We start from the raw sequence: 44,065 nt of genomic DNA on the forward strand, positions 1-44,065 counted from the left end.
TTTTGTTGCCAGTTCGTCCGGTGACAGTCCGTTCTGTACATAATCCTGAACGACCATATCTTTGAATTCTTTTGAGTAAGATGAATTTCTTTCTTTAGGCTTGAGAGCTTCTTGCCCGTTAGCTTTATAGAGATTCGACCATTCACGTATTCTGTTGTCACCATTTTTCCCCATATCTAATTCAAAGGCAATATCAACTGCTGATTTCTTTCCTGACTGATAATCCAGTACAGCCTGAAGTTTCTGTTCAAATGTATATTTTGCTTTTCTTCCCATAATAAAACCCCCTAAAAGCAGGGCAGTACATTTTGTGTATTTGTACTGTCTACCTTTAGGGGATCATATCAGTTCCACCTCTTTTAGAAAAAGAAAAAAGTCTTGTTTCCAAGACTCATAATCAACTGGCACCTAATGATACTCCAAAACTAAAAAAAGAAAAGCAATATGCACAAGAAGGCGAAGGGCTCCCGTAGAAGGGAGCCCTTTTTTCGATGGAAGAGAAGACAATTACGGAGTGGCTGGACAGCACGGCAAGCGAAGGAACATATGTTGAATACAGCACTATTGGAAGGGAAGAGCTGATGGCGTTCCTGGAGGAGAGAAAGGTTCACAGCGTATTCAGCAACTATGAGGAGCTGATCGAGAAGCAGGTGGCCTACAAGGATGATCATCTTGCCAACTACAGGAAGAAGAGAGCAACAGGAAAGACGTACAAGAACATCTACGCACACAGGCTGACAGTCATGCTGCCAACGGTGCTGCCCCGCGGGATTGCATATGCGGATCTCATCCGCAGTTTCCTGTACAGATTCGATATCAAGATCAGGGAAAGGAACCTGCTGTGGGTCTTCAGCCTCAGTCACTCGCTGACAAAGTGCACGGCAGACATCATCCTCTTCAGCAGGCCGTTCAGGGAGAGCGCTGATGAGTATGAGAGATACGAGCATGACTACTGGTGGAATCCTGAGACGGAGACAAGGGGACATGCCTACAGCGAAGGCAACATCCGCCTTCGCAAGAGGGGGGAAATCAAGCTAGACAAGGACGGCAACCCCATCAAGAAGAAGCATAGGGATGTCTCGTCTACCGAATGCCGCATCTTCAAGTATGCCGGCGTATCCGGCTTCAAGAAGCTCTTCTCCTATGCCCGCGAAGTCCTCAGGGAGACGCTGAAGAACATGATTGCTGACCAGTATGCAGGCAACTGCCATTACTTCAAGCTCGTACGCTTCAAGAAGGGTCAGAAGAAGTCAACGCTCTACAAGAAGATACTGAGGAATGACATTATCAGGGACATGAACAGACGCCTAGCTGCGCTGTTCGATCGCTTTTCCAAAGGCGGGCTTGATGAGGACGAATACCTGTCAGTCGAGCTCAGGAGAACGATCCAGAAGATACGTTCGAGACTTTACGATAAACAGGCAAGCATTGACGGCGTGACGCTCTGCCTGGGGTACAACATCCAGTGGAACACCTACAAGGCCAACATGGAGTCACTTAGGCAGTGCCTTGACGGCTATCTCAATGAGCTGGACGCCAGATGCAATGCCGTGGTGAGGGAATGGTATGAGCTGTAAGGAGGAAGCCGGATGATTGAGAATGTTGTGCATAGAATTAATGAGCACGTGCTCGTGATAGAGCAGGTTGACGACATGTGGGGTACGCTTGGATTTGATGTCTTCGTGGATGAGATATACCGGGGCTCAGCCCAGTACTTAGACGAAGCACTGCGCCTGAGCAGGAGATGTTCTGGCGAGCGTCTCGCCAAGACAGATGGCAATCAGAAATAGCTCCATGAATTCAATGAAAAATTAAATATATAAGTAACCGAAGGTTACTTGTCTATTTAATAGAGAAAGCTCTCGCTGGCCGGCAGGGCAGCCTCAGTACGGTTCCCGCTGATGCTGTCCTGCGGGCCAGCTGAGCCCGGATCACTGACAAAAGAATAGTCATGCTGACGACATTGCATGCTCAGTGTTGCTTGTCCTGGCTGCGCCATGACGGGACTCCTAGAGGCTGATTACAGTACCTGCTTTATGCAGGATGGGTCCTTTAGCGACAAGACACTAGCCAGGGCTAGATCCACATGACAGTGGATGACATGATGCTGGGCATGGGACAATGATACTTGCACCACGACTTATCCTTATCCTGAGTGACCTTTCCGGGACATCGCTGAGGAAGACGACAGTTGGTGCGAAGTTCCTTACGGAATCATGATGGATGCAGGCAGATTCGCCACAGGTATTGGCGGACCTGTCCCATCATATGGAGCGGCCATGTCAGGCTGCCCGTCAGCAGGAGATACCTCTTCATGAAGCATCATGTAGCCTGTCTAGCTGCAATGAATATCAATAGGCTAGGTGGTGCTTCTCAGATAAAGGAAAGGAATGAGAAACTATGAGAGTAATAAGCGTAATGAGCGAAAAAGGCGGAGTATCCAAGACTACCACGAGCGTCAATCTGGCAAAAGGGCTGAGCGACAAGGGCATGAGGGTCCTCCTGATAGATCTGGATCCTCAGGGAAATGCAACAAGATACTTCATGGACAACTACAGAAGAGTCTCAAGAAAGGAATTCATTGGGGACTTCCATCCCCAGGAAAAGGACCTCTTCAGCGTCAGCAGGGAGCTCAAGGACTTCATCTATTCACACTCGGAGGTGCAGAAGGACATCAACACCGTGCTGTCGGAAGCGGCACTGGACAGCCCTGGAATCGTCAGGGAATGCATCATGCACACGGATGTAGGCGGGACGCTGGATGTCATCCCGTCGCTGAGACATGAGCTGATCAATACTTCAGCAGCCCTGACCGTCACCAACAGGGTGCCATTCAGCCGCCTGAAGCACGCGCTGAGGGAAGTGAGAAGGGAATATGACGTAGCAATCATAGACAATGCACCTACCTACAACATCATAACAATCAATGCCCTGCTTGTAAGCCAGGATGTCATAATTCCTCTGCCCGTTGGCATTTCGGAGCTAGAGGGGTTTGTGACAACCGTTGAAAACATAGAGCAGTTTGAAAGGGATCAGGACCTGTTTGACATAAGGGTTCATGTGCTTATGACGATGATCCACAGAGGAAAACGTCCGGAACAGGATCTCTATATCAGCAAGCTGAAGGAGATCTTCCCTGAATGCCTCTACGAGACGACAATAGGCTACCAGGATTCAATAGCTTCCAGAACGGCTCAGGTGGGAAGCTTCATCCTTGACACGGACTCGAGGATCGGCGGCGATTTCCGCTCGCTGATTGAAGAAATTGGCGAAGGAGGTGAGGGATAATGGATGCAGGACTATCAGCGCTGATGCCAAAGAAGGAAAGAAAGCAGAACGGCAAGGCACGTTACATGATGATAGACCTAGATGATATCATGACCAACAGGCTCAACGAGATGCCTATCGTCCAGATCGAGGAACTTTCGGATGCCATCGACAGGGATGGCCTCTACAGTCCTCTTGAAGTCTATCCCAATGGCGACGGGACCTATACGCTTATAGGCGGTGAGAGACGCTATACGGCGCTCAGGGCGCTCTATGATCACGGAAGGCTTGATAATCCGGAAGTGCAGTGCTCGGTAAGGCCGAAGCCGGCAGATGAGTACGAGGAGCTTCTTCAGATGTGCGATTCCAATATCGTCAGGGAAGATGAGAAGAGCGCAAAGCTTGGACATGTAAGGATGCTGATGAGAGCCATTGAGCTGGCAAGCGCCTCGCAGAAACAGGAGTGGAAGAACGAAACGACCGCATACTTTGCAAATCTTGATCCAAGAAAGATAGGGACAAGGGAAATGATTGCATTCAGGATGCAGTGCTCACCTTCGACGGTCCAGAAGTACATCAATGCGATTCATGGTGACGGTAAAGAAAAACCGGAGCAGAAAGTCGCTGAAGAAAATGGAATGGAGGAGAAGGATGCAGAAAGGGATCGCCTGAAGGAGTTCATGTCCAGAAAGAAGGATCTCTTCGAAAGAAGCGCAGGGAAGATGAGCAAGGTCCTGGGCGTGAAGTGCTCCTACAGAAATGGCAAGTTCATAATCAGCCCCTCTCAGGAGAGCTGTCAGGCATTCGCTGCTGACTACAATGCTCTTGTCCGTCAATTTGAGGCCATGGGTTCTGCTGATGAATAGGAATGGCAAGGAAAAAAACAAATGCATGATGATGGCAATAATAATCTCCGCAAAACGGGTGATTTACAATTCCCCAATTCCGGGTAAGAATAAACCGCCCGAACTGGTCATTTATATATTGCCCTCATTAATACCTGCCTGCCCGTCAGCAGTGACGGGCAGGACTTACACGAAAGGAAAAGGAAAATGGCAGAAAAGAAAACAAAAAGAAAAGCACACTACAAGACAAACAGATACCAGAAGGCAATGACAATCCGCGCAGATCCGACAATGGTTGATCAGTTCAAGGAATTTGCCGATGATGCCGATATATCTCAGGGAGAGCTGTTTGAGCAGGTCTTCAGGGATTTCCTGGATCACATGCTTGTCGAGGAGGGCTACATTGACCGCATAAGGAAGCAGGCCTTTGCGAGAAGAGAAGAGGAAATGAGCGAGGAAGAAGGAAATGAGTGACATCTATGCAGAGCTGGACGGACATAGGTTCACAACGCCTGAGGGGCTTCAGGACTACTATGCCGGACATAGAATGACGAGATATGGCCAGTGGGAATTCACCATCAGCTTCTATGGAAATGAATACAGCCTGAACATTCCGGAAAACCATTATGAAAGGAACTTCTTCGCCCTTGCTGCCAGCTACCTTGAGGAGAGAGGTGATGCCAGCCAGCTGCTTGATCCGGTTGACATGAAGGACCTGGATACGCTTGACAGGTGGGATCAGATGATTCTTGCAATGACCTGCTTCAGCATGAAGGGCATCTGTGACGAGCTTGGCCAGGATCCGTATTCAGCCTACCGGCAGGGATACGTGATAACGCCTGAGGAGCAGCTGGAAATGGCAGAGCGCTGTGCAGACTACGACCTGGAGAACGGGCTTGAGAACAAGCCCAGGGATGAGGTTGTTGGCGAGTACCAGGCAATGCCTGTCAGCGAGCTGGAGCAGGAGCATGAACAGAAGTATGGATATGACTGGGCATACTCGAGAATAACGGCTGCAGCCGCCGAAGCTCTATATCTCCCCCGTGAGCTCCGGGAAAGAAGCTCATACTTCCTGACAAGAAGCACCCAGACAGTCATGAAAGAAAGACAGAAACCGAAGGGAATGACGCTCAGGAAAGGAGGATATGGACAATGAGCGATGCAACACAGAAGCAGAAGAACTATGCAAGGGTTCTTGGCATTGATCATCCTGAGAGCTATTCGAAGGATGAGCTGCGGGAGCTGATCACGCTTTACAAGAACAACCAGATCAATAATGACAACAGAATAGAAATGAAAGCCAGGGCAGACAGCTGCAGTATTGAAATGCTGGCAGAAAGGCTGGGATACCATCTCATCAGCAAGAGAAGCTATCTCGAGATGGAGGAGCACGACAGCTGCCAGATAAGGCCCTATACCAATCGCTTCAAGCGCTGGTCAACGGGAGCATCAGGAAAGGCTGTAAGCTTTCTCATGGAGTTTGGTGAGGAGGCAACCGGAAACCGCCGGTTCAGGTCAGTGGACTATTCCATCTGCTACCTCTGCAGGCTTCTTGACAGGGAGCCGGAGCTGGCAACTGATGCCCATGCTCCTGTCCAGCTAACCGAGAGCAGGACGTCACCTGAGCTGAAGCTTCCGGAAAGAGCGGACACAGACAGGAAGGCTGTAGAATATCTTGAAGGAAGAGGCATATATGATGACGTGATCGGAAGATGGCTGGATAACGGATGGCTCTACCAGGGAGTCATGAAGGGAAGGAGCGAGAAGACAGGAAGGGAATACAGCATAGATCAGCTGGTATTCGTTTCATATGACGATGCAAGGACGGTAAAGCGCAAAATAGAGGACATGAAGCCTGTGTTTGCAAGCGTAAGAAGCATTGGAAGCCGGAAGTTCGTCCGTGATGTCGCTGGAAGTGACTATTCAAAGGGACAGATGTTCATCAATCCACTTGCAGGAACGCTGCATTTCACGAACGCCCAGGCATCCCTCGTCGTATGCGAGGCGCCTATTGACATCATGTCCGTCCAGTCCATCTTCGGCGATCTTGAATACTACAAGAGGGCGCACTACCTGTCCCTCAATGGAGTCGCAAAGCAGGAGGCGCTCTATAGCCAGCTGAGAAGACACAAGGAAATCGGCGATGTCACTGTGATGATGGATAACGATGAGGCTGGCATCAGTGCAGCCAGGGAAATCATACGGAACATACACAGGGATTTTCCCGGCCTTCACGTCAGTGCAAAGCTGCCTCCTAGCGAGGGCATGGACTGGAATGATGAGCTGCGGAACGGCTATAACAGAAAATGGAAACAGGACCTGGAAGAGTTCCTGAGCAGCAGAAACATATCCATGAAGGAATGGATTGATTCAACGGATCTGGAATCACGCAGGCGGATTGTCCATAGGCTCATGTATCCCTTGCAGGAGAGCAGAGGGACTGCAATCAAGAGGTAATATGCCTGAAAATGTAGAAGGGAAAGGATATCATAATGAACATAATCAACTTACTAGGAAGAATCGCAACAGAGGTAGAGCTTAAGACGCTTGACAATGACAGGCCTTATACGAGCTTCATCCTTGCGGTAGACTATTACAAGGTCAACACGAAATTCACAAACTTCATTGACTGCATGGCCTTCGGCAAGAATGCAGAATTCATCACGACATATCTTCATCAGGGCGATGAATTTGCATTCACGGGGCACCTCATTGGAGAGTTCAAGGAAATCGAAGGAGAGGATGGCAAGCTCAAGGGCAAGCTGGACATGCATGTTGTCGTGGACAGAAGCTATTTCACTCATGGACGGAAGAAGAAGCCTGGGCAGGCAGAGGATTCCCAGCCAAAGGAAGATGCAGTTCCTGAGCCTGATGACGCTGCCGCTGAAATGGAGTTCTAGCAACAAGACAGACGCCTGGCTGGTGTCCAGCAGCAGATGATATTCAGGGCATCAGCCAGAACAAAAGACATGATATCATCATGAAATATCACAATTTCCGCTGGCATTATGGTATGATGTAAATACAAAAAGCAACACCCGTCAGCACTGACGGGAGAAGGAGACCATCATGAAGACATTTATTGCATTCATTATCAGGACGCTGTGGGTTGCAGCACATCTTATCGTGACACTTGCAGGCAGGCTGCTGCTCGTCTGCTTCATCATCGCCGGAGGAATCTCCCTGCTGGACATTCTCATTGGCATGACCCCCATGATCGGGGACCTTCTGACCAAGGGAGGAGGCTTCGAGCTCATCATGATATGGGTTGCGGCTGAGGCAGTCCTCTGGCTCCTGCTGGAAGGATACAAACGCTTCTTTGGCGATGTAGATGAGCTGGCAGGGTATATCAGCTTCATGCAGACAGTGAATGTCCTTCAGTCTCCCTGGTCCATCCTTAGGAAGCAGATGGCACAGGATATGACATACTACGATAATGAAAGATTTCGCTAAGAATATGCTTATTATGAAGAAAGGAGACCATATCATATGAAAATGACAATCAGATTTGACGGAGACAAGCTGCTTGAATATGGACTGACGGAGGAGGAAGCCATGGAACCTATCAGGGAGTTCTTTGAAAGAAAGGGAATACCTGAAGTATCAGATGGCGTCTTCTTCTACAATGGTGACGGGAAGATCGGCGCTTTCAGCTGCACAGCTTCCTTTCCAGATAAGTTCCCTTATTTTCTTGACTGCGTAGAGACATGGGACTGGGACCTGGATGACCACATAGAACACTGCAAGGCAGATTTCATTGAAGTGCAAAGAGCGTATTTCTCATGAGCCGGAAGTACCTGAACTTTGACCTTGACACTAAGGCCCTGCAGGAGTGGTATCCTGACGGAGACTGGCACAATGCCTACATGGATATCAGAAGATATTTGGAAGAACATGGATTCGAACACAGACAGGGTTCAGGCTATATATCCAGGAAAAACCTCAATTTACTGCAGGCGACCGTCATCGTTCAGCGAATGGCCAGGGAGTATCTGTGGCTGCAGCCTTGCTTAAAGGAACTGGATGTTACGAATGTAGGAAAGACTGTATCTCTTAACGAGGCAGTCAGCGATGCTCATGATGAAAGAATACAGGAGATCATGACCAGTCAAAAAAGAAGACTGAAGTAAAATGAATATTCATAAAAAAGTCCTTTATCAGGACTTTTTTATTGCGGATGTTGCAGATAGTTATAAAAGGTGGAAATGACTGTGAAATTATGAAAGGATGCCATTAAATAATAGATTCTACCATAACTTTAAAATGATTTTATATTTTCACGAACTGTTTTATCTGTTGCCATCTGCATTCATTATGTTATCATTATTTTGTAACTATTGGGGGACTGCTATATGGAAAAAACATCGAATATAAATTTTAAACTTTATACATGCTTAAAGACTGAGCTAGAGAAAACTTGTTCTGATATGGGAATTATGATAACAGCTGTCTTTATGAGATTTTCAAGGACTTTCTTTAGAAAAAGAAGAATTCCATTCCGGGATCTGCATGATTGCCAGCTGATTAAAAGTATGAGTTGTTTGAGGTAAGCACAAATGAATAGAAAAATGTACTTTGACTTTATTGAAAGCCGGCTGTCTATTCTTGTCTACGAGATAAAACGTAGAGGCAGGCTGAACCTGTTGGATATGAACATCCATTCTGAGTATTTTTTTAGGGACTTTCTCAATCTTCTGTATGGCTATGATTTCAAAAATATGAATACTATCTCACAAAATTATGAGGGAATTGATCTTTTTGATGAAACCAATCATATTCTTGCCCAGGTATCGTCTACTTGTACTAGAACAAAGATCTCATCTTCCCTGAAAAGTAATATCTATTCCAGATATCCCAATTACAGATTTGTTTTTATTTCTGTCTCTTTAGACGCTCGTTCATTAAAAGCTGCTAAGTATGACTCTCCTGAAGGAATAGTCTTCAATCCTGATACCGATATCATTGATCTTAACACAATAATGCGAAAGATCCTTAACTTATCAACTACTGAACTGAAAAATCTATATGAGTTCATTAAAAATGAGCTTGGTAATGATGTGAGCTATCAAAAGATTGAGTCCAACCTTGCAACTGTTCTAAACATCCTATCAAGTGAAGTAATGAAAATTGAAGTAGCATCGCCTGAAATCAACTCTTTTGCAATTCAGGATAAGATTGACTTTAACGAATTGACAGGCGTTCAGGAAATCATCGATGATTATAAGATCTACTATCATAGGATAGATGAAATCTACAATGAATTTGACAGGGAAGGAAAAATCAAAAGATATTCAGTCCTACAGTCTATTAAAACCCAGTACATAAAGGCAAGAAACGAAAAAAACGATGCAACTGATATTTTTCTTCTTACGATAGAAAAAGTAATGAATATTATTTCCGCAAGCAGCAACTTTGTTACCATTCCGATAGATGAGCTTCAGGTTTGTGCTGGCATTCTGGTAGTTGATGCATTCATAAGATGCAAGATATTTTACAATCCGGAGGGCTATAATCATGCTGATGCCTGATAATATTCATCCAGAAATGAGCATATATTATAATGGCTATATTATTCTTTCAAAACTGAATGCCAAAGGTAATTTAGGCATGGTAGAGCTTTATCATGAACTGAAGGAAGAAAATGCAATGTCTTTTTCAATTTATATGCTCAGTCTTGACTGGCTTTTTCTCATTCAGGCAGCAAGCATTGACGAAAACGGGGTGATTTCCAAATGTTTATAGATAGCCTAGTGATTTCAGATAAGACTGCAACTATACGTGAGCTTAATTTTAGGCAGGGGCTGAATCTCATCATTGATGATACTCCTTCATCAGACGACAGGACAATGACAGGCAACAATGTCGGAAAGACAACAATACTCAAACTTATCAACTTCTGTCTTGGCGGGGAAGGTAAAGATATCTACACAGATGAAGAGAACAAGGGGAAAAGATATGAAGAGATAAAAGCCTTTCTTGAAGAAAATGAAGTGCTCATTACTCTTACCTTGGTCAGCTCCTCAAAGGATGCTAACAGCAGAAAAAAAGTGGTGATTGAAAGAAACTTTTTGAATGGAAAAAAGAACATACGGAGAATAGATGGAAAGCAAATCCGTAAGAAGGAATTTGAAAAGATGCTTTGCAGCATACTGTTTCCAAATAATGATAATGACAAGCCTACATTCAGGCAGATCATTTCGCACAATATCAGATATCGTGATGATAGCCTGAACAAGACATTAAAGACGCTGAACCCGTATACATCAGATGTTGAATATGAGTCTCTCTATCTTTACCTGCTAGGATGCGGTGTTGACAGTGGAGCTAGAAAACAGATTCTGACAAATGAAATCAAGCAGGAGCATAGCTACATGGACAGGCTTCAGAAGAAGGAAAAGCGAAATTCATACGAAGTTGCCCTCAACCTCATCAATGATGAAATTCAGGACCTAAACAGGAAAAAGAACTCGCTGAACATCAATGAAGACTTTGAAAGGGACCTTGATGATCTCAATGAAATCAGATACAAAATCAACAGGAAATCCTCAAGCATCACAAGACTTGAACTGAGAAGGGACATGATTAACGAAGCAAAGAATGAGATGGAGAAGGATATTTCTGTCATTGACATGGATCAGTTACAGCTGCTTTATAGCGAGGCAAAGGCTTTCGTTCCATCCCTTCAGAAATCCTTTGAAGACCTTGTGAACTATCATAATAGAATGATAGTGGAAAAGATTAGTTTTATTGCAAGAGACTTGCCTGCAATCGAAGAGGACATCAGCAAAGAAAAGACAATCCTTAGGGGGCTGCTTGATGGTGAAGTGAAGCTGTCTGCGAAGATCAAGAAAAGCGATTCATTTGAAGACCTTGAAAAGATAATATCTCAGCTGAATGAAAAATACAGGATGAAGGGCGAATATGAGGGAATTCTTGAAAAGATTGATGAAGCTGAGGCAAGCCTAAAGAGTCTTGAAGAGGAGCTGAGAGGAATTGATGAATATCTGTATTCGGATGACTTCCAAAAAAGACTTAAGCAACAAATCAATAAATTCAACAAACATTTTGCGTCTGTATCGAATGAGCTCTATGGAGAAAGATATGCACTGACCTACAATATTGAAAAAAACAAAAGAACAGGTAAACCTGTCTATGTGTTCAGTACATTCAACTCAAACATGAGTTCGGGAAAGAAGCAAGGAGAGATACTTTGCTTTGATCTTGCGTATACTTTGTTTGCCGATGATGAGTCACTTCCATGCTTGCACTTTCTTCTTAATGACAAAAAAGAGCTGATGCATGGAAATCAACTTACAAAAATATCTGAATTTATTGAATACAAGAATGTCCAGCTGATCATTTCTATATTAAAGGATAAGCTTCCAAGAGAAGTGATTAACAGAGCAAACATTGTTGTTGAGCTGTCGCAAAATGATAAGCTTTTTAGAATTTGATAGGCATATCGAGGTGGAAATGACTTCCACCATAAAATTAGAAAATACAAAGAAATTTAGGAAAACATTGTGAAGGGTTTCCTAGTATTATGGTATCGTGAAGAAGGGTAAATGGGAAAGGCTATGACTAAAACAGAAGGTGAGGAACAATGAAAAGTATATATGAAACAAGGCCGGCTGAGGATGGAAGATATTATACCATGCTTGATCACTTGCAAATGCCTGAAGAAAATCCATTTCGTATTGTCGACTTTAGAGATAGTAAGTGGATTACGGAAGATGAGTATGAAAAAGTCATGTTCTGGGAGGAAATCACTGATCATAATGAAGAGTATGATAAAAAGTGGATAGAAAATCATATAGACACAATCCGTTCTTCCTTCAATGATCATTCATTGGGGGCTCACGAATTGAAACTAACGGTAGGCATTCTTGAATGCCTAAATGAATATGAATGGTTCTATCTCAATGGCTATGTGAGATTAGTTGACAGATATTTTGTCGTACGAGTAGTATGATCTTTTAGAAGTAATTTGCTCATCTAGATGATTTTTTATCATATAATCTCTAATTTTATCATATTCAATAGCCTTAAGATCGTTTCCTTTTGAAAGCTCATTAAGGATATCCTCAAACGTGAGGTTTAAATTTTTAAGGGTTGTATTAACTGAATGGATTTGTTTTCTAGCCATGAAAATTAGAAAATACAAAGAAAATAAGGAAACATCCGGGAATGATTTCATGCTATTATGATATCGTACTAAGAAAAAGGAAAGGATGGAAGAACATCATGAAAAAACAGTTTAAAGTACTTGCAAGGCTGGTCACTACAGCAGTGATGGCGGCTGCTCTATCTGGTTGCAGCAGTCAGGGAGCCGGTAAGAAGACTCCGGAAAAGAAAATCAGCCTCTCTGAGAAGGCAAAGACACTTACTGAAGGGGAAAGCTTCACGCTAAAGGTAAAGAACGGCGACAGCAAGACTAGCGCTAGATCAAAGGACGAGGATATTGCAAGCGTGGAGAAGATTGCCAAGACAAAGGCTGACTACAAGGTGACAGGCGTCAAGGCTGGCACTACGGAGATTGTCTTCAAGAAGGCCAGCAAGGATATTACCTGCAAGGTGACAGTGAATGCTAAACCTGTGCCTGTTGATAAGACAACTGTTCAATCATCACAAAATAAAGTGTCACAAAGTCAACCATCAAATACAAACAATGGAACTCCTACAGGTTCTTCGACACAGGCGAGTGGTTCTTCTAGTCACAATGCTGCTATATCCAAAAGTCAGTCAAAAAACAGTGTTCAGTCTTCCAATACTCCAAGAAAGACGAATACCCCATCAAACGCATCAAGAAATAGAAGCAATGCATCTTCTAACAGAAGAACACCTTCTACTCAATCATCGCAGAATAACAATGCAAGACAGTCTCAACCAAAATCTGGAAGAAGCTCAGGTTCATCTGGCAATTCAGTTACAACTAAAAAAACTGGTGAAAGAAAACCTTATGGAGATGATGGAAATTATTTTGAAGATTACGAAGGCTTCTCAGGCCATGATGACTGGACTGCAATTGATGACAATGATTAACTGAAGATGCAATTGATTAATGCAATGAAAATTCATTAGTTTTACAGGGAACAGTCGATGACTGTTCCTTTTTATTACATCAAAGGGGGGTGGTTTATGGGATAGAAGGGAAATATAAAACAAACAATAATGATTAGGCATCAACAAGGAGGAAATAATCAAATGGATACAAGACCATTATTGAAAAAGGTAGGCACAGTGATGCTTGCCACACTATTCAGCTTCGGAAGTGTTATTGGATCTTCAGGCAAGTTATCTGAAGTTCATGCAGCTTCAGCTACAGTATCTTATGGTGGAAAGGCAACGTGGAGCGGATCTACTGTAGGGAAGTTCAAAGTTAATGGAAGGGATGCGCTCTGTATGGAGCACGAGAAGGGTACACCTGGCACAGGTACAGCTACAAATTCGAGTGTTTATGACAATCCAACAGTGAGAAAGATTCTCTACTATGGCTTTGCTGGAGCTGATGCCTCTTTCTGGGGAGGAGAAGGAAATCGAACAGACAAGGCGAGAGTTATTACATCGCTTGCACTTGATCAGGTATATGGCTCAAAGAAGACAAGAAAGAAGGCGGCTTCCTTCCTTTCATGGATTAGTGGAAAAAATGATCCAATAGCGAAGCATTTAAAATTCTCAAACACAAATCCAAAGATTACGTATGATTCAGAATCAGGTCTTCAAAAATCTGAGACATTTATGGTGAATGGTGTAGGTAACCCATCTTCTGCTTCATTTGACACTGGTAATGCAAATGTAACTATTCACAATATTACAACAGGTCAAAGCGGAACAACTATTAGTCTCAAGGCTGGAGATCAACTTTATCTTTCTGCTCCTAAAACATTTTCAGGATCAATTAATAAACAAAATATAAATCTGGGAAGTTTTAAGTTCCAGGCTATTGTTTGGAAGACTCCGGCTTCTAGCTTACAGGATTTAGCTTCTTGGGATTATACGGTTGATCCTACCAATTTTACATCTTTACGTGCTGATTTCGTTGGCACTGCAAGCGTACAGATCAGCAAGGTTGATGCAACTGGATCAAAGGAAATTCCAGGCGCAGTTCTTCAGCTGACTGATGCAAACGAAAAGCTCATCGACAAATGGACTTCAGACGGAAGCACACATGTCGTAAGTAATCTTCCTTCCAATGCATCTTATACGCTTACAGAACTCTCAGCACCTGAAGGATACAAGGTTGCCGCTCCTGTCACGTTCACTCTTACTCAGGACATGCAGAAGGTTGACATGAAGGATGAGAGAGAGCCAATCGAAATCAAGACAAAGGCTACAGACAACCAGAGCCAGAGCCACAGGGGAACATTCGGTGAAAAGGTAACGATCACAGATACCGTAAGCTACACTAACCTCATCAGAGGAAAGAGCTACAGGGTTACAGGCGTTCTTCATGTAAAGAATGCTGACGGATCAGACGCTGGAGCACTCAAGGATGCCTCAGGAAAGGAAATCACTGCTGAAAAGACATTTACAGCTGACGTAAGAAACGGAAGCGTTGACCTTGTTTATACGCTTGACTCAAGACTGCTCAAGGGCAAGAGCACTGTCGTGTTTGAAGACATGTACGAAGAAGGAATTCATGTAGCCTCACATGCTGACATCAGCGATGAGGAGCAGGAAGTATTCTACCCAGAGCTTACTACTACTGCTACTTCTCAGGGCACTGACTCGCTTGAATATCAGGAAGGCGAGAAGAAAGACGGTGCTGACGAAGACAGGATGATCGAGATCAGGGATGCGGTTGCCTACAGAAACCTCGTTGCCGGAAAGGAATATACGGTAAAGGGCACTCTCATGGACAAGGCAACAAATGCAGCCATGACTGACAAGGAAGGCAACGCAATCAAGGCAGAGAAGACATTCACTGCTGCTGGCAGAAACGGCACGGTTGATGTCATCTTCAGCGTTCCTGCATCAATCCTCAAGGGAAAGACTACTGTCGTATTTGAGGAAGCATATGAGGGCAATGCTCTTGTTGCATCTCATGCAGACATCAATGACAAGGGACAGACTCTTGAGTTCCCTGGAGCGCAGACTGAAGCGAGCCATGATGACTCAATCGACTACGATGAAGAGGGTACAACTGAAATCACTGATACAGTCAGCTATTCAAATCTCAAGACTGGAAAAACATACAAGGTAAAGGGCACTCTCATGGACAAGGAGACAGGGAAGGAATTCCTTGACGAGGACGGAAATCCTGTCACAGCTGAGGCTGAGTTCGTTCCAGATGAAAAGGACGGAACAGTGAATGTCGTATTCACTGTTGCTAGCAAGCTTCTCAAGGGAAAGACTACTGTCGTATTCGAGAATGTCTACAAGGATGACGTTCTCGTTGTATCTCATGCTGACATCGAGGACGAAGGCCAGACGATTGAGTGGCCAGGAATCGGAACTGAGGCAACTTCTGACGGCAAGAAGGAAGCTGACCTGAGCCACAGCACAGTGCTTACTGACAAGGTTGAATACAAGAATCTCATTCCTGGCAAGGAATACACCCTCAAGGGCACTCTCATGGACAAGGCAACAGGCAAGGAGCTTGCTGACAAGGACGGAAAACCTATTACTGCGGAGACGGTATTCACTCCTGATGAGTCATCAGGCACGGCTGAAGTGAAGTTTACATTTGACGGCATCCACCTTGGGGAAGGCGTCGATACAGTAGTGTTCGAGAGCCTCTACAGGGACGGCGTGCTTGTAGTGACTCATGCTGACATCAATGACGAAGGCCAGACAGTCAAGTTCAGACCTCTTCTTACTGACATCAAGGTCAACAAGGTCGATGCAATCACAAAGAAGGCAATCGTATCCAAGCAGTTTGAGTTCACTCTCTACGCTGACGAGGCATGCACTCAGGCAATCAAGACGGCTGATGCTGACATCCTTGCGGGCGCAGCAGTGTTCAAGGGACTCAAGTTCGGAACATACTATATAAAGGAAACAAAAGCGCCAACAGGCTACAGCCTATCAAAAGAAGTCGTTAAGGTTGTTGTTGACGAGAAACTGAAGAATGTTGGTGAAACATATGAGATTACCTATGCTGATACACCATTGCCAGCTGCCGGAGCAATTATCCCTGCAGCGGCTGCCGTCGTTACTGGTGATGATACTCAGATCATGGCATATGTGCTTATGGCTGGTATCGCAGCATTAGCGCTTGTTATCTACGGCATCTCAAGAAAGAAGAAGGAAAACTAAGAAGATTTGAATGGGTCCTTGAAAAAGGACCCATTTAAAATGATGTTTTGATGCCCGTCAGTAGTGACGGGAAGGAGGAAAGAAATGAATACTTTATTACTTGCTAACAGGCTGACTGCCTACATGCCCTCAGTGCTTGTTACATTTAACGGAGGGCTGGCAAAGCAGACGGTGAAAGGGTTTATCGATCCTATCACGCAGTTCCTTATCTGGGCGGTTCCTCTCGTTTCGCTGGTAGTATGCCTTGTCAGCTTCATCAACTGGTTTGTCAAGGATGAGGACGAGAAGGAAAGACATAAGCCTTTCCGAATGATCAAGAGAATCATTATCGTGACGATCATAGCTGAACTGATCAATGTCATCTATCAGATCTTTGGACTGGTCTAGATTCCAGCAAGCTTGATACCAGGAACCCGTCAGTGATGACGGGAGACAGAAAGGGGGAGAAAGATGTTTGACATAGGAGGAAAGGTAGAAGGATTTATCAGAAACATCATATGGGGAATCATCAAGACTCTTCTATGGGGTGTTGATACAATCTGGGATGTAGTCATAAGAATCGCCAGGATTGATTTCTACAACAAGGGAAGCATATCAAGCTGGTTCGCAGTTGCTGGTGTCTTCCTGATTCTCTTCATAACTTACAGGGTCGTCAAGATCTACTTCTATTTCATGCTGAATGATGGATACAGGCAGAAAGTACAGCCCATCAGGACGGTGATGATGATAGGCGTGACAAGCCTTATTCTGTCACTTGCACCTATCGGAATGCAGTATGTCAATTCAGTATCCATTGATCTCATCAATGGGATTGGCATGTTCCTGCCTACTGACGTGCAGACTGTCAAGGTATCGGACGTTCTGATGGAAACAAACCATCTCATGGGCAACAAGAAGTTCGATGAATACACGAGGTCCACTGATGAAAAGATCAGCCAGCTTGAGAAGGAAGTTAGCAGGCTCGAGGCGTCCAATGAAAAAGGAAGGCTAAGTTCGTTTGAGCAGGTAGACCTTGTCAATAAGAAGCGAAGCCTTAACGAGGCAAGAAAGGAAAAATCAGATGGATATTCCTATGATTCCAGCACATTCGACATCAACCGGCAGGCGGATGACGAGTACCTGTTCTTCCCGAACTGGGCGAGCCTGTTCCTGATGATCATTATATCAGTTCTTGCAGCAGTCAACTTTGTTGGCCTGGCGATAAGCATGACGCAGAGGCTTCTAACAATCATCATGCTCTACCTGATAGCCCCTTATACGATATCATCGCTCATCGAGCCTACAGGAGAAGGACAGGGAGAGTTTCATCAGTGGGTAAGCACGATCATTGGAAGCTATATCATACTGTTTCTGCAGATATGGTTTACATATCTCATCCTTTACCTTGCTACGAACCATTCCATCACAGCAGCTCTTGGTGATGGAACGATCGGAACGCTTGGAAAGCTGTTCCTGGTCATCGGCGGATTTGCAGCGATAAAGTCTGCACCAACGTCTCTTTCAAGATTCTTTGGAGGACAGGGAATGGGTATCTCAGAAGGACTTTCCGAGGTTGCATCCGGAGTAAGAATCGGCAAGGTAGCAGGAGGAGCAGCAGCCGGCGTTGCTACAGGCACTGTAGCCGGTGCAGCTGGATTTGGCATCGGAATGGCCGGCGGAACAAGACTTGGATACCAGAAGGCCGTCGCAAAGGATTCCGGAGCCGTGCGAAAGGCACTTGGTGCCGTAGCGGGCGGAATCGGAGGATCCGTGAGGTCCGGTGCTGCCAGTCTCACGAAGGGTGGCAGGGCCAGTGGCGGAGCCCTTGGCAAGGGAAGGCAGATATGGCGTACAGCAAGCTCACATCCATATGACAGAGCTCAGGAGACCCAGGGCGCAGAAAAAGCCATGGGCTCATCCAAATCTTATGGAGGCATGTATGGTGCTCCCGTTCAGGGAGTCAGCGCAACCAAAGGTTCAGCTGGATATGATCAGAGCGGTGGATCGTCTTCGTCATTCGCTGATTCGCCAACGGAAAAGCAGCTTTCAGCTGCCCAGGCACTCCATATCGAAGGTGCTGAAAAAATGTCAAAAGGTGAGCTATCTCTTGCATTAGAGAATGCCGGGGCTGAAAGGAGCTTCTTTACAAGTGGCCAGAACACGGCAATCTACATGAACGGCAAGCGCGTTGATGACAGAAGGAATGCAAAGATGGGCTACTGATAATGAAGGGACACCCGTCAGCACTGTCGGGTGCATTCAATGATTCACAGTGAAAGGAGGATGGTACAAATGATGGCAATGGCATTTGCTGCAGGAACTGCAGCTGGCTGCATTGCAGGCATGGTTACAGTCGGACTTCTTTCAGCCAACAAGCTGAATGATGCCTATACAGAAGGATACCTTGCCGGCAGGAAATCAGTGCAGCATTCTGAAGGATAAAAGAATAAAAATCAGAGAAAAGGAGAAAAAATGGACGATCTAATCAAGGAACTGGGCATCGATATCAACGAGGATACGATTGCACCTGATGAAGAGCCGGATTCAGAATATGACCTCAGTGAACTGCTGGAGGACGAAGATGATGAAAAGGAATAGCAGGAAATATGTCAACAGGACAAGGGAGATGCTCCAGAAGGAACTGCTTGAATCCCTGGAGAAGGAGCAGCTTCCCTGGGAGGCGGAATGGAGTATCATCAGGACGCCGTTTCAGGGCTACAACTATAGCTCCGGAAGGAAATATAGTGGAATTAACGTCCTGCTTCTTGAAATTGTCTCCCATAAGAGGAAATACATCTCAAACGCCTGGATGACTTACAACCAGATAAAGGAAAGACATGATGAAGAAGCGAATAGCCTTCTTGAACAGCTGAGAAAGAACCATAGCCTTCTCAAGGAGGCAGGGTTAAGGGACGGAAGCTTCATGAAGCCGGAAGAGTATGATGAGGCTGAAACAGAACTGAAGGAATCTCTCATATCTGGATATGGCGTTGCGAATGACAGCCAGGAAGTGCTTGTCGAGAAGTACAACCAGGAGCTTGCAGCCATAATGAAGATCTATCCTGACGTCTTCCAGGACAGCGGAATGAAAGCCCTGCAGCCTCCGCGCTGGCATCTGGAAAACGCAAAGAATCAGGGCGTGCCGATTGAATTCTACCAGCCATATGACAAGAAGAATCATAAGAATCTCACAATCAGGGAATATGATGACATCATGAAGGGTGACGATGTTGACCGAAAGCATGAGGTCACGATCATCATCAAGAACTATACTGTATTTAATGGATCGCTCATCAAGCATATCCGCCTAAAAGAAGAGGACAGAATAAGCAGAATTGGCCAGAAGAATGAGAGAACGTTCGATGCTGAGATGGTAGATGACATTCTCAATACATACATGAGAAATGAAGGCATAGGTCTGAATGAAGACATCTCAAACAGCCAGGCATATTATACGCCTGTGACGGATTCCATAACATTGCCCTCAGTAGACCAGTTCAGCTCATTTGAAGGTTATCTGGCAACAAAGGCCCACGAGGTCATCCATTCCACTGGCATAGAGAAGCGCCTGAACCGTGACCAGGGAGGAATGTTTGGTGATGAGAGGTATGCTATTGAGGAGCTTGTTGCTGAAACCGGCTCGGCAATGCTCTGTGCTGAGCTTGGCATATCTGACGAAAGCAGGGTGAAGAACCATACGGCTTATTTCCAGTCATGGGCAAGCCAGGTCAAGGATGAACCTGAAAAGATCTTCCAGGCAATAAAGAATGCTGACAGGGCAGTTGACTTCGTTGAGAAGCGTGGGGAGATGCAGCAGAAAATAAAGCTTTCCCGAGAAGCTGCACTTGGTCAGTCAGAAAAGGGCATTTTCCTTTAGGGACCGGTCAGAGCACCCGTCAGTCGTGGCGGGTGCCTATTGTAAAGGATGAAATAATGATGTAGGAAAAAGGCAATATAAAATGTAGGTTTTCCGACATTATTATATTGTCCTTTTCGCTTATCACAGAGAGGAGGAAGAAAAAATGATATTCATATGTCCTAAGAACTTCAAATCGGGCAAGTATATATTTGGCAAGTACAGACCGATAGATCTTGCCATACTGATCCTAGGCGGGCTGGGAGGACTGATCGTTGGGCTCGTCCTTCTTAACATAGCCATGGTCCTCAGGTCGCTCATATTTGGCATTTCAGCAGCGCTGATAGGAGGGCTTATCATTCTTGTTTCTGCCGGGCTGGTATTAAAGATCAATTATTATCACAATGTCCTCGAATGGATCCTGACGGCTATACAGTACTATACGAGAAACCGTGAATATCGCTTCAGGGGAATCGCATATGCAGACCTGAATGAAGACAAGGAGGAGGTGGAGTACTTTGCAGAAGATGATTAAGAATTTGCAGAAGATGATTAAGAAGAAGCGCCTGTCGCCCAGGAAGAAGGCAAAGCAGGAAGAGAAGCGCAAGAAAGCAATAAGGAGCAGGATTGACTGGATGGACTTCTATTCAGCCTCATCAGACATGTCCGCTACCTATCGGAATGCGATTGCCTATGCACAGCAGGAAATGAATGCCTGCAGGGCAAGATCCTATAACGTAACGCCGATTCAGGGGCCGGATGGAATCTACACAGGCTACCGGGTAACCTTCTCATATGAAGACAAGGAGGAGGTGGAGTACTTTGCAGAAGATGATTAAGAAGAAGCGCCTGTCGCCCAGGAAGAAGGCAAAGCAGGAAGAGAAGCGCAAGAAAGCAATAAGGACCACGCTTGATTGGATGGATTTCTATTCAATGAGCAATGAAGGCATCGTCCTCAAGAGGGGACATACGGTAAGATACGTCAAGGGAATCAGCCTGACGCCCTACAACATAAACCTCCTGAGCAACAGCGAGAAGGTCATAGCCATTCAGTCACTGGCCAACAGCCTTGACAGAATAAGATTTCCTCTTTACTGGAAGTTCGTCAAGACATCACCTGATGTCGGTGCACAGCAGGGCAGATATTCCAGCCTGATGAGAAAGGAGACGAATGCTTCAGTCCTGAAGCTGCTGGAGATGGAGCTGAGCAAGCTTGACTGGTTCAAGAGAAGCTTTCCGGAACTCAGTTTCTTCGTGCTCGTACAGGAAGACAAGGATCATATAGACAAATGCTATGAACAGATGACAAGGGAAATCGGCAATGTCTTCAGGGTCCGACCAATGAGAAACATGGACTATATCAATCTCGTCAAGCAGGAGTTTGAAAATGATACTGTTGATGAGTACATGATTACTCAGGTTCTGCTGCCATCCGAGAGACCAGGGCTAGCAAAGGAAATCGACAAGGAGGAGGACGAGGATGAATAAAAAGGCGAGAAGAACAACAGTTGCCCCTGTCTGCTTCATAGAGCATACAGGGGAGCTGATCATCGGAGACAAATACATAAAGGTGATGAGCTTCTGGGGCTATCCGACAATGTTCACCGAAGGATTCCTGGCTCCCCTGATCGGAGGACAGCACTACTATGTAGACATGCTTACGGAGCAGACAGATCTTGACTATGCAAGCGTGCTGAAGGGTGAAAGAAATGACATCCAGGAGAAGCTGAGCAAGTCGACGGATCCCAGCGAGATTGAGGAGCTGAGCCAGAGAAGAGAGGCACTGGATGAATTCATCCAGGAAAACGTGAGAATGAAGTCCTCAACAATCAACTGCATCTGCCAGCTCTACATCAAGGCTGACACAAGGGAAGAGCTGAATGAGTATGTAAAGGAAGTCAAGAACACCTTCGGCTCATCGGCAGTCGGCATCAGCCTGAGATGCATAAGCCTGCTGCAGCAGGGGCTTTTCAGGAAGAACACCCCGCTTTTCATTAATCACGGGCTGAGAAAGGAGCCAGACTACCTGAACGGCCAGCCCATGTCCTCGCAGACGGTGGCTGGGCTGTGGCCATGGATATTCGACACGCTTGATGATCCCCAGGGAACGCTGATAGCAAGAGAAATGACATCTGGAGGAAAGATCATCTTTGACCAGTTCTTCTACAGGAACAATCCTGCCCTGGCGAAGGAGATGAACAGGCCTAATGGAAACATGGTCATCATTGGCCGAAGCGGAACAGGGAAGACAACGACGATGAACCTGCTTATTCATGGACATATCATCAATCACAGAAAGATCGTATGGCTTGATCCGGAGAACAAGAATGAGACACTCTGCCGGTATGTTCACGGCAACTACGTTGCACTGGGACTTGACGGGAATATCATCAATATCTTTGACCTCAAGCCGCTTTCGACTGATTCCGATCAGAAGGAGTCCAAGGAAATCAAGTACAGCAACAATGCGGCTATCATGCAGGTTATTGAAGAGATCAAGATAACGTTCAGCCTGCTCTGGCCAAACATCAGCGACGATGCCATGGCCATGATAGGCGAGATAGTCGTCAGGACATATGAGAGCGTCGGCATCAGCACCGAAGGAACGTTTGAGCATCTGTCTGTCGAAAACTATCCGACCTTCACGAACTTTACGGCTACGATCAAGCGAATGATAGAGGAAATGAAGCGCTCCGGCAGCAAGGAGCATGAAAGGGAGCTTCAGGCACTGAAGGAACTAGAAATGAGAATGAGATCGATCACCGGCAGCAACGGGGTCGAAGGCGAATATGGAAAGTACTTTGACGGCACGACAACGATTGCTTCTGACTCTCTTGAGTCTACGGGCATGATCGCCATCGGTACAAAGCATCTCTTCAATGTGACGCCCAATCTCAAGAATGCACTGCTGAGAATGGTTTTCAACTATGCCTGGTCACTCTGTCTGGGGCATGAGGAGATGCCGACTGTGTTCGTCAATGACGAACAGCATATGTTCATCGAGGAGCCAAGCCTGGCTTCAATCCTGGCTGTCTTTCAGAGACGTGCCAGAAAGTACAATACGGTCACCCTCTCAGGCACTCAGGAAGTCGTTGAGTACACCAATCCCCAGATCCTGAAGGATGGCAAGGCGATCTTCAATAATGCCTGCTACCAGGTCTACATGAACCTTACCAAGGATGCCATTACAGACCTGGGAAAGCTTATCAGTCTGTCTGACGGGGAGATGGAGACACTCGAACAGCTGAGACCATGGCAGGGAATCTTTGTATGCGGCAACAAGCGCATACCTGTGGAATTCCTGGCAACAGAAAGAGAACTCAGCCTCATGTAGAAATCACCTGCTGGTGAGGGCAACATGCTTCTCACCAGAACGGGTGGTCAGAAATTACCACATTAGATTACCGTTACCACCCGTCAGCACTGGCGGGAAGAGAGGAGGAACATGCTCAATAAACATTCAAGGATGAAGCTGATGGCAGCTGCAGCCGGATCGCTGATGCTGCTCTTTTTTCTTGTCATCGTCATTATTGTCTCAATTGCCGGAGCTTCTGAATCAACGTCCGAGGTGTCAGGCAGCTATCTTGCTGACCCTTCCAGGATACAGGAAGAGCTGGTAAGGGAAATGGAGTGGTATCACAGCAACGCAGCTGATTCTTCCGGAGCAAAGTACCTTGACTGGATAGGCATTCCCAGGGGCTCAGCCTGGTGTGCATCCTTTGCGTCGTGGTTTCTCTCGACTAAATGCAATATCCAGGTGAGACAGCCAAATGCACTGAACATGCTGAAGACGCTGGTTGCCATGGGTGCAGTAAAGCATGGTCGTGACTACAGCCCTAAAATGGGCGATCTGGTCTTCTATTCGAACAACGGAACAGGCTCCGGAAGCGGACATGTCGGCTTTGCGATGGGAGACGGAGGAGTCGGTACAGGCCATATACTGGGAGGCAATCAGTCGCATACGCTGGGATGCAGGTCAGGAAGGACTGAAGACCTGCCTAGGATCAGCACCAGGAGATTCTATGCCTTCTGTACGCCTAACTACGAGGCTTCGCTCACGGCTCCAGCGGCCGCCGGCAAGGCAACAGGAAGCACTAACGAGGAGAAGGCATTCAACTTCTTCGTATCGGCAGGATATTCCAGGGAGTCGGCTGCAGGAATAGTCGGCAACATGGGCCAGGAATCGGGCGTCAACCCTCAGTATGATGATGGGCTGAACTATGGCGTATGTTCGTGGATAGAAGGAAGAAAGAGAAACTGCATACAGTACTGCCAGCAGAAATACGGAGACAAGTATTCGCTTGCCGGTCAGTGTGAGTTCGTTGCACAGGAAATATCAGGCATACGTGGCCTTGAGAATCTCAGGAGCATGAAGGATGTCCAGGCAGCAACGGAGCTGTTTGAGTCGAAATTCGAGAGAGCAGGAAAGCCGAACATGCCGAGAAGAATCAGGCTGGCCATGGAATGCTATCAGAAATATGCCAAACAAAAAGATGGAAACTGATCCATCTTTTTGAATGCCTAGCTGCCATGATCCGTGTCCCAGGGATATGATGCCTTGCTGGAATCGTATCTCTTGTCTGTCCACATGGAGCTTATGTTGTTTTTCCTGCAGTAGTCAGCAACCCTTTTTCCAAAGAAAAGTTCCGTCTTGTCAAAGTTGCGAGCTTTTCTTTTATCCTTCAGATGATTGTTCCAGCCTACAAAATAGATCTTTTCAGGTTCATCGGCAGACTTGACTTTCTTATTTCTGAATCTGGATAGATGTGAAGGATCGACAATCTGATTGGTACATTGAGTAGGAGATTTTGAAGCAATATAGTTTAAAAAAATGAAAGATGTAAAATGTTCCTTTCCTGGTTTTAGATTTAATATATTGCATAATGAATAAAAATCACTATCGGGCATGCTTGTATAAAAACCATCTATTACTTCAAGAACACATGCCCAATTGTAATTAACGGCACCAATCAATAACTCAAAAGGAGTTTTACTGATATCATAGATGATATCAAATTTTACATTTGAATAAGTTATATAATATTGTTCAATATCTTTTCTGGATTTACGCATATGACTAGTTAATTGACGTAGTTGATATAGACTGATAAGCATTATATTTTATCCTTTCTTTTAGAATGGAGGTAAGCATGATTAAACTGAATTATCTGTATATTGAATTTCCAAAAAAAGTAAGATTGATATCAAGCCGAATGGGAATGAATTATTATTTTGAGCCATCAAGCTGCACATTTTACTTTGATCCATATCAAGAAGCAGTACTGGGTTATTCAAAAGGCATGGGAATGAATGGATTGTTTAGTCTGGCTGATACAGGAGTATTTGATCACATATTTGTCTATCTTGATAAAGACAATTTTGCCTATTATTACGATGACAATCAGACAAAGCATGACATCATAGGATGGATCGATCTGATGCAGTTTGAAAAGGGCGATAACTGCTAAAACAGCAGGTACAATATGAGACCATTATAACACGAATAAGAAAGAAGGAGCATGATGTTTTATTTTAGAAGCAATATTGTTTTACTGATGAATCAAAATGATTTGTCTCTCAGGGGATTGAGCAGAGAGGCAGGCATATCAAGAACATCAATTCGGAATATCTTGAAGCTTGAAGATTTCTCCAATGTCACGCTTGGTAGTGCCATAAAGCTATCAGAATATTTCGATATATCCCTTGATGATCTGCTTTATCGAGATTTAGGGAAAGACTAAATAATTGAGGGGGATGAACCATGGAAGAGAACAGAGGAAAGAAGCTCATGGTCATTATTATTGGAATGATCATCACTGTCGGGCTTGCTGCAGGACTAGGAGTCATTATGATGAAAGGTCAAAAAAAGGTCACACAAAAAGAACAAAGTCAGGAACGCAAGATAGCGAGCGTATCGCCTGGAAGCAGGAAAAATGTAGCCAGCAGGAAGCCTGATGGCATTGACTGGACAGGGTTGAAACTGCCTGTATCAGAGAAGGACAAGGATAAAATAAAGGACAACATAAAGGCCTATAATGAAGCCCAGTACCCAAACTTCACGGATGTCTACAGGATCACCAGGGTCTCGACATTCCGTGATGTAGAGACTGGGGCTGATGGAAAGAGCACAGTGCTCGTCAGGATCGACTATCCTGCAAAGCTGAGATTCTGGGATGTCGTGAGGGTTGATCTCCATGATGGATTCAATGTCACGCATTACAAGGACAACAACGAATACATAGCCAATCCTGATCCGGCAGACATTGATCCAAATGCTCAGCCTGACTAATTCAAACTATGAGGGTGTATTACAAACCTGTATTACAGTATGTAACATAAATGTAATACAGTATTACAATTGTAATACACAACTGAAAAACACTGAATCTATCTAAAGAAATTGAGCGTTGCTCAATTGTCCAAATCGAAAAAATGCAGCATTTGTAATACGCAAATGTAACATTTTTTCCTTATCCTGGTTACAGATAGCCGTATTACAATTCAGTATTACAACAGATTAGAAAATCAATTCAATATAAGGAGGAGATATTTTATGAAAGTCTATAGTTTGCGGGTCAATGAAGAAGCAATGGTACGCTTCAAAGAACTGGCGACAGCTAATAAAAAGCTGCATTCAGAATTGTTTAGTGAAATGCTTGATGTCTATGAGAATAAGATAAATGATTGTGAAGCACTTGAGAGCACAATCAGAGGCCTTGAATCACAAATGAAACAACTGCAGGCGCTTATGACGTTCAACTATGAATACACGACACTTCTGGTGAAGTCCTCAGCCGAGCTGCAGGATATCAAGTCGCATGGAAACCAGGAAATGTCAAAATACGTAAATGGCGTCTCGGTATACCGTCGCCATCTCTACAGGAAGCTAGGGATACATGAGGATGGATCCATCCTTGAGACTGCTCATGACGAAGACAGAAATAAAAATGACATGACTTAAGCAAATGGAAAAGATACAGAATGAAAATGAGACTGAGCAGAGGACAGTGAAAAAGCAGAAGAATGATTTTGCATGTCGGAATATCCGAATGCCGAGAAATAAAACCTGCTGCCCGTCAGTGCTGACGGGTAACTTTGAGAGGAGGGAAAGACAGTGAAGATGATAAGGGTGAGTGACAAATCCAAGATGCTCATTGACGAGATATCGGATAACGATGAGTACAAGGGAATGTCGCAGACGCTCATACTTGAAACAATCATTTCGGACTTCTATGCCCGCATGAAGGTTAAGGACCTGGGAGAGGATGTATCGCCGGTCATCAGGACTGTGATAGAAGAAAGCAACAGGTCGGTCATCACGTTCCTGGCGAAGGCACACAACATGATGCTTGAGCGGATGGATCAGCGGTTTGATGAAATCATGAAAATGGAGGAACGATCCGATGGCGGTCAAGATTAGCAAGGTGAGGTTCATGCAGTATGGACATCATGCTCCAGATGGCTCCAGGTTCAGGGGAGTCATAGGGACGGAATCCCTCATAGGATATTCAGAGTACATGAACAGGTCGGAGGCGAAGGCAATAGATACGGAGCTTGGCGAAAGGGAAGATGGATATTTTGGCTATACCTCCTCACACCATGAAGGTGCTACGATGTCATCTGATGGATTCATCAGCACGCAATCGGAAAGAGCAAGGTTCAGGAAGAAACTGGAAAATGCCTTCAGCAGCAAGGGGGACATCTTTTATGAGAACATCATATCGCTGAAGACTTTTGCAGAAGCCGAGGAATACGGCATCCATGACGAGAAGGACTGGAATGAGATACTTGTTCATGCGCTTCCTAAAATCTTTGCGAGGATAGGATTTGATGAAAGCAACATGATCTGGTTTGCAGACTTCCATATAAATACTGAACATCCCCATATTCATCTTGTCTATCTTGAAAAGAAGCATACCAGGGACAGGGGAAAGGTGAAGCAGTCGGAGCTGGACTACATGAAAGCCCAGATCTATCATGAGATGAACAAAAGAAAGGCAAGTATTGAAGGTTACAGCCAGGCATACATTGACCAGTTCCGTCAGAAGGACATGCAGTTCCGTGAAATACTCGTCTCCGTGAATGACCAGATGTTGAATCACAGGTACAGGAGACTCAATGACCTGCTGAAAATACTGCCACGGACAGGCAGACTCCAGTATGACTCAGCAAACATGAAAGAGATGAGACCTCTCATAGATGACTTCATAACAAACACCATACTTGACGATAAGACAACTAAGGAAGCCCTTGACAACCTCATGAGGACAATCGACCAGATGGAAGGAAACATCAACGGAATGGCTCACGACCAGATAGTGACGCTCAAGAAGGCTGAGCTGAAGAAGCTCTATGAAAGGATAGGGAACATGATACTGAAGGAGGCTAAGAGAAGCCGAGTTCAGGAAAGCATCTACGTCACAAAAGACGGCACGGAAAGGAAGTACAGGAACAAGCTGCGCTTCACCCGGGGGACGGTGCGAAGGGCAATCAGCAGCGAGTGCGAGAGGGAGATGAGCAAGCTATCGTCGCTCATAGAGAGTCAGGCCAACAAGGATAAGCGTGAGGAGAATGCTGCCGAGAGCGAATGGCTCGCCCAGATGCAGAGAGAGTTCAATATGCTGCAGTAGGGTTATTGTGATATACTAAGCTTGAAGGAGGATATCCAATGGAAGATGAAGTAAAACTATTAAAGGAACGCATGCTGATAGAGTTCAGGAAGCAGGACAGAAGCGGAGTGTACGGGTTCACTCAGCGTGAGATGGCATACAACTCGAACAGAATAGAAGGAAGCACGCTGTCCAAGGATCAGACGGCATCTCTCTTTTATACCAGGACAGTGGAAAGCGATGATGACTCTATCATCATAAGATCGAAGGACATTGAAGAGATGACAGGCCATTTCCTTATGTTCAATGAGATGCTTAAGACGATTGATGAGCCTCTGACAGGAAAACTGATCAAGTCATATCATTACAGGCTTAAGAAGCTTGTCTTTGAGGACATGGCAAACGGATATCCTGTAGGGGAGTACAAGAACAGGGCAAACATTGTATCAGGCATAAAGACATGCCCTCCTGAAGAAGTGGAAGAAAAGATCAATGAGCTGTTTGACTGGTATGAAGCCCATGAAAAGAACCTGGGAACTCTGGCAAAGCTTCATATCGAGTACGAGAAGATACATCCATTCCAGGATGGAAACGGGAGAACAGGAAGAATCATCCTCTACAAGGAATGCCTGCGTAATGGCATCTACCCGTTCGTGATTGAAGACAGCAGGAAGGTTGAATACTACCATGCGCTAAGGGATGAGGGGCAGCTTGAAAAGCTGTTTGCAAGTGAGCAGTCCATTTACAGGGAGAATACTGTTGCCATGGTGGTACCAGTTAGCAGAAAAAACGGAATGAGAATGTAGCATATGAAATGCAGGAAGCCCTGCATTTTTGTTTAGGCTTCTATACGCATAGAGACAGGTCAGCACGATCTGTCTTTTTGCATTTTGGCGAATGCCCGTCACTGCTGACGGGCACGACCAGGAAAGGGGAATGAAATGAGAAAAATAACAGGATATACTGCAGCAACAGTCATTGCACTGTTTCTGTCCTATACAGGCTTTGCAAACCTCGTGAAGGTCCTTCACTACAAGCAGCTTGATGGACTGACCTTCAATTATGAGCTGCTGTTCTTCAGGCATGATGACAGGCTGTTCGTTGTAGCCACAATCATCGGGCTGCTTCCACTGTTCTACTACTTCACGGTTAGGTTTTACGAAAAGTACCGCCTTTCAAGAAGAGAGGACAGGGAAGACTTCAACGAGCTGATGACGAAGAGACAGGCAAGGAAGAAATATCTTCCGCTGACATTCAGCCGGGAAGGCATATACCTTACGGCAAGGGATAAATTGCAGATAAGGGAAACGCCTCTCAGGAAGAAATGGAATGCCGCACTCGACGACCGGATCACCCAGCATCCCCAGCTGCAGGGGCTAGAGCATCTGAAGATGCAGACGAGAATGAAATGGACGATTGGCGATAACGATCAGTACTTCAGGGCAGGATTCCCTGTAATGTCAAGAAAGAACAGGATATGGGTTGATCCTACAGATTCCCACTCGCTTACCCTCGGGACGACGAACTCGGGCAAGACTATGTCAGTCATGCTGCCGCTCATCAACATAGTACGCATGGCTGGGGAATCGGCTGTCGTGGTTGACATGAAGGGCGAGCTATCGCAGATGACCTATGATGACCTTGTTGCTGATGGATACAGGGTCCTGATGCTTGACTTCATCACGCCAGAGGACAGCGACGGATGGAATCCGCTGCATATGGCGTGGATACGCTACAGGGATGAGAAGCACCGTGCAGAGAAGGTGAAGCGGAAGCTTGAGAAGAAGCTCCGGAAGGAAAGAAGCAGGTATATCCTCAGCATGGGAAGCATTGATGGCTTTGATGCGGAAAAGGCGCTGGGCGCTGACGATAACGGGAATCCCAATTACGCTGATGGCGAGATACAGGCATATCCTGACTACTCTGCCGCAAGCGAAATCGTAGAGGACGTCTGCAACAGCATCATGAGACCTTCCAAGGGATCCAAGGACAATGATATCTGGAACAACCTGGCTGCTGACCTGATGAAGGGCATCGTCTACCTGCTGCTGGAGGAGGGACATGGCGAATACATCTCGATTCCTTCAGTAATGCAGACATTCAATACCGGGGCTCAGCCAGCCCACAGGAATCCGAGACCAGGCGAGAGGGCAAGGACATGTCTTCAGGAGTACGTGCGTCTGAAAAAGACGGAAAAGGATCTTTCCTTCCAGAAGCTCAAGTCGTATCTTGATGCTCCTGAGGAAACCGCCGGATCAATTGCGACAACGTTCCTGGAAAGACTCAACAGGATACTTCTGAACACGCAGGTCAACAACGTCCTCGCAAAGAACGAGATTGACCTTCTAGGACTGGATGACCGGAAGACCTTCATATTCCTCAAGGTTCATGACGAGAAGGATACGTACTATCCGCTCGTCAATATCTTCATGCAGCAGCTTCAGCAGTCGCTCATCGAGACGGCACGAGGATATGATTCACTGTATCTGAAGTACCCATTCAATTTCATATGGGATGAGTTCGGCAACTTTCCACGCTATGAGCCTGTGTTCTCCCTGCTGGGAGCCGGACGTTCAAGAGGAATCCGCCTGCATCTGGTCGTGCAGGGCTACGAGCAGCTGGACATGAGATATGGCAAGGATGGCGCAAGAACGATAAAGAACAACTGCATGATCAAGGCCTACCTTCTCGCAGATGACCAGCAGACGCTGGATGAAGTCTCGAAGTCAGCCGGACACCGGCTGAGGAGGAAGTACGAGAATGGAAAATGGGTGGAGGCGAAGGTTCCGATATTCACCCCTGAGAGGCTGAAGAAGTTCCAGTACGGAGACGTGCTGATTCTTCGGCAGAAGGAACAGCCGTTCATGACGAAGCTGCTTGCTAACGTCAAGTATGTCTACTATAAGCCCCATAAGCACGCATTCGATCCTAAGCCGCACAGTGCCTTCAGGTATTTTGCAGTCAATGAAGCCTATCAGAATGAAATTGACAAGAGGCGCCGTGCCAATCGCGGGATGGAACAGTGATTGCTGCAGGAGCCAGCATTAAAGAACTGGTTCTGGACAAAGCGGGAATGCAGGATTTCCAGCACTTAATGAGGGCAATATATAAATGACCAGTTCGGGCGGTCTATTCTTACCGGAATCGGGGAATTTTAAATCACCCGTTTTGAGGACATTATTATTGCCATTATTAGCATTTTTGCTCTGCCCCATTCAATTGCCCGTCAGAACCGACGGGGACGAGAAACTTGCTGAAATGAGCTCAGCAGAAAGGAAGAACAAATGATACAGGAAAGAGACGTCATAAAACGACTAAATGACATAAAGGAAAGCCATCATGTCGATGGCTTCCATGGCTATCAGCCCCTTGACAAGGAAAGCCTGAAAAAGCTGGATGCAATCAGGCTTCACAGCACTGCCAAGGAGAATCAGGTATGGGTGCATGATATGGACTACAGCAACAAGAAGCCAGTGATCCAGTTTGCCTCGTCATGCTTCTCCGAAGGTGAGTTCAGCCAGCTTACCGTATCCAAGGAGGCGGTCTTCATCAACTGTCTTTTTGATGACCAGAAGTTCAAGGACGTGAAGATGAACCACTCGCTCTTCATCGACTGCCACTTTGAGCACGTGCAGATGGACCATTCCCACTTCAGGGGGAGCTGGTTCATAGGATGCAGCTTTGAGGAAGTCACCATGACGAGGATACACCTTGAGGATGCCGTCTTTGTCAACTGCGACATCAGAGGCATACAGGCATCATATGAGAAGAATGATCCTGACAAGTGCTGCAGGAATGAAGGCACCAGGATGTTCGAGATTGACTGCCCGTCATGCGTGACGGGTGGTGACCATGAGCTGCTCACCAGTCAAGGAGACGAGAAGGAAGAACAAATGATACAGGAAAGAGAGGAAGAAAAGGAAATGATAGAAGAAAGAGAGAACGTGCTGAGAGAAGTGAGCGCAGAAGAGGAGATCATACGAAGCGAGCTGTACACAGGACAGACATTTACCCAGGTTTCCGAAGGATTTGACTTCAGGGGGAAGGTGTTCGAAGGCTGCACGTTTGAAGGCGTGACATTTGGAGTGATTACTCCGGAGACGAGCTTTGGCAACTGCATATTCAACGGCTGCACGTTCAGCGATATTTTCATCGGCTCAAGAATCGGCGGCTGCCAGTTCAACAGCTGCCTGTTCCAGAAGCCTGTCTTCAATACCTTCTTTGATGGAGGAAAGATGACGTTCAGACAGGGGCAGGAGAAGGTGTTCAGAAACTGCATCATGAACATTGACTGTGAAGCAGGCATCATGAACTACTGTCTCGACAACTGCTACTCTGAAGAAATGATGAAGGACATGATGAGCAGGGAAGAGCATGACAGAATGCTGAAGGCAAAGGAAAAGGAATGTGAAGAGCTCATGAGTCGCACAGCAGCAGAGCATCAGGAAGCAGCTGATCCGTCGGAGCTTCTTGAGGGCCTTGTTCAGGGCTTCGGCAAAGCCTATGAGGCCCTGAGCAATCTCTGCGAGTCCTTCAGCCCGGAACCTGTAGTAAGGGAAGTCAGGGCTGAGCTCACGGATGATGAGAAGAAGGACATAGCCCTTGCATACTACTACAGCCTGTCTGGGCAGGATCGCTACTTCTTCAGCAGCGGCACCGACAGATTTGCCTATGATCCTGAGACGGTGGATGCCGGAAAAGTGAATCAGCCGTCAGAATTGCCGGGCAGCCATGCCGTCTCGGATGAATCATATGAAGGTGCACCGGAGATGCAGGAGGATGAGGCTGTCTTTGGCGACGAGCCGGAAAAAGAGAACGGAGCAGAGATCTGACCATGGCTAAGGCTTATAACATCGAGGTAAAGAACGGCCAGAGAAAGACCTATGAGTACAGGGCACATCTCCACTACATGGGCATGAAATGGATTGCAAGGAACCATCAGTGGGTCATGAGGACTTCCGACGAGGCGCAGGTGAACAGCATCATACGCTTTGCTGATGACAACAAGCTGATATGCATCGTCTATGATGACCAGCATGGAAGGAACAGAAACTACAGAATGAACTTCTTTGAAAAGAACGCACCGATGTTCGGCAACTACTATATCTGCGCCTACTGCTTCAAGCCTATCAGGCACAAGGATGTCACAGTGGACCACATCATCCCTGTAAAGAAGGCCAAGGCCAACAGGCTTGCCAACCGACTTATGGAAAGACTTGACATCAGGGATGTCAATGAGGAGAAGAACCTCTGCGCATGCTGCCATGAGTGCAACTCAAGAAAGGGATCGAAAGGAGGACTATGGATTATAAGGGGCTTCCTCGGCAAGAAGAAGCGCTTTGTCATTGCCGTCTATATCCTCTTCATCAGTGCCATCATGGCTGTCCTGGGCATTGCTTCCTATTACGGACTGGTGGTGAGATCATAAATGAGTGCAAGACTGGAAAAGGCTCTGCATGACTATGCATGGAACGCCCAGCAGGCGGCACAGCTTGAGCTGGCAGATGAGCAGAACCTTGACATAACGCCCATGGTGAATCCGAGATTTGACTGGGAACAGCTCAAGGAGATCAGGCTTTGCCTGAAGGACGGGGTTGACCCTGAGCCGCTGCTGGATCCTGACCTCCCAAGCGAGTCGATGAAGAAGCTGAGAAGAAGCCTGTTCGAGCAGAATGCAATCTATGACGAGCGTCATGAAGCGGTCGAAAGGAAGAGGCTCAAGCGTATCATCATCACATTCGTGGCAGCCGCCTTCATCGTGACGACGCTGACGGCTGCATACTGGAAGCGTGAGACGATAAGGCTTCTATTTGCCAGGATGGATCTCGAGCTTGTGGGAAAGGAAGCGACGATTGGTACATCAGAGCTGTCCCATATCGACTACATGAAGTTCATCAGGCACTATGACCATCAGTACAGGCTGACCCTTCCCAAGAACAGGATCAGCACTGTCGGGAGCTATCAGCTGGAATACGGGATCTCCAATGAGGTGAAGACGACGCACAGGTATATCATTCTCAGGGTCAGGGATGACGAGGCTCCTGCCCTGAAGCTGAAGGAGAACAGCCTGACCATGACCGAGGGAGACAGCTTCAATGCAATGGACCATGTAAGAAGCGCAAATGACAACATTGACGGCAACGTCATGTCCAGGGTAAAGGCCAGCGGCGGCATCGACACCTCAAGGACAGGAAGCTACAGGATTGACTATGAGGTATCAGACAAGGCGGGGAACAAGTCTCATGAGCAGCTGAACGTAAGCGTGCAGCCCAAGCCGCAGCCGCAGCCACAGTCCAATCCGCAGGTCCAGGCGCAGCAGGGAAGCCGCAAGACGGTTCAGGAGGCACCGTCAAGAAAGGCAGAGCGCTCTGTCCAGCAGGGATCGGCAGCCAAGGCAGGGACGCCTTCGGTTTCTTCCGGATCGTTGAGGACGACCGCACAGCCAAGGACATTCAGCTTCTCATCCTCATCAGACATGAACGCTACCTATCGGAATGCGATTGCCTATGCACAGCAGGAAATGAATGCCGGCAGGGCAAGATCCTATAACGTAACGCCGATTCAGGGGCCGGATGGAATCTACACAGGCTACCGGGTAACCTTCTCATGAACCGGTGAGCAATGGCAACTCAATACATGAATTCTATGAAACGTGAAAACAGCATGCCCGACAGTGCTGACGGGCATGCTTTCAGAAAGAAGGAACAGATGAAATGATTACAATCATTACGGAAAAGCCCAGTGCGGCAGAGAACTTTGCGAATGCCCTGGGAGGCATGAAAGGCAGCTTTGAGGGCAGTGCATATGAGATCGTTTCCTCACAGGGCCATCTCTTCCAGCTGGTGACGCCAGAGCATCAGGTGAGGGATGAGCTAGCTGGAAGGTACAAGTACTGGAAGCTTGAAAACCTGCCATGGGAGAAAGAGGACATTCTGTGGAGGAAGGCGCTCAACCCGAAGACTAGGCAGATCTTTGAGAACATAAGGGCACACCTGATGCATGCCGACGAGGCAGTCATTGCAACTGATGACGATCCTTCAGGAGAAGGCCAGATGATCGGCTGGGAGATCATCAGCCATGCAGGCTATCATGGCAGGGTTTCGAGGATGTACTTTGTCGATGAAAGCGCGAAGGAGATACAGAAGGCGTTCAGGAATCGCCGGACGCTGCCGCCAATGGAATCCGACGGGGAATACCTGAAAGCCATGACGAGGCAGAGATATGACTACCTGACCCAGCAGGACACGCGCATACCTACGATCCTTGCAAGGCAGAACAACATGAACATCCTGGTGCGTGTCGGACGCCTGAAAGGAGCCATCATGAAGCTCGTGGGTGACCAGTGGGAAGCGTACGGCAGCTATGTGAAGAAGCCGTTCTTTGAGGTCCGCTATAAGGATGAGAAAGGCAATGCCTTCATCCGGGAGGACAATGATGAGAGATACGACAGCAGGGATGACGTACCGATTGACGGCTTTTCATGCTCAGAGGTCGTCATCGACAGTGAGACAGTGAAGCATGCATCTCCCCCAAGGCTCCTGGATCTTCTGGGCATTTCCTCCATCCTTGCTTCCCAGGGAATAGACCCAGGAACGGTGCAGGCAACCTACCAGAGGCTCTACGAAGCCCATTACGTATCCTATCCAAGAACAGAGGACAAGATGATCTCGCCCGAGCAGTTTAACGAACTGAGGGAAAACGCCCCTCTGATCGCATCCGCAGCTGGCATAGACCCGGCGCTGCTTACGCATACGGAGGCCAGAAAAACACATGTAAGGCAGGGAGGCAGCCATGGCGCCAACAGACCGGGAAGCAGGGTGCCTGAAAGCCTTGATGATCTTCAGAAGTACGGCCCTGGAGCAGCGGAGATCTATGAGCTGCTGGCGAGAAACTCGCTGGCAATGTTCTGCGAGGACTATGAATACCTCCAGCAGAAAGGCCACCTGAAGGAATACCCTGAGTTTACGGCAACCGCCAGCATCCCTCAGAGCCAGGGCTTCAGGGCAGTCTATGACGGCGATGAGAAAAAGGAGGAAGCCTCTGCCGGGCTTGGCCTGCATGCATCCCCATTTGTCTATGAGGGGGCAAACAAGCGCCCTTCACGTCCTACGATCAAGTGGGTCAGGGACAAGCTGGATAAATACAACGTAGGCACAGGCGCCACCAGGACCAGCACGATCGCTGAAATATCATCCGGCAGGGATGACCGGCGACTCATCGATGAAAGAAAGGGCATCCTCAGCATGACGCCGGTAGGCGACTACTGCCACCGAATCATCAGCGGCTGCATGATTGCTGACGTTGAGACGACAGAAAAGCTTTTCGGTGACATGGAGAAGGTGGGGCGCTTCGAAATGACGCCTGAAGAGGTCCTTGACGGCTTTACGCCCATGCTTCTGAGGGACCTGGAGACAATGAAGGCAAATGCAAAGAAAACAGGACATGTCACGAAGATTGCTGCTGATGAAGACCGTGCGATAGGGCCATGCCCTAAGTGCGGCAGGAAGATCGTCTACCGGAAAAGGGAGGACGGAAGCTACAGCTACTATCATGAGGACTTCAAGACGACATCATGTGACTTCGTGCTCTCCGGAACACAGCGCTATTACGGAAACAGCATCACCATAAGCCCGTCAGCCGCAGCGAAGCTTCTTTCCGGCGGCCGGATCAGGGTGAACGGACTCGAAAGAAAGAGCGGAGGCAGCTATGATGCCTATCTGAGACTAAGGGTGAATGGGAAATATGGCAATCTTGAATTTGACGGATTTCCAAGAAAGAAATCCTCCCAGGGTCCTGGCAGCCGCAGCTGACTGGCATCTTTGGGATATGCAAGAAACAGCAAAAATGGTATCATATACATATTAGAGACATGAAGAGGTGGTGAGAACATGCTTCTAGCTAGAGTCAAGCACAGGAGAAGCGTAAAGCAGCCTATCAAGGAAACGCAGAAGGACTATTACTACATATGCCTGAAGGATGACATCCATGAGGGCGATTACGTGCTGGTGGAGTACCAGGTCAAGAACCACTGCAAGTCACGACAGGGGTACTTTGGCATTGCCAGGGTCGAGGAGCTCCTCGAGGGCGACACGATCACGCTCATCCAGGAATACATGCCTACGAGCTTCATCATCTGCCGTCTTGAGAAGGGCGTCGACTTTGATGGGGCATGCGAGCAGATCAAGGCCCTGAGGGCACAGGTCGCAGAGATACAGAAGCCTATCAGGATGAAGGAGATCCAGGACGAGAAGGTCAAGAGACGTGCCCGGAAAATGGCCGAGATCGAGAAGGCGCGAAGGAAGAAGGCGACAAGGAAGGAACAGGGCAGGCGGCACCATGAAGCGCTGGAAGCCCGCTACCGCAAGAAGCTCGGGCAGAAGGTCGAGCCTAACTTCCGCGTGAAGAGGAAGAAGAAAGAGGCATCCTCATGAGGATGGCCTGCTACATAAGGGTCTCGACTGACCGGCAGGCTGACGATGGATGCTCGCTGGAAATGCAGCGGGCAACCCTTGAGAAGTATCTCAGCATCATGAACCTTGTCAGTGACAGGGACCAGGTATCCTGGTACTGCGATGACGGGTACAGCGCCAAGAGCATTGCTGGCAGGCCTTCATTCCTGAGGCTGCTGAAGGACATCCGTGAAGGCACCATAGATGCACTGGCCATCTGGGACCTGAGCCGCCTGACACGCTCTATCTGGGACCTCAGGGACATCCTCAACCTCCTTGCCGAGAACGAGGTTGAGCTCTACTGCATGAACGATGACGTGCATACCGAGACGGCATCGGAAAGATTCTCGATGAACGTAAGGATGCTCTCATACCAGTTCGAGAGGGAAAAGGTATCGGAAAGGACGAATGCCGTCCTGATCGACCTTGTCAAGAACAAGAAGAGATACGTTGCAGGCGGCAAGATCGCCTATGGCTTCAGGCGCACCAGGGAGAAGGAACTGGTGATAGACGAGGAGAGAGCCCGGTATGTCAGGGAGATGTTCAGGCTCGCAAGACACGGGATGAGCCTGGAGCAGATCACTCTGGCCCTCAATACGCTGCAGAGCGAAAGGTATTTCCAGGTGGAGAATGTCAGATGCATGCTGAAGAACAGGAAGTACTCTGGCCATTATCTCTTCAAGGGGGTGGAATATGATGACATCATCCCTCCGATCGTCACTGACGAGGAGCAGCAGGAAGCCCTTGACAACCTCAACCATCACAGCCAGAAAAGCGACAACTACATCTTTGCGGGGCTGGTCAAGTGCCAGTGCGGAACGCCCATGACGAACGGACTGGCATGGGGATCGCACTATCCCAGACGCTACTACTATTACCACTGCAGGGAATGCAACAAGTACTTCTCACAGATCAAGCTGGACAAGTACTTCAGGAGCTACCGGTTCCCCGAGGGCGGGGACGCCTTCTTTGACAGGATACAGACGATGCTTACCGGCCGCCAGAAGGCGATACGGGACAGGCTGAGAAGGCTCGACGAGAAGTACGCCTCGGGATACGTCCAGGAGAAGGAATACCTTATGCTGAGGGAGGTCCTGGAGTCCAGGAGCAGGGAAGCCGCAGAGGACCAGGAGAGCCTGGGATGCCTGAACAAGAAGTACGCTGACATGGACATCCTCGAGAAGAAGCGCTATGTCCATGAGAAGATCAAGATGATCACAGTCGATCCGATTGGCAAGAAGGTCCTCTCTGTAGAGGAGAGGGAGCCGCTTGACCCTGCAGAGTCGCCTGTCGGGAAGATCGGCAAGGGCTGATGACTGTCAGCCCGCTGCTTCCAGGCTAAAAATGAAAAAAAGCCAGGAAACATAGAATATGGAATTGCAAAAGGCAAGAGATAGAGGTATAATAACAAAAAAGAGAAAAAGCTATACTAGCTTTTTCTCTTATACTCCGCATCAGAACATACACCTGACGGGATCAGACAAGTTTATTATTAAACACCACATATATTTTTCAGTATATGGCATTTAATAGTAGATTACAAGCTGATTTCCATTGCGGTGACTGAGCGGACTACACACGGGAACTCGTCACTTTTTTGTGCTTTCTTTCGAAAGGTTCGTGAGTATCCATCGTGTCAGCCAACAAATGCACTCAGTTTAGCATTTCAAAATCAACTGGCAGGGGCTGCAGGAATCGAACCCGCATCAACGGTTTTGGAGACCGATGCTCTACCATTGAACCAAGCCCCTAGGTTCGTTGCTTGTTTATATTAACATAATATTTTCTTAAAAGCAATAGTCAAAATGCATGATTGATGTTAGAATGTGTTCGTTGAGGTGATTTGATGTTTGGGTTAACGAAAAAAGTTGAAAGTAAAGATATAAATGAAGCTTATCAGGAATTTCTTGATAATCCTGATATTATTCTTTTGAATGCGGATGAATATCGTGACTTTGAGACATTGCATATTGTTGACTCACAGAATTTGCCTTTACGCGTTATTAATAGTGATGCCAAGAGCTTGCTTGATCAGAACGCAATTTACTACGTTTATGCCATTTTAGAAGGCACAGCCTTTGAAGCATGTCGCAGACTAGCACGTTTAGGCTTTACAGCCTACAATCTTGGCAGCCAACAATATTTTAAAGGACCAGAAGAAGGTCTTAAAAAGAAGAATAGGAAGCGGAGAAAGTAGAGAATGGATCATTCTCTTTTTTTACAAGAGTTATATGGAATTATTTTGTTTTGATGTTGATGGTACGCTAAGAGAAACGGGAGGAGAACATCGTGTTCCCAAAAGTACCATTCAAGCACTTAGACTATTGAAGGAAAAAGGGCATAAGATTATTGTTTCGACAGGACGTGGTTATGATTCTTTGTGTCGTACACAAATCTTAGATATTGCGGATTTTGATGGTTATGTTGTTAATAATGGCCAGCTTGTTCTTGATAGCAAAAGAAATGTTATTGAGAAACATGTCATGCCGGTAAAAACAGTCCATGAAGTCCTTGATTTAGCTAATAAACTCAATTTATGTGTTACCTTAAAGATGGACAAACGTCTGATCAATAAAGAGCCTGATGAATATGTTTATGAAACACAACGCTATTTTGGCAATATCATCCCAGAAGTGAGAGAGTATGATGAAAAGGAAGATGTTTATGCCATTTGTCTATATGGTCCTAAGGGCTGGGATTATGCCCCTTATCGCCAAATTGCAGGCTTAGAGGTTGCGCCAGGCCTTTCGACATATGCCGATGCTTCAATAGCATCTGTTTCTAAAGCGAGTGGTAATGAAGTCTTTTGCAGGTTATTTCATACCGATGGCTATATTGCTTTTGGCGATAGTCAGAATGATTTAAAGATGTTTAAAAATGCAAAAATTTCTATTTGCATGGGAAATGGTGATATACTAACGAAAAAGATAGCTGATTATGTGACAAGTGATTTAGAGGATGATGGTATTCTTAAAGCTTGTATACATTATGGGTGGATCAAGGAGGGTGATCTCGATGAGTAAAGAAGAAGCTATGAGAACGGGACATGAATTAGATATCTATGTTGATAGTGAGATGAGTGATGAAAAGACAGGTAAACTTGATGATTTATGGCAGTCTATTTATGATCTTGTCCAGGTGGCAACATATGGTATTGTTGAAGAAGATGAAGAGGAATTAAAAAAGGCAATCGCATGGCTTAAAGAAGTACAGCCTTTAACTGATCAGTATCAAGATACGGATATTTATTTTGAGGTGTAGTTATGAAGGTTATAGATATGCATTGTGATACGCTTTATGAATTAAATAAGCATAGGGATAAGCGTTTAAGACAGAATGATCTCATGATTGACTTAGAGAAGATGGGTAAGTCTGATTATTTATGCCAGAACTTTGGTATCTATACGAATTTACAATCACAATATGATGCTTTAGATCATGTGATGGATTGTATTGATCTCTTTTATAATGAAATAGAAGCCAATAGTGATCTTATTGCACCGGCAAGAAATAAAGCGGATATTGTGGAGAATTTCCGTAATGGGAAAATGAGTGGCATGCTGACACTTGAAGAAGGGGATGTCATTCATGAAGATTTGGCAATCTTGCGTAATTATTACCGTCTTGGCGTAAGAATGATTGCGTTAAGCCATAATCTTGAAAACAATCTGACAAGCCCCCATACAACTCACAAAGGACTCAGTGAGTTTGGTCGTGCCTATGTTCAGGAAATGGAAAGAATTGGCATGATCATTGATGTCTCCCATATGTCCGATGAATGCTTCTATGACGTCTTGGAGATGACGACAAAGCCATTTGTCGCTTCACACTCCAATGCAAGAACCATCACCAACAACAGCCGTAATATGAGTGATGATATGATTGTCAAGCTAGCAGAGCGTGGTGGTGTGATGGGCATTAACTTCTACGCCCCATTTCTTAATAGCCGCGCATCTACATCAAGGACTTAGCAGGTATTGATTGCATCGGTCTAGGAACGGATTTTGATGGTATTGACTGCAAGCTAGAATTAAAACATGCAAGGGAAATGAAGAAACTAGAGAGCGCACTTAGAAAAGCAGGATTGACAGAAAAAGAAGTTGAAAAAATATTCTATAAGAATGTTTTACGTGTTTATGAAAAAGTGCTTGGATAATCAGTATTTTTAGGGGTATCACAAGGTGGTACCCTTTGACTTTATTTGGGAAGTTTCATGAAAGCATTTACAAACAACGTTCATTCCACTAAAATGGATTTAAGTTAATTTTGGAGGAAATGGATTTATGAAATTAGGTGCAATTGAAGGCGGCGGAACAAAGTTCGTTGTCGGTATTGGTAATGAAAAAGGTGAAGTATTTGATCGTGCAAGTTTCCCAACAACTACACCAGAGGAAACAATGGCAAGATGTGTTGAATATTTCAAAGATAAAGATGTAGAAGCTATTGGCTTTAGCTGTTTTGGCCCAATCGACCCAGATCCAGATAGTCCAACATATGGCTATGTTACAACAACACCAAAACCATATTGGGCTAACTACGATGCATTAGGTGATCTTAAGAAAGCTTTCCCTAATACACCAATCGCATTCGATACTGATGTTAATGGTGCATGTTTGGGTGAAGTAACATTTGGTGCTGGTAAAGGCTTAAAGAATGTTGTCTATTACACAATTGGTACTGGTGTCGGTGCTGGTGTCTATGTTGAAGGTAATCTTGTCCATGGCTTAGTACATCCTGAAGCAGGACATGTCCCACTTATTATTAGAGAAGATGACCCATATAAAGGAAGATGCCCATATCATGGTAACTGCTTAGAAGGTATGTGTGCAGGTCCAGCTATTGAAGATCGTTGGGGTAAGTCAGCTAAAGAATTACCAGTTGATCATCCAGCTTGGGATTTAGAAGCTTATTATATTGGTCAGGCTCTTGCATCAGTTGTCTTGATTCTTTCACCACAGAAGATTATTTTAGGTGGTGGCGTTATGCATCAGAGTCATTTATTCCCAATGATTTCTAAATATATGAATCAGTTCTTAAATGACTATATTAAACATGATGCATTAAAGGATCCTAATTATATTCAGTGGCCTGCATTAGGTGATAATGCTGGATTATGTGGCTCTATTGCCCTTGCCATGAAAGCTCTTGAAAAATAAGCATGACATGGTAAGATACCCGTAAGGGGGAAAGTCATGGCTAAAAAATTATATAAATCATCGACTGATAAGAAAATCAGTGGTGTATGTGGTGGGATTGCAGAATATTTTGATATCGATCCTACTCTAGTAAGAGTTATAGCAGTGCTATTGATTCTTGGATGGGGTTCAGGCCTTATCCTCTATATCGTACTTGCACTTGTGATGCCTTATGATTATGAAGTGAAATAGGGAAGAAGCTAGGCTTCTTCTCTTTTTGTGTAAACATAAAAACCCCCAGATTGTCTGGGGGTCCATTCAAGCTTTAGCGGAGTGATAAAGAAAGTGCCCTCGTACTATAATTGTACTGCGGCTTCCAACTGCAATACAAAATAGAAGGAGGGCATTTATATGTCATATAACGATGACTTACACAGTCTATCACACACTAAGTGGAATTGTAAATATCATGTGGTTTTTGCACCAAAATATAGAAGAAAATCATTTTATGATGCTCGAAGAATTGAAATTGGACAAATACTGAGACAGCTATGCGAATGGAAGGGAATCAACATTCTTGAAGCGGAAGTATGCGTTGATCATATTCATATGCTGATTGAAATTCCGCCAAAGTATTCTGTATCTGGAATTATGGGATATTTGAAGG

51 protein-coding genes and 1 tRNA gene are annotated in these 44,065 nt (G+C 46.0%); 49 read left to right on the plus strand and 3 right to left on the minus strand.

Annotated features, from left to right (window positions below; translation table 11 throughout):
- On the minus strand, nucleotides 1–276 hold a 276-nt coding region (locus T529_RS0105815), incomplete at its 3' end, for a hypothetical protein (protein WP_081823075.1).
- A gap of 215 nt (nucleotides 277–491) precedes the next feature.
- On the opposite strand from T529_RS0105815, the gene T529_RS0105820 reads away from it, so the two are divergent.
- The 27 genes from T529_RS0105820 (at nucleotide 492) to T529_RS0105945 (ending at nucleotide 24,709) form a co-directional block, all read left to right on the plus strand.
- The gene (locus T529_RS0105820) at nucleotides 492–1,577 is read left to right on the plus strand and encodes a hypothetical protein (protein ID WP_033162679.1); all 1,086 of its coding nucleotides are present in this window, start codon (nucleotides 492–494) and stop codon (nucleotides 1,575–1,577) included.
- 12 nt (nucleotides 1,578–1,589) lie between these two features.
- Nucleotides 1,590–1,790 carry a hypothetical protein gene (locus tag T529_RS0105825; RefSeq protein WP_033162680.1) on the plus strand — a complete coding sequence of 67 codons (201 nt, stop codon included), beginning with the start codon at nucleotides 1,590–1,592 and terminating at the stop codon, nucleotides 1,788–1,790.
- A gap of 610 nt (nucleotides 1,791–2,400) precedes the next feature.
- Nucleotides 2,401–3,288 carry a ParA family protein gene (locus T529_RS0105830; protein ID WP_033162681.1) on the plus strand — a complete coding sequence of 296 codons (888 nt, stop codon included), beginning with the start codon at nucleotides 2,401–2,403 and terminating at the stop codon, nucleotides 3,286–3,288.
- A complete protein-coding gene (locus T529_RS0105835; protein WP_033162682.1) occupies nucleotides 3,288–4,133 on the plus strand; it encodes a ParB/RepB/Spo0J family partition protein in 846 nt (281 codons plus the stop codon). Before T529_RS0105830 ends, T529_RS0105835 begins: the two co-directional genes overlap by 1 nt.
- Nucleotides 4,134–4,319: 186 nt before the next feature.
- On the plus strand, nucleotides 4,320–4,586 hold the full coding sequence (locus tag T529_RS0105845; RefSeq protein WP_074731717.1) for a hypothetical protein: 267 nt from the start codon (nucleotides 4,320–4,322) through the stop codon (nucleotides 4,584–4,586).
- Entirely contained in the window at nucleotides 4,579–5,268 is a 690-nt protein-coding gene (locus T529_RS0105850; RefSeq protein WP_033162685.1) for a hypothetical protein, read from the plus strand. Before T529_RS0105845 ends, T529_RS0105850 begins: the two co-directional genes overlap by 8 nt.
- Nucleotides 5,265–6,569, plus strand: a complete 1,305-nt coding sequence (locus T529_RS0105855; protein WP_033162686.1) for a toprim domain-containing protein — start codon at nucleotides 5,265–5,267, stop codon at nucleotides 6,567–6,569. The genes T529_RS0105850 and T529_RS0105855 overlap by 4 nt, the downstream gene beginning before the upstream one ends.
- 35 nt (nucleotides 6,570–6,604) lie before the next feature.
- Nucleotides 6,605–7,012 carry a single-stranded DNA-binding protein gene (locus tag T529_RS12530; RefSeq protein ID WP_051646874.1) on the plus strand — a complete coding sequence of 136 codons (408 nt, stop codon included), beginning with the start codon at nucleotides 6,605–6,607 and terminating at the stop codon, nucleotides 7,010–7,012.
- A 169-nt stretch (nucleotides 7,013–7,181) separates the two neighbouring features.
- The gene (locus tag T529_RS0105865) at nucleotides 7,182–7,565 is read left to right on the plus strand and encodes a hypothetical protein (protein ID WP_033162687.1); all 384 of its coding nucleotides are present in this window, start codon (nucleotides 7,182–7,184) and stop codon (nucleotides 7,563–7,565) included.
- A 36-nt stretch (nucleotides 7,566–7,601) separates the two neighbouring features.
- Entirely contained in the window at nucleotides 7,602–7,898 is a 297-nt protein-coding gene (locus T529_RS0105870; protein ID WP_033162688.1) for a hypothetical protein, read from the plus strand.
- Nucleotides 7,895–8,242, plus strand: coding sequence for a VapD family protein (vapD, locus tag T529_RS0105875; RefSeq protein ID WP_033162689.1), 348 nt, complete (start codon nucleotides 7,895–7,897; stop codon nucleotides 8,240–8,242). Before T529_RS0105870 ends, vapD begins: the two co-directional genes overlap by 4 nt.
- A gap of 426 nt (nucleotides 8,243–8,668) precedes the next feature.
- A complete protein-coding gene (locus T529_RS0105880; RefSeq protein WP_033162690.1) occupies nucleotides 8,669–9,640 on the plus strand; it encodes an ABC-three component system protein in 972 nt (323 codons plus the stop codon).
- Nucleotides 9,627–9,854: an ABC-three component system middle component 6 gene (locus tag T529_RS0105885; protein WP_033162691.1), complete on the plus strand. Its 228-nt coding sequence runs from the start codon at nucleotides 9,627–9,629 to the stop codon at nucleotides 9,852–9,854. Before T529_RS0105880 ends, T529_RS0105885 begins: the two co-directional genes overlap by 14 nt.
- Nucleotides 9,845–11,566 carry a DUF2326 domain-containing protein gene (locus tag T529_RS0105890; protein ID WP_033162692.1) on the plus strand — a complete coding sequence of 574 codons (1,722 nt, stop codon included), beginning with the start codon at nucleotides 9,845–9,847 and terminating at the stop codon, nucleotides 11,564–11,566. The genes T529_RS0105885 and T529_RS0105890 overlap by 10 nt, the downstream gene beginning before the upstream one ends.
- A gap of 149 nt (nucleotides 11,567–11,715) precedes the next feature.
- Complete coding sequence (locus tag T529_RS0105895) at nucleotides 11,716–12,084, plus strand: hypothetical protein (RefSeq protein ID WP_033162693.1); 369 nt, start codon at nucleotides 11,716–11,718, stop codon at nucleotides 12,082–12,084.
- A 272-nt stretch (nucleotides 12,085–12,356) separates the two neighbouring features.
- On the plus strand, nucleotides 12,357–13,154 hold the full coding sequence (locus T529_RS0105900; protein ID WP_156032172.1) for a hypothetical protein: 798 nt from the start codon (nucleotides 12,357–12,359) through the stop codon (nucleotides 13,152–13,154).
- A 162-nt stretch (nucleotides 13,155–13,316) separates the two neighbouring features.
- Nucleotides 13,317–16,370 (plus strand): VaFE repeat-containing surface-anchored protein, encoded by a 3,054-nt coding sequence (locus tag T529_RS12535; RefSeq protein WP_051646875.1) that lies wholly within the window; start codon nucleotides 13,317–13,319, stop codon nucleotides 16,368–16,370.
- Nucleotides 16,371–16,454: 84 nt separating this feature from the next.
- On the plus strand, nucleotides 16,455–16,757 hold the full coding sequence (locus tag T529_RS12540) for a hypothetical protein (RefSeq protein WP_051646876.1): 303 nt from the start codon (nucleotides 16,455–16,457) through the stop codon (nucleotides 16,755–16,757).
- A 63-nt stretch (nucleotides 16,758–16,820) separates the two neighbouring features.
- Entirely contained in the window at nucleotides 16,821–18,572 is a 1,752-nt protein-coding gene (locus T529_RS0105915) for a hypothetical protein (protein WP_033162695.1), read from the plus strand.
- 69 nt (nucleotides 18,573–18,641) lie between these two features.
- The gene (locus tag T529_RS13090) at nucleotides 18,642–18,791 is read left to right on the plus strand and encodes a hypothetical protein (RefSeq protein WP_156032176.1); all 150 of its coding nucleotides are present in this window, start codon (nucleotides 18,642–18,644) and stop codon (nucleotides 18,789–18,791) included.
- Between the two features lie 30 nt (nucleotides 18,792–18,821).
- On the plus strand, nucleotides 18,822–18,947 hold the full coding sequence (locus T529_RS13605) for a hypothetical protein (protein WP_274518633.1): 126 nt from the start codon (nucleotides 18,822–18,824) through the stop codon (nucleotides 18,945–18,947).
- A complete protein-coding gene (locus T529_RS13350; RefSeq protein WP_051646877.1) occupies nucleotides 18,931–20,226 on the plus strand; it encodes a zincin-like metallopeptidase domain-containing protein in 1,296 nt (431 codons plus the stop codon). Before T529_RS13605 ends, T529_RS13350 begins: the two co-directional genes overlap by 17 nt.
- A 145-nt stretch (nucleotides 20,227–20,371) precedes the next feature.
- Nucleotides 20,372–20,740, plus strand: coding sequence for a PrgI-related protein (locus T529_RS0105925; RefSeq protein WP_033162696.1), 369 nt, complete (start codon nucleotides 20,372–20,374; stop codon nucleotides 20,738–20,740).
- Nucleotides 20,724–21,044 (plus strand): hypothetical protein, encoded by a 321-nt coding sequence (locus tag T529_RS0105930; RefSeq protein ID WP_156032178.1) that lies wholly within the window; start codon nucleotides 20,724–20,726, stop codon nucleotides 21,042–21,044. Before T529_RS0105925 ends, T529_RS0105930 begins: the two co-directional genes overlap by 17 nt.
- Nucleotides 21,028–21,693, plus strand: coding sequence for a hypothetical protein (locus tag T529_RS0105935; RefSeq protein WP_156032180.1), 666 nt, complete (start codon nucleotides 21,028–21,030; stop codon nucleotides 21,691–21,693). The genes T529_RS0105930 and T529_RS0105935 overlap by 17 nt, the downstream gene beginning before the upstream one ends.
- The gene (locus T529_RS0105940) at nucleotides 21,686–23,539 is read left to right on the plus strand and encodes a VirB4 family type IV secretion system protein (protein ID WP_051646878.1); all 1,854 of its coding nucleotides are present in this window, start codon (nucleotides 21,686–21,688) and stop codon (nucleotides 23,537–23,539) included. Before T529_RS0105935 ends, T529_RS0105940 begins: the two co-directional genes overlap by 8 nt.
- A 141-nt stretch (nucleotides 23,540–23,680) precedes the next feature.
- Nucleotides 23,681–24,709 carry a phage tail tip lysozyme gene (locus tag T529_RS0105945; RefSeq protein ID WP_238560788.1) on the plus strand — a complete coding sequence of 343 codons (1,029 nt, stop codon included), beginning with the start codon at nucleotides 23,681–23,683 and terminating at the stop codon, nucleotides 24,707–24,709.
- 17 nt (nucleotides 24,710–24,726) lie between these two features.
- On the opposite strand, the gene T529_RS12550 is transcribed toward T529_RS0105945, so the two are convergent.
- Nucleotides 24,727–25,320, minus strand: a complete 594-nt coding sequence (locus T529_RS12550; protein ID WP_051646879.1) for a DUF6037 family protein — start codon at nucleotides 25,318–25,320, stop codon at nucleotides 24,727–24,729.
- Nucleotides 25,321–25,355: 35 nt separating this feature from the next.
- On the opposite strand from T529_RS12550, the gene T529_RS0105955 reads away from it, so the two are divergent.
- From T529_RS0105955 to T529_RS0106020, 14 genes are all read left to right on the plus strand, one after another.
- Complete coding sequence (locus tag T529_RS0105955) at nucleotides 25,356–25,673, plus strand: hypothetical protein (RefSeq protein ID WP_033162700.1); 318 nt, start codon at nucleotides 25,356–25,358, stop codon at nucleotides 25,671–25,673.
- An 87-nt stretch (nucleotides 25,674–25,760) separates the two neighbouring features.
- Nucleotides 25,761–25,946 (plus strand): helix-turn-helix domain-containing protein, encoded by a 186-nt coding sequence (locus T529_RS13740; protein ID WP_420801843.1) that lies wholly within the window; start codon nucleotides 25,761–25,763, stop codon nucleotides 25,944–25,946.
- Between the two features lie 20 nt (nucleotides 25,947–25,966).
- Nucleotides 25,967–26,494, plus strand: a complete 528-nt coding sequence (locus T529_RS0105965; RefSeq protein ID WP_033162702.1) for a hypothetical protein — start codon at nucleotides 25,967–25,969, stop codon at nucleotides 26,492–26,494.
- A 264-nt stretch (nucleotides 26,495–26,758) separates the two neighbouring features.
- Nucleotides 26,759–27,166 (plus strand): hypothetical protein, encoded by a 408-nt coding sequence (locus T529_RS0105970; protein ID WP_033162703.1) that lies wholly within the window; start codon nucleotides 26,759–26,761, stop codon nucleotides 27,164–27,166.
- 153 nt (nucleotides 27,167–27,319) lie between these two features.
- Nucleotides 27,320–27,625 (plus strand): hypothetical protein, encoded by a 306-nt coding sequence (locus T529_RS0105975; RefSeq protein ID WP_033162704.1) that lies wholly within the window; start codon nucleotides 27,320–27,322, stop codon nucleotides 27,623–27,625.
- Entirely contained in the window at nucleotides 27,609–28,835 is a 1,227-nt protein-coding gene (gene mobL / locus T529_RS0105980) for a relaxase MobL (RefSeq protein ID WP_033162705.1), read from the plus strand. The genes T529_RS0105975 and mobL overlap by 17 nt, the downstream gene beginning before the upstream one ends.
- Nucleotides 28,836–28,873: 38 nt before the next feature.
- Nucleotides 28,874–29,620, plus strand: a complete 747-nt coding sequence (locus T529_RS0105985) for a Fic family protein (RefSeq protein ID WP_051646880.1) — start codon at nucleotides 28,874–28,876, stop codon at nucleotides 29,618–29,620.
- 135 nt (nucleotides 29,621–29,755) lie between these two features.
- The gene (locus T529_RS0105990) at nucleotides 29,756–31,840 is read left to right on the plus strand and encodes a type IV secretory system conjugative DNA transfer family protein (RefSeq protein WP_033162706.1); all 2,085 of its coding nucleotides are present in this window, start codon (nucleotides 29,756–29,758) and stop codon (nucleotides 31,838–31,840) included.
- Between the two features lie 258 nt (nucleotides 31,841–32,098).
- Nucleotides 32,099–33,646, plus strand: coding sequence for a pentapeptide repeat-containing protein (locus T529_RS0105995; protein ID WP_033162707.1), 1,548 nt, complete (start codon nucleotides 32,099–32,101; stop codon nucleotides 33,644–33,646).
- 2 nt (nucleotides 33,647–33,648) lie between these two features.
- Complete coding sequence (locus tag T529_RS0106000; RefSeq protein ID WP_033162708.1) at nucleotides 33,649–34,242, plus strand: HNH endonuclease; 594 nt, start codon at nucleotides 33,649–33,651, stop codon at nucleotides 34,240–34,242.
- Complete coding sequence (locus T529_RS0106005) at nucleotides 34,243–35,424, plus strand: immunoglobulin-like domain-containing protein (RefSeq protein WP_033162709.1); 1,182 nt, start codon at nucleotides 34,243–34,245, stop codon at nucleotides 35,422–35,424.
- 103 nt (nucleotides 35,425–35,527) lie between these two features.
- Entirely contained in the window at nucleotides 35,528–37,624 is a 2,097-nt protein-coding gene (locus T529_RS0106010) for a DNA topoisomerase (protein ID WP_051646881.1), read from the plus strand.
- A gap of 78 nt (nucleotides 37,625–37,702) precedes the next feature.
- Complete coding sequence (locus tag T529_RS0106015; protein WP_033162710.1) at nucleotides 37,703–38,245, plus strand: hypothetical protein; 543 nt, start codon at nucleotides 37,703–37,705, stop codon at nucleotides 38,243–38,245.
- Nucleotides 38,242–39,576: a recombinase family protein gene (locus T529_RS0106020; RefSeq protein WP_033162711.1), complete on the plus strand. Its 1,335-nt coding sequence runs from the start codon at nucleotides 38,242–38,244 to the stop codon at nucleotides 39,574–39,576. The genes T529_RS0106015 and T529_RS0106020 overlap by 4 nt, the downstream gene beginning before the upstream one ends.
- Before the next feature lie 364 nt (nucleotides 39,577–39,940).
- Here the strand turns inward: T529_RS0106020 and T529_RS0106025 are convergent.
- A tRNA-Trp gene (locus T529_RS0106025) sits at nucleotides 39,941–40,014 on the minus strand.
- A 95-nt stretch (nucleotides 40,015–40,109) separates the two neighbouring features.
- Between T529_RS0106025 and T529_RS0106030 the strand changes: the two genes are divergently transcribed.
- From T529_RS0106030 to tnpA, 8 genes are all read left to right on the plus strand, one after another.
- Complete coding sequence (locus T529_RS0106030; RefSeq protein ID WP_033162712.1) at nucleotides 40,110–40,460, plus strand: rhodanese-like domain-containing protein; 351 nt, start codon at nucleotides 40,110–40,112, stop codon at nucleotides 40,458–40,460.
- Between the two features lie 34 nt (nucleotides 40,461–40,494).
- Nucleotides 40,495–41,286 (plus strand): HAD hydrolase family protein, encoded by a 792-nt coding sequence (locus T529_RS0106035; RefSeq protein WP_033162713.1) that lies wholly within the window; start codon nucleotides 40,495–40,497, stop codon nucleotides 41,284–41,286.
- A complete protein-coding gene (locus T529_RS0106040) occupies nucleotides 41,279–41,524 on the plus strand; it encodes a hypothetical protein (RefSeq protein ID WP_033162714.1) in 246 nt (81 codons plus the stop codon). The genes T529_RS0106035 and T529_RS0106040 overlap by 8 nt, the downstream gene beginning before the upstream one ends.
- 2 nt (nucleotides 41,525–41,526) lie before the next feature.
- The gene (locus tag T529_RS12315) at nucleotides 41,527–42,234 is read left to right on the plus strand and encodes a dipeptidase (RefSeq protein WP_338010840.1); all 708 of its coding nucleotides are present in this window, start codon (nucleotides 41,527–41,529) and stop codon (nucleotides 42,232–42,234) included.
- A 41-nt stretch (nucleotides 42,235–42,275) separates the two neighbouring features.
- On the plus strand, nucleotides 42,276–42,419 hold the full coding sequence (locus T529_RS13665; protein WP_338010841.1) for a membrane dipeptidase: 144 nt from the start codon (nucleotides 42,276–42,278) through the stop codon (nucleotides 42,417–42,419).
- A gap of 127 nt (nucleotides 42,420–42,546) precedes the next feature.
- Nucleotides 42,547–43,419 carry an ROK family protein gene (locus T529_RS0106050; RefSeq protein WP_033162715.1) on the plus strand — a complete coding sequence of 291 codons (873 nt, stop codon included), beginning with the start codon at nucleotides 42,547–42,549 and terminating at the stop codon, nucleotides 43,417–43,419.
- Nucleotides 43,420–43,455: 36 nt separating this feature from the next.
- Nucleotides 43,456–43,650: a PspC domain-containing protein gene (locus T529_RS0106055; protein WP_033162716.1), complete on the plus strand. Its 195-nt coding sequence runs from the start codon at nucleotides 43,456–43,458 to the stop codon at nucleotides 43,648–43,650.
- A gap of 159 nt (nucleotides 43,651–43,809) precedes the next feature.
- A partial coding sequence (gene tnpA, locus T529_RS0106060; protein WP_033162717.1) for an IS200/IS605 family transposase occupies nucleotides 43,810–44,065 on the plus strand: 256 nt, incomplete at its 3' end.

The sequence above is a fragment of the Sharpea azabuensis DSM 18934 genome (genome assembly GCF_000702165.1).
GTDB lineage: Bacteria > Bacillota_I > Bacilli_A > Erysipelotrichales > Coprobacillaceae > Sharpea > Sharpea azabuensis.

What these genes read in the sequence shown, in the direction of transcription:
- T529_RS0105900 (WP_156032172.1), top strand. Translation starts at nt 12,357, where the DNA reads ATGAAAAAACAGTTTAAAGTACTTGCAAGGCTGGTCACTACAGCAGTG.
- T529_RS0105865 (WP_033162687.1), top strand. Translation starts at nt 7,182, where the DNA reads ATGAAGACATTTATTGCATTCATTATCAGGACGCTGTGGGTTGCAGCA.
- T529_RS12535 (WP_051646875.1), top strand. Translation starts at nt 13,317, where the DNA reads ATGGATACAAGACCATTATTGAAAAAGGTAGGCACAGTGATGCTTGCC.
- T529_RS0105870 (WP_033162688.1), top strand. Translation starts at nt 7,602, where the DNA reads ATGAAAATGACAATCAGATTTGACGGAGACAAGCTGCTTGAATATGGA.
- T529_RS0106055 (WP_033162716.1), top strand. Translation starts at nt 43,456, where the DNA reads ATGGCTAAAAAATTATATAAATCATCGACTGATAAGAAAATCAGTGGT.
- T529_RS0105995 (WP_033162707.1), top strand. Translation starts at nt 32,099, where the DNA reads ATGATACAGGAAAGAGACGTCATAAAACGACTAAATGACATAAAGGAA.
- T529_RS0106050 (WP_033162715.1), top strand. Translation starts at nt 42,547, where the DNA reads ATGAAATTAGGTGCAATTGAAGGCGGCGGAACAAAGTTCGTTGTCGGT.
- T529_RS0105885 (WP_033162691.1), top strand. Translation starts at nt 9,627, where the DNA reads ATGCTGATGCCTGATAATATTCATCCAGAAATGAGCATATATTATAAT.
- T529_RS0106005 (WP_033162709.1), top strand. Translation starts at nt 34,243, where the DNA reads ATGAGTGCAAGACTGGAAAAGGCTCTGCATGACTATGCATGGAACGCC.
- T529_RS0105970 (WP_033162703.1), top strand. Translation starts at nt 26,759, where the DNA reads ATGAAAGTCTATAGTTTGCGGGTCAATGAAGAAGCAATGGTACGCTTC.
- T529_RS0105940 (WP_051646878.1), top strand. Translation starts at nt 21,686, where the DNA reads ATGAATAAAAAGGCGAGAAGAACAACAGTTGCCCCTGTCTGCTTCATA.
- T529_RS0105890 (WP_033162692.1), top strand. Translation starts at nt 9,845, where the DNA reads ATGTTTATAGATAGCCTAGTGATTTCAGATAAGACTGCAACTATACGT.
- T529_RS0105850 (WP_033162685.1), top strand. Translation starts at nt 4,579, where the DNA reads ATGAGTGACATCTATGCAGAGCTGGACGGACATAGGTTCACAACGCCT.
- T529_RS13350 (WP_051646877.1), top strand. Translation starts at nt 18,931, where the DNA reads ATGATGAAAAGGAATAGCAGGAAATATGTCAACAGGACAAGGGAGATG.
- T529_RS0105990 (WP_033162706.1), top strand. Translation starts at nt 29,756, where the DNA reads ATGAGAAAAATAACAGGATATACTGCAGCAACAGTCATTGCACTGTTT.
- T529_RS12550 (WP_051646879.1), bottom strand. Translation starts at nt 25,320, where the DNA reads ATGCTTATCAGTCTATATCAACTACGTCAATTAACTAGTCATATGCGT.
- T529_RS0105825 (WP_033162680.1), top strand. Translation starts at nt 1,590, where the DNA reads ATGATTGAGAATGTTGTGCATAGAATTAATGAGCACGTGCTCGTGATA.
- T529_RS0105985 (WP_051646880.1), top strand. Translation starts at nt 28,874, where the DNA reads ATGGAAGATGAAGTAAAACTATTAAAGGAACGCATGCTGATAGAGTTC.
- T529_RS0105925 (WP_033162696.1), top strand. Translation starts at nt 20,372, where the DNA reads ATGATATTCATATGTCCTAAGAACTTCAAATCGGGCAAGTATATATTT.
- T529_RS0105965 (WP_033162702.1), top strand. Translation starts at nt 25,967, where the DNA reads ATGGAAGAGAACAGAGGAAAGAAGCTCATGGTCATTATTATTGGAATG.
- T529_RS0105820 (WP_033162679.1), top strand. Translation starts at nt 492, where the DNA reads ATGGAAGAGAAGACAATTACGGAGTGGCTGGACAGCACGGCAAGCGAA.
- T529_RS0105955 (WP_033162700.1), top strand. Translation starts at nt 25,356, where the DNA reads ATGATTAAACTGAATTATCTGTATATTGAATTTCCAAAAAAAGTAAGA.
- T529_RS0106035 (WP_033162713.1), top strand. Translation starts at nt 40,495, where the DNA reads ATGGAATTATTTTGTTTTGATGTTGATGGTACGCTAAGAGAAACGGGA.
- T529_RS0105915 (WP_033162695.1), top strand. Translation starts at nt 16,821, where the DNA reads ATGTTTGACATAGGAGGAAAGGTAGAAGGATTTATCAGAAACATCATA.
- T529_RS13090 (WP_156032176.1), top strand. Translation starts at nt 18,642, where the DNA reads ATGATGGCAATGGCATTTGCTGCAGGAACTGCAGCTGGCTGCATTGCA.
- T529_RS0105855 (WP_033162686.1), top strand. Translation starts at nt 5,265, where the DNA reads ATGAGCGATGCAACACAGAAGCAGAAGAACTATGCAAGGGTTCTTGGC.
- T529_RS0106015 (WP_033162710.1), top strand. Translation starts at nt 37,703, where the DNA reads ATGCTTCTAGCTAGAGTCAAGCACAGGAGAAGCGTAAAGCAGCCTATC.
- T529_RS13740 (WP_420801843.1), top strand. Translation starts at nt 25,761, where the DNA reads ATGAATCAAAATGATTTGTCTCTCAGGGGATTGAGCAGAGAGGCAGGC.
- mobL (WP_033162705.1), top strand. Translation starts at nt 27,609, where the DNA reads ATGGCGGTCAAGATTAGCAAGGTGAGGTTCATGCAGTATGGACATCAT.
- T529_RS12540 (WP_051646876.1), top strand. Translation starts at nt 16,455, where the DNA reads ATGAATACTTTATTACTTGCTAACAGGCTGACTGCCTACATGCCCTCA.
- T529_RS0106010 (WP_051646881.1), top strand. Translation starts at nt 35,528, where the DNA reads ATGATTACAATCATTACGGAAAAGCCCAGTGCGGCAGAGAACTTTGCG.
- T529_RS0106020 (WP_033162711.1), top strand. Translation starts at nt 38,242, where the DNA reads ATGAGGATGGCCTGCTACATAAGGGTCTCGACTGACCGGCAGGCTGAC.
- T529_RS0106040 (WP_033162714.1), top strand. Translation starts at nt 41,279, where the DNA reads ATGAGTAAAGAAGAAGCTATGAGAACGGGACATGAATTAGATATCTAT.
- T529_RS0105895 (WP_033162693.1), top strand. Translation starts at nt 11,716, where the DNA reads ATGAAAAGTATATATGAAACAAGGCCGGCTGAGGATGGAAGATATTAT.
- T529_RS0105945 (WP_238560788.1), top strand. Translation starts at nt 23,681, where the DNA reads ATGGCAGCTGCAGCCGGATCGCTGATGCTGCTCTTTTTTCTTGTCATC.
- T529_RS0106000 (WP_033162708.1), top strand. Translation starts at nt 33,649, where the DNA reads ATGGCTAAGGCTTATAACATCGAGGTAAAGAACGGCCAGAGAAAGACC.
- T529_RS12315 (WP_338010840.1), top strand. Translation starts at nt 41,527, where the DNA reads ATGAAGGTTATAGATATGCATTGTGATACGCTTTATGAATTAAATAAG.
- T529_RS0106030 (WP_033162712.1), top strand. Translation starts at nt 40,110, where the DNA reads ATGTTTGGGTTAACGAAAAAAGTTGAAAGTAAAGATATAAATGAAGCT.
- T529_RS0105830 (WP_033162681.1), top strand. Translation starts at nt 2,401, where the DNA reads ATGAGAGTAATAAGCGTAATGAGCGAAAAAGGCGGAGTATCCAAGACT.
- T529_RS13605 (WP_274518633.1), top strand. Translation starts at nt 18,822, where the DNA reads ATGGACGATCTAATCAAGGAACTGGGCATCGATATCAACGAGGATACG.
- T529_RS0105835 (WP_033162682.1), top strand. Translation starts at nt 3,288, where the DNA reads ATGGATGCAGGACTATCAGCGCTGATGCCAAAGAAGGAAAGAAAGCAG.
- T529_RS0105880 (WP_033162690.1), top strand. Translation starts at nt 8,669, where the DNA reads ATGAATAGAAAAATGTACTTTGACTTTATTGAAAGCCGGCTGTCTATT.
- T529_RS0105845 (WP_074731717.1), top strand. Translation starts at nt 4,320, where the DNA reads ATGGCAGAAAAGAAAACAAAAAGAAAAGCACACTACAAGACAAACAGA.
- T529_RS12530 (WP_051646874.1), top strand. Translation starts at nt 6,605, where the DNA reads ATGAACATAATCAACTTACTAGGAAGAATCGCAACAGAGGTAGAGCTT.
- vapD (WP_033162689.1), top strand. Translation starts at nt 7,895, where the DNA reads ATGAGCCGGAAGTACCTGAACTTTGACCTTGACACTAAGGCCCTGCAG.